Here is a 57,671-nt window from a genome sequence, read left to right as displayed (position 1 = left end):
CTACTTCCTATTTTTATTTTTGCCCAAAACGTTTAGGACAATATTGCATCGATTGTTATATTTGTGTTATATTTGCAGTGTTATATTAATAAAAATTATTATGGAACATCACCATCATCACCACCATCATGAAGTGACTTCGCTTAACAGGGCGTTCATCATAGGCATCGTCATCAATGCCCTATATGTAGTGTGCGAGGCCGTGTTCGGTTTCATATATAACTCGTTGGGACTGTTGTCGGATGCCGGGCATAATCTTGGCGACTGCACGTCGCTCGTGCTTGCCATGCTTGCGTTCAAGTTGTCGACCCGTCCCGCGACCGAGCGCTACACCTACGGCTACCGCAAGTCGACGGTGCTCGTTTCGCTGCTCAACGCGTTGATTCTGCTCGTGGCGGTGGGAGTCATAATAGGTGAGAGTGTTTCCAAGATATTGCATCCTGTGGCTGTCGACGGCGACGCTGTGGCCTGGGTGGCCGGCGTGGGTGTGCTGATAAACGGATTCACGGCATGGCTGTTTATCGATGTGAAGAATCGTGACCTGAATGTGAAGGGCGCGTATCTGCACATGGCGGCTGACGCGCTTGTGTCGATAGGCGTAGTGATTTCGGGTATCGTGATACATTATACGGGATTCTACCTGATCGACCCTATCGTGGGACTCGTGATTGCCGCAGTCATAGTCTACTCTACATTTGACCTGCTTCGCGACAGTCTGCGGCTGGCTCTTGACGGAGTGCCGCGTGACATCGACATGTCGAAGATTGAGAAAGCCATAGTCGATACACCCGGCGTGATTGAGTTTCATCATCTGCACGTGTGGGCGCTGAGTACGACTCAAAACGCCCTAACCGTGCACGTGAGGGTGCGCGATTACAGCGACATGGAGTCGGTTAAGTGCGAGATAAAGCATCGGCTCGACCACCTGGGCATATCGCACGCCACAATCGAGCTCGAAACAGCCTCCGAACCCGCCACCGACAGCTGCGGCTGCTGCGACACGCCCCACAACCATCACGATGTTGATTGATATTTGAGTTGGTCGGGCGTTATTTTATTGGGTCGATGCAGTATTGGCGGCGGCCGCAGCGGGTGCAGTGACTGCCTCGCCAAACGCTGTCAAACTGCTCCATGGCGGCATCGATCAGGGCGGGGTCGTCGGTGAGGATTCCGGCCTCGAAGTTGCGTCGGTTGCTGCTCTTCAGCCCTATTCCGGCTCCTGTGAGATTGGCCGACCCGATGTAGGCGGTGGTGAAGTCAAAAATCAGAATCTTGAAATGCACGCGCGGGCACAGCATCCGCTCAAGTCCCTTGCTGAGGATGGGGTATCGGTCGAAGTCCTCCCTGAAGGCCTGACCGGGTTCCTTGGCGTGTATAAGTCTAATCTCAACGCCTTGTTGCAGAAGTTTGGACAATAGTCCGAGGAAGGGTTCGGTGGAGTTGCCCGACTTTACATGAAGGTCCTTGATGTCGGCGGTGCCTATCCATAACGACCTCTTCACTGAAGCCGCCTTTGCAATTACTTTGTTGTAATGATCGATGTCGGAAATGAATTCTACAGCCATGATGCGAATTTAATAAAAATAGTTGATTATTAATGGCCGATGAGGTGTCGGCTCCGAAAAAAGCGTGACAGCTTTACCCGGTGACGAAGGTAAAGCTGTCGTTGTGCCGATTAGGATTCAGGTTGGTGGTATATTGTGTGTTGTCAATCAGCAATTTAGTCATAGGGGCTTAATGTTTTTACTGCTTGCAAAGGTATTGATAACATGTCGCATTTTTTGATACTGCTTTGAATTTTTTTGATATTTAATTTGGTGGATTGAGTGCATATATGGTGTTGTCGCCTTTGCGGGTTGCATAACGCAAGGTGTGTTATATATGAGTATGGATGATTGATGGGTTGCATCCTTCGCTCTTCACCATCAAATTCCCGCTTTAGCAGAGGGCTGCGTTAGCTGCCCAATAGAATGCTATCGTTAGCGGGTGGAGCGTTTTATTGGGCAACTACGTAGCCCTTTTCTTATATATTCATATACCCTATACCCGTGTTGCGGACGCCTAACGGCGGCCTTGCGCGGGCCTAACGTTATTAAGCTGCGCTGCAGCTTTTGCGCTAACGCGGGGATTTGCGGTTGGATGGGGTGCGCCCTGCGCTGCGCGGAAGCATGGCCTCCAATACTCATTTTACGTGTCTGTGATATGCAACCCTTGCGGGTTGAGGGATGGGGTGCGCTGCCTATCCACTGGTGGCACTTCGCTTACCCGCGGTTAAGAACATGTAATGCCTGGCGGCATATTTTTCTTCTTCAGGCTTTGCAAAATATACGCCTAAACACAGGTTTGTTACTATGCGCCCCATTAGTCCCCATGCGTCACTAAATATACAATTTTTAACATTTGGCGATGAGGCGAAAAAAAGAGCTAAATCATAATGATTTGGCTCTTTTTTTGTTGCCTTGGAAGGATTCAGAATTATATACGGCTGTAAACGAATTTGAATATGATTGTCAATGAAAATCAGACCATTACAACTATTTTGAATGTTAATAAATCCATAGGAATTTAATTCAACGCACTTTTGGTTGTGCAAAAACGTTATACTTGCACAACGATATTTTGAAATGCACAACCACCTATGGAAAGAATAACTCTCTACCTCCGCACGACCAAGACGAGCGGTAAAATAAGACTTCGCTTCCGGCTTACGGAGGGTCGAGAAGTCCAGCTCTTTCACAAGAGCAGTATTGAGGCAGACCTCGCGGACCTGAAGAAGTTTGATATGGATGGCACACTAAAACCTCGTGTCAGCCTCTATAACGAAGAATTGCGTCTCGCTATTACACGCGAGATTGATGCGATGCACGAAGCCTATAAGCAACTGAAAGAGGAATGTCCTGAATTCGACGCCACCGACTTTGAGGCAAGAATAGACATGCTTCTCAATCCGGAGAAATACAATATAGTCAAAACAGAGGAAATCGAAACACTGTTGGCACGTTTCGACCGCTACATTGACGGTCTGGAAACATACGGCACCGTCAGTGAGGGCAGAGCCAAGATTTACAAGATTGTATGGGATAAACTCTCACGTTACCTTATCATTTTCAAGAAATCTCATTATACGCCGGACCAATTCACTCCGGAAGATATACTGGCATTCCGAGAGTTCGTTATCAACGAATACAAATATGTCGATAAACATAAGGCGATATATGGAAGCCTGCAAAAGATCTCCATACCGACCAAGCAAGCGAGTATCAACACGGCATCGGCGAAACTCCGGGCTTTGCAGGCTTTCTTCAATGAGCTGGAGGAAAATGACGAGATTCTAAAATCTCCCTTTAGGCGTCTCACCAAGAAACGAAGGAACGAGGCTCTGAGAGAACAATATGATGATCCTTTCTTCCTCCGCTATGAGGAAGTTCAGCAGATAATGGTAGCGGATGTACCCGACAGCCTGAAGGAAACCAAAGATGCTTTTCTTCTTCAGTGCGCTCTCGGTTGTCGTATCGGAGATTTCATGAAGTTATCGATGTCGAACGTGGCTGTTACCGATGACGGCATTCCCTACGTTCAATATCTCCCCAAGAAAACAATGAAGACGCAGAATGACCGACGAGAGAAGAAAACTCCGTTGATGATGTTTGCGTTGGAAATCGTCAAACGCTCCGGTTTCAAATTTGGTGTTCTCAAATATGCCTCTGGCAAAAGCGGATACAACGCCAAGATTAAGAAGCTCCTTGAGTATTGTAAGATTGATCGATTGGTTAATCAGTATGATGAGGCGGCAGGCACAATGAACCGAGTGCCACTACACTCAGTCGGCAGTAGCAAACTGTGCCGTAAGACTCACATAGACATCGCCAACAAAGCGCAGGTAAATATGTATGCCACCGGACTCCATGAGGTAGGTAGTAGTGCCGTTGAACACTATTCAATGCTTGAACTTCATGACCTCTTCGTGCTCCTCTGTGCCGCCTTCAATCAACCTCAATACCGGGTTGACAAACAACTGAATGTATTGCCGGAAGAGGCGCCGGATATTTAGTGATATAGAAAAATCAACCTATAAGTTGCGGTTTTCAGAAAAACTCTGTAACTTTGCACTCGGATGAATGTTTATATAATATGAAGTTTGTACGGATAATCGACGGATTCGACCATCTCTGGGCTGTCAAAGCTCAGGATAAGGAAGCGGATGAACTCACCATCCTGTTCCGAAACTGGACCAATGGCGAGTATCTTCTTGACTTCTTTATGGAAAACATGGATGACCTAAAAAGCTACTTCCATATTGAACGACTCGATGAAGCCGTCAATGATACGTTTGAAGACGCCGAGGCGTTACAGGAACTTGTTCTTGAAGTTCCCTATACGGAACATCTTGACGAGCTATTCAAACCGCTTGACATCACAGACACCCGTGCCCGTGAGTTAAGTCGTGAGAAAGCCCGCAACTGGAACCGTGAACGTCATGCGAGCTGGCTTCGCATCTACGCCATAAGGCTTGAACCGAACGTTTATATCGTCACCGGTGGAGCTATCAAACTTACACGGACGATGCAGGAACGTGAACATACAACGCTTGAATTGCAAAAGCTCAACCGCTGCAAAGCGTTCCTTAAAGCCAACGGCGTTTTCGATCAGGACAGTTTTGTTGAACTTACTAACGAATAATATTATGGCAAGCAAGGCAATTAAATTTTTGGAGGAACATCAGAGTGATACCCCCTCGCGGTTTGCAGAAGAAGCCGCATGGCGAAAGGAAAATGCAGGTTGGCTCCGCTGGTCGCGTCAGCTTGCCGTAACTCTTATTGGCTATATGCAGGACAACGGTCTTAAAAGAGCTGACCTCGCCGCCCGTCTCGGCGTAAGCCCACAATATGTCAGCAAGTTGCTGTCAGGTACCGAAAACCTCAGTTTCAAGAGCGTTGCCAATATCGAGGATAAGCTCGGCATAACTTGTTTTGCAATGGTATGAACATCTATAATCGATTACTATAATGCAAAATATAAATAAGTTCATATCCTCAATAATTATGTTTATGTTATCGACAGTTGTTGCTTATTCGCAAATGCCGATAACATCGGATAGTCAATGTTCAAATGACATCTACACATGTTCTGAAGACAACAAACCGGTATCCGTAGAGAAATATGCACCGTATCGGCATATAGTCTCGACTCCGGTATTACCTGACAGCGCCGATGTGCGTATGCACGAACATAAGGCGTTCTGGAGGGCAGGCGCAGAGACCGTGGGCTTCAATATAGGCCTTTGGGCCTTCGACCGCTATGTGCTGAAAGGACATTATGCCTATATTTCATGGAATACCATCAAAGAGAATTTCAGGCATGGTTTTGAATGGGACGATGACCATTTGCACACCAATATGTTTGACCATCCCTACAACGGCTCTATATTTTTCAATGCCGGACGCTCCAATGGTTTCAATTTCTGGCAGTCGGAGCTGTTCGCCATCGGCGGAAGTGCCATGTGGGAGATGTTTATGGAATGTGAATACCCCTCTGGAAAACCCAGGCGCGGATGACCCCTGCGGCCAAAGTTGATCTGACCCCTGAAAACAATTTGTTTCTGACCCCTGAAGAGTTTGGCCGACGGGGTCAGTTTTATTTTGGCTTATCTGCCTTTGAAGGCTTTGAGCTTACGGACGCTTTCGCCGGTGAGCGTGATACGGTGTGCGGTGTGGACGATGCGGTCGAGGATGGCATCCGCCACTGTGGTGTCGCCGATGGCGTCGTACCAGTCCAGTTCGGGGAGTTGTGATGTGACGATGATAGACTTGCGTCCGTGCCGGTCTTCGATGATTTCCGTCAGGTGTGCGCGCTCCTTAGCGTCGAGGGGAACCAGAAAGAGGTCGTCGAGGATTAGGAGCTGCGTTTTTTCGAGTTTCTTCAGTTCCGACTCTATTGTCCCTTTGTTTTTGGCGATTTTCAGAGCACCCATCAGTTTGGAGGCGTTTGCGTACAGGACACGCATGCCGGCCTTGCAGGCCTCGTATCCCAGAGCTGTAGCCAGGTAGCTTTTGCCCGTGCCGGCACAGCCGGTAATGAACAGGTTGTCACCCTTGCGGACAAAATCCAGCGAGGCAAGACGTTCCATCTGGTTGCGGTCCAGACCACGCGGCAGCGTGTAGTCGATCTGTGCCACCGACGCATCGTTGTATCTGAAGTTCGCGCCTTTTACAAGGCGTTCGATGTTTCGGGCCACCCGGTAGTCCCATTCCCTGGAGAGCAGCCAGTTGAGGAAGCTGTCAGGTGTCATTGTCTCGGCGAAGGTTGCCTGAAGGCTTTCGGAGAACGCGGCGGCCATTCCGTGAAGGCGCATACGGTGCATGAGATCCAGAGAGACGGAGTTGCGGTCTTTCTCCGGAGTTACAGGGGAGGTTTTATGGTTGGTTTCCATTTTTTACGTTGTCGTTTTGAGTTGATTGTCTTATGCTGGCGGCAAAGTATTCTTTGCCTCGTATGTTACGGTGGGCCGGTCTATGAGGTTCCCGGTCATCAGTCTCGGCTCCCGGCAGATAATCCGCGTCCGCCCCGGACTCGAGGATGTCCACCATGTCGCTGATGCTGTAGCGGCGTGCGTCCATGGCCGCGGCGCACCCGGATACAAGGCGTTCCTGCCCGTACTTTTTCTCCAGGTTCATGATGCCACGGCACGCTCTGAATGCAAGTTCCGGATAACGCTTGTCCTCGATGACCGCACGCAGGTAGTGAACAACAATGTTGTCGATCACGGCCGCGCGGGAAAGGAGCTCCTGCAAGTCACTCTCGCAGCTCCCCTTGCGTCCCGGCAGATTGTGGGACGGCTTGGTCGTGTATTCATACGGGGTATCGTTGCGATGATGCGTGGTCACATGGGTAAAACCGTGGAAGATGTCGATCGTATCGGCGTCGTATACCATCTCCACGCGTTTGCCCACATACTGTACCGGCACGCTGTAGTGGTGCTTGTTCAGCGTGACGTAACTGTTGCGCTGGACCGTGGCAACCGTCCGCTGTCTCATCTGATAGCGGTCCGGGGGCAAAGGCCTCAGACTGTCTCTCTCGACAGAATCGAACAGCTGACGGCGGGATTCCCTGCGCCGGGTCAGGTTGCGCGCATTGAACTTTTCCAGAGATTTGAGGATTGCCACGTTGAGCGACTCTAGGTCATGGAACAACACTCCCTCGAGATCGACATACACAGACCGGTACATCAGTTTGACTGCGTTTTCCACCAGTGCCTTGTCCCTGGGGTGCCGCACCCGGGCCGGGACCACGGCGCATCCGTAATGCTCGGCAAAGGCTTCGAAGTCCGGATTGATTACAGGCTCGTTGCGGTCGCTGCGCGTGACCGCCGACTTCAGGTTGTCCGGCACAATGGCGCACGGGGCACCCCCGTAGAAACGGATGGCGTTCTCGCATGCCTTTATCAGATCCTCCTTTTTCTGCGACCACACTGCCTCGCAATATGTGTAGTGGCTGCACGGAAGTATGGCGACGAACACCTCGACCTTTCGCACTTCGGCAGTCGCCTCGTCGACTATCTCAAGTCTGTCTCCGGCGAAATCGACATACATCCGGTCTCCGGCACGGTGTTCGACATGGCCAATGGCGTTGGTCTGGAGCATGAACTGCCTGAGCTTCATTCCGAAGGATGCATGAAGGTATCCGTCGGGATGGCTCGCATGATACTCTTCGTACAGCTTCTTGACTGTCATGCCTTTCCGGGAGAGCCTTGCCGCATATTCCGGCAACAGGGCTTCGAGCCTGATCTGACGATCTGACGGTTTGCGTTCTCTCGCCCCGGGTATGGAGAACAGTTCCTGTAGCCGCGCATCGCTCAGCGACGGCAGCTTCTCAGCGGGGATACCGCTGTCCTGATACATTCTCACATAGCGCCGCACCGTGTTCCTCGAGATGTCAAAAGCACTGCTGATGCTTTTTATTCCCATTCCCGATGCGTGACACAGGAGAATGTTTTTTAACTTTGTATTCATGTTTCTTTGGTTTTATCCCCCGTCGGCCAAAACGGAAACCAAAGATACATATAAAATCCCCTGGTGGCTCTATGTCAACAGGGGTCATTTTTATTTTGGGCAAAGGGGGCAGCCCGATTTTGGCTTCAGGGGTCAAATCAACCTGGCCGCAGGGGTCATCCGCGCCTGGGTTTTCCATTGCTGCCTGTGAACCGGTTGGCGAGATTGCTGAGGGCATCCCTGCGGTTGGAATCGCGTTGCGCTTTCGCGTCCGCCGCTTCCTGTAAGGCAGTCTCTTTCTCTTTTCTCGCTGCATCTGTCTCCTTGGCATAGGCAGAACGTTCATCAATTAGTTTGGACTTGTCAGCCTCAATGTCGGCAATCTCGTCAGCGACTTTCTTTTTCTCAGCCTCCAACTGTCTTTTCTCATCGGATAAAGTCGTATTGGTGGCGGCGAGAGAAGAATTTTCTTTGACAAGTTCTGTCTTGCGCTTTTCAAGCTCGCTGTTCTGCCGAGACATCTCCGCGTTGGCGGCTTTAGTGTCGGCAAAAGTTTTTTCAATCCAGCGGTTGCCACGTTCAAGTTCAGCCTTACGTTTCTCCAAAGACCGGTTTTCGGTATCGAGCTGCTTTTTCTCGGCGGAGAGTCCGGCCACGTCCTGCTCCAAATCTTTCTTTTTGATTTGGCATTGGCGATAGTATTCGTGCTGGTCAACGTGGCGGGCCTCGGAGCCACGGATGCCGCGTTCCAGCCCGAAGCGTTCCATCGCTTCGGCGTAGGTGTCCTGAAACCTGATAAGGTTCTCGCGGGTCATGATGTCGTTGGCGCTAAGCCGGGGGCCGTCCTTGGATTTGGTGCGGTAGCGTTTCTTGGCTTTCGCCTCGCTCGCTTTCTTCTTTCTCTCGGCGGTGACTATCGGAACGACCGTGACATGGAGGTGCGGTGTCTGCTCGTCCATGTGAAGATGGGCGGCGACAACGTTGTCCTCGCCAAAAGTCTGTTTTGCCCAGCCGACACTCGCCTGTGCCCACTCGTCAAGACAACCTTCGTCAGCAAGGCGGCGCAACGCATCGCCGTCGGATGTCATCAGCACATTGAGGGCGAGAACCTGGTTCTTGCCGATCTTGCGCGTCAGTCCGGCATTGTCGAGGCGGTGCTGTATCGCCTCGCCCAGACCGTCAACGCCATCGGGATATTTGATGAAATCATCTCGGTTGAGATGGCGCAGTTCGGGGTGGGCGTTGTCGGGCTGCGTGGTTCGCTCGATGTGTCGGGCGATGGCATTGCACGAGCCGCTTGCCTTCATGATGTGGAGTACGGCGTAACTCATAGGCAAGGGGCTTTTGCTTGTGGAACAATCGGAGTGTACGGCTTCTCGTAAAGCCGTATAGGGGTTTGACCTACGGTCTTTCCCCGGCTGCACTTGGCATAGTCCGGGCAAGCCCGGCTCTGCCCTCGTTGGCGCGGGGATTCCAAAGGGGGTGACCCCATTGGCTCAGTAGGGACATTTTTAGCGTGGTGGCAGACCATGCGGCTCGACTTATTGAGCAAGCCGAGAGCAATGGAATTTATTCCAATTGCCGAGGCGCCGCCAATAATGGCGTAGCAAAAATTCCCTAATAAGCTAAGGAATTTCCGGATGGCGTAATTTCCGTGCCGCCACTGCACGGATGGTACTGCACTGCCATAGCAGTGGTGCACCGCTGTAACCACTGCACTGACTGCAATGGTTCCTTTGATGAAAAAAGACATCTCGTGCCAGCGAGAGCAAAGCCAAGATTTTAATCTTGAGTTATGCCGAGCGCAGCCGAGATTGGTCGAAAGACAATGTTTCACGGGACTTCTGTTTGGGAATTTACCCCTTGGCATTTTCGTCATTTTGGCACAGACTGGGTGCGTCGGCATCTCCGTAGGAAATGCCAAAGTGACAATAATGCCAAGGGGGAATGTTTATAATTTAGTGTAGTTTCCGTGGGCGGAATGGACGAACAGAACGCCTTTGCGGTCTTTGATGAACCGCTTGAAACTGCGCTCCGACATGCCACATTTCGCGGCGATTGCCACACCCTCGGCGGTAGTGAACGTGCCGGGCAGTTCCGATAGTACGGCAAGCTGCAACTCCGTCAAAGCGTCCTCGCTTACGATGCCCTGCACCTTTGCGGCGGTCACGCGGAAATACTCTGTCAGGCGTATGGCGCGCTCCACGATGTCGGCGTCTATCAATTTTTTCTCATCGCCACAAGCCCGGTCTGCGAGTGCCAGCAAAAGAGAAAACCTGACTGCGTATATTTCGAGCTTGCTCGCAATGGAGGTAAGGGTGTCGCTTCCCTCGGCGTTGCATCGGTCGGTCACTTCGTTCTGCCATGAGAAAAGGCGGTCGAGGGCTTCCGGCGAGAAAGGCACATCCTCCGGGATTATCTCTCCGCAGGAATCTACGGCAGGGACAATGCCGATAAGTCTCGACAGGATTTCACGCCATGCGGCTGCTATGTCGAATGACGGCGATTTCCTCTCGCGGTTCCATCTGACTTTCGACTGCACGGAGGGGAACACATAGAGTATGCGCTCCATGAAGCCGTTGGCGTTGCGGTTTCCGGCGGCAAGCTCGGTCAGCACCTTTGGCTGGATCGTGCCGATGACGCAGAGAAAAGGATTGCGGATGAACACGCCGCTCTGACTGCTCTTGCGGTCGGACATGGCCGCCTTGTGGTTGAACACCGACATCCAGAACTCGGACTCCGAGCCGTTGTTGTAGCGGTTGAAGTTCTTGAACCACCCGGCAAGCTCATCGGAAACGAGCACGAGGCCACGGCGGTTTTCCGAAAGGATGCGATGCACGGCCTCCGGGGTCACATCCTGCATGGTGAAGCGGACTCGCTTTGGCTCGATAGGATTTGTGTCATAGCCCTTGGCGGCTCTATCTTTTGGAGGGAGTTCCATCGCCGCCTCGTAACGTTTCATCGCCTCGTTGAATATCGCGGCCTGTTCAGCATCGAAGTCGATGAGCGGCTGCATGGCGAAACTCAGCGGATGGCTCTTGTTGGTGCCGGGGCTTCCGACAAGGGCCGTGAAAAGAATGGCATACTCTTTCCAGCCGGGCATTATCTCGGCGGTGTGGGTGTTGCCGATGACTGCGGCCATAGCCGTCAGCATCGCCCCTGCGAGATAGTCTTTCGGAAATCCGAGGCAGATATTAGCCTCGTTTATGATTTCCTGCAATCTCGGAGGCAGGACATCAACGGGCAACGCGTTGATATTCTGCGTTGAGGATTGCTGTGCAATCACGCAGTCAGACCCTGTCGGCACCTCCGGCTCCGCTTGCCCTACCGACTGATTGGTCAGTTGGTCAGGCTGGCGGTCAATAAATGACACGTCCTCTTTAGTAGATTTGTCAAGTGAACGAGGTTTGCTCATTGTTTCGTGGCTTTGGCATTAATGATTGCGTTGACATCACGCTGGCTGTAACGGGTACTGCCGTTCACCTTGAACGAGCGCAGTTTGCCGGCACGTGCCATATTGAAGACAGTGGTCTCGCACACGCCGAGCTGCTCGGCGACTTCCTTCCTTGTGAGGGGACGCTCTTTCTCGGCATCCATATACAACGGGAGGATTCGCTCGCGTGTGGCTTCGATTGTGTCCACCACAAGCTGATGGAGGTCGGAGAGGTGGACGGTGAGGAGAATATTGGGAGAGTCAGGGTCGGACATCGACGCCTGAAGAAGATCAAAAAGGTTCAGTTTCATCTGGGGGGAATGAATTTGAAGATTTTATCGCCTGACTGTCTGGCATCATCACACCTCCGGCGACGGATAAAGAGGCACGATGACGGTCCCGAAAAGGACATAGGAGTGGCCGTCGGCTTCTTTCTCGCTGGAGCCGACGGTCGTTTCTGCCGAACAGTCATGTCCGGCATGGGCGCAGTTGTCCCTGTCCGCTGACGCCTATGATATAGGCCGACAGCAGGGGCTATCCGCCCTGCAGGGGGATATGCGCCGTGTGTGCTGCCCGCTATGGGCATAGCGCACACTTTCTTCGTTGGTTTTCGGTAGTTTATACCCTTTTCCCTGTACTATCCTTTCTAATTTCTGCGTCAGATACTTTGAGTCCGGCTGTAATCAGACCTTGAACCAACGCCGCCACTTAATCGCTTTAGCGCTTTGCCAAAGCAAAGAAATCCAAAAAATCCGGCGTGTCTCGGTTGATAACAGTCTTCCTACTGTGCATGCGACGCGCACAGAGAACAGGTATGTCATGTGTCTCAGTTGCCGCTTACTGAGGAATTTAAGCCCGTTGAGCATCGCTTCCTTAGGTCGATAGTTGAGGGCTGGCGGTTCCGGCCGCCACCTACGGCTACATTTTCATAGTGTTCCCGGATGCCTTTCATCCGGCCTGAGATGTAAGTTGTTCATGCAACTCTTTCGGGCGCAGCATCGTCAAAGAGCATCGTTCCAAGCCCGGTAAATAATGTTGAACGTGCTTTGACTGAGGTGCGTTGCCTCCAATCGTTACATAAAGATACAAAAATTTCTTCGTATCTCCAAATTTGCATAATCCGCATGTGTGGATTTCCTATCTCGTCGCTTCATCGGTGTATGTATAACTGGTGTGTTATCGGGGTGCAACGAGAATGGTATGCCAATAACGGCGGTCGGAATTACGGCGTAATGTCGGGTCATATCCCGCACGCCCGATGCCTTCGCATCTTTTCCGGCTGCAAAGTTAGGTACACTTTTAGGGCTATGCAATAGTATTTCGACCCCGAATCCGAGGTCAAATGTTAAAAATGCCCTTTGTGAGCTTAATGTGGCTTACGCTGACACAACCGTCCCGGCAGAGCCTCCGCTCCGCTATGGTCGTGAGAAATGTTACCACAACATCTACAACTGACTTCCGCCTCTCTTTGTTCACTGTTTCGTAAATTATATGGCGTTAAAAATTATGAAATCAATTTTTGTCGTTGAATAGGGGTGAACGACGATGAATTTTGAGAGGAATTTTCAGATTCTGTTGTGCAAATGTTGTGCGAATTTGGCAAAAGAAAATTGCAGTCAACTGATAATCAGCTAACTGCAATTTTACTTTGTTGCCTTGGAAGGATTCGAACCCTCACAGGCGGAACCAGAATCCGACGTGCTACCATTACACCACAAGGCAAGGTTTGTTTCGCTTTTGCGATTGCAAAGTTACGCGGTTTTGCCGTATCTGCCAAATTTTTTAGGCACTATTTTTGATTTATTTTAACCTCGATTCGTAACCCGTTATTTTTCAGCCGTGAAGATTGCCCTTGCCATGTCTACTTCTTGGCGTTGCGGGCCTCATCAAACTTTGCTTTCATCGTGGGATTGCCGTAGGTCAGCTTCTTTATCGTCAATCCTTCGGCCTTGTCGTTGGCGAGTCGCAGGTTGTTTTCCGAGCCGATTAGTGCCTCTTTTATCTTATTGAGGTGGAGGATCGACTTGTCGATTTCGTCGATTGCCGCCTTAAACTTCTCGCTGGCGAGCCTGTAGTTGCGCCCAAATCCGGTGCGGAACGCTTCAAGCTGCTCCTCAAATCGGGTGACATCGACCGACTGCTGCCGTGCAATGTTGAGTTCGCGCTTATATTCGATACTCTTTTTCGACGCTTGGGTGAGCAATGATATCAACGGCATGAAAAATTGGGGACGCACCACAAACATTTTCCGGTAGCGATAGGACACATCCACAATTCCCTCGTTGTATAGCTCGCTGTCGGCTTCAAGCAGTGATACGAGTACGGCATACTCACACCCCTTTGTCGTGCGGTCTTTGTCGAGTTTTGCAAAGAAGTCCTCGTTTTTATGCTTTGTGGCGGTCGTGTCGCCCTCGTTTTTCATTTCAAACATTATCGACACATATTCCATGCCGTCGTCGGTGTAGTCGCGGAATATGAAGTCGCCCTTTGTGCCTTCGCTGGCGTCGTTGTCCTTGTCGAAATAGGCGTAGGGATACATCGATGCCCTCACGCGGTTGAACTCGTTGCTGCAATGCACCTCAAGCGATTCGCCTATCATCTTTGTCGACAGGCGGGCTTTCATCTCCTTGTAGTAGTCAATTAACTCTTGTTTCTGCTTGAGCTGTAGCGCATGCTGCTCCTTCAGTGAATTTTCGCGCATGGCGGCCTCGCTGCGTTCGGCCATCGACCGGTTTTTCAGATCGGCTATTTCCGATTCCTTGGCCTGGATTGCCGAGGCCGCTTTCTGTCGCTCCTCAAGCACGGCCACCTGCAGCATCGAGTCGCTGCGTGCTATTGTCGACTTCAGCTCCTCTATGGCCTTGTCCTTCTCGGCCAGACGCGACGACAATTCCATTTCCCCGATACGCGCCATGCTGCCTATTTGCTCCTTGAGGCGTGCTATCTCGGCATCGCGTTTCGCTACCGCCTCCGACATCTCCATCGCCTTGGCATTTGTCGCGGTGGTTATCTTCTCGTTGAGCAGTGCTATGGCCGCATCGCGTTGCTCAAGTTGCAGAATTTTGTCGTTCAGCTCTTTGCGATGATTCTGCTCGGCTTCTTTGGCCCGCAGATTCATCTCAAGCGACAATTGGGTCTTCAGTTCCGACATTCGGCGCTGAATCTCCTCGTCAAATGCTATGTTACGCACCTGGCCGGCTATTGAGGCAAACTGTTCTTCGTCGACCTTGAACACATGGTTGCAATTGGGGCATTTAAGCTCTTTCATAATTGTTGGGGAAGTAATGTCATTGTCACAAAGTTACAATATTAATCATATATGGCCAACCGTTTATGTGCAGGATTTTGTGTAATTTTGCAGCGTAAAAATAAATACGGCATTATCGCATGAACCCACTTTCGATTTTAAGTTCCAAGGGCCGACAGCCTTCGAGCTCGTTGAAGCGTCAGCTTGTGTCGTTGACTGTGCCTATATTCATCGAAACTCTACTCATCATGACGCTCGGCGCGGTCGACACCGTCATGTTGTCGCGTCACAGCGATGAATCGGTAGCGGCGGTGGGTGTAGTCAATCAGATTGTCATGCTTTGCTTCCTTGTGTTTGAGGTCATCAACCTCGGCACATCGGTTCTTGTGAGCCAGTATCTCGGCGCAAGGCTTAACGACAGGGTGAGCAAGGTCGTGGGAGTGTCGTTGCTCGTCAATCTTGCCATAGGACTTCTCATCAGCTCAATTCTTTACTTCAAGGCATCAGCCATATTGCGGTTGATGGGACTCGACGATGTCCTGCTTAGCGAAGGCGTGGGTTACATGCGCATTGTGGGTGCTTTTGCGTTCTTTCAGGCATTGTCGCTTACGGCATCGGCCGCTCTCAGGGCATCCAATCGTGCCATTTACCCGATGCTTGTCGTAGGGCTTGTCAACCTGTTGAACATCTTCGGCAATTATGTGCTGATATTCGGTCGTTTCGGAGCTCCTGCACTTGGTGTCGAGGGTGCTGCAATATCCACCGCAGCCAGCCGTGCCATTGCAATGGTAATTCTTAATGTAATCCTGTTTCACACGGTGTTGACGCGCTTCCCGTGGGAGATATTCCACCGTTTCCCCACGCGCGAATTGTCCAATCTGCTTAAAATAGGATTGCCCTCGGCCGGCGAACAGTTCAGCTACAGTTCCGCCCAGATAATAATGACCTTCTTCATCAACATGCTTGGCCTTGAGGTGCTTGCCGCACGCACCTATGTCGTCAACATTGTCATGTTCGGTTACCTGTTCTGCATTGCCATCTCCCAGGGCGGAGCCATAACCATAGGCCATCTTGTTGGAAAGGCTAAGCTGCGAGGTGCATTCATTGTGGGCAAATACGTTTTGCGCTGGGCATTGATAATCACCGTTTCGCTGTCGCTTGCCATTGCCGTTTCGGGACGCTGGATTCTGTCGTTGCTCACCGACAATCCCACTATAATATCCATCGGAGCCACGCTTCTTTGGCTCGATGTGCTTGTCGAGATAGGCCGTCCGGTCAACATTTTCGCCACCAACGCACTGCGCGCCACCGGCGATGTAAACTATCCCTTCTACGTGGGACTCGTGGCAATGTGGTCGCTGCAGGTGTTTGGAGGCTACATGCTGGGTATATACTTCGGACTCGGCATATATGCCCTCTGGCTCATGATTGCTTCCGACGAAATTACCCGAGGCATCATATTCATACGCCGTTGGTGGAGCATGAAGTGGGCCGACAAGAGCTTTGTCGGCAAAAGCATTCCCTCCTAATTTCACGCTCATGAATTGTAGTGAGTCAATCATCTGCGTTCAGCGTTATCCGTCGCCTTGCGGAGAACTTCTGCTCGGCTCGACAGGCGACAGCCTGTGCTTGTGTGACTGGACAGGGCCGGTTGCGCGTCATGAGCGTATAATGCGTCGCATCGCAATCTCGTGTCGCGGTAGAGTTGTCGACTCCTCCTCTCAGGTGATCGACCGGGCTGTAGGCCAGCTCGATGAATACTTCAGCGGCCGCAGGCAGCTATTTTCGCTTCCGTTACGCCTTATAGGTACCGATTTTCAACAACGAGTGTGGCTTAAGCTTCTTGAAATACCTTACGGCACGACTGTGCCCTATCTCCGGATCGCATCCATGCTTGGATGTCCCGGCGCAGTAAGGGCCGTTGCCAATGCCAACGGAGCCAATCCTATATCCATTATTGTGCCTTGCCACCGCGTAATCGGTTCCAATGGCAGGCTCACAGGCTACGGCGGAACCATCCCCGTCAAGCACCGCCTCCTCACCCTCGAATCATCTATTATTCATTAAAAAGCGACACCGCCGCTTCCCGGGTGGGAGCGGCGGTGTGAGTCGATAGTTCAGGTTGCGTCCTGTTTAGTCGATGAGGGCGTGGCCGGTCATGTCGGCGGGCTGGGGGAGTCCCATGATCTTTAGGATTGTGGGTGCCACATCGGCGAGGATTCCGTTCTCGACCTTGGCATCCTTGCGTGATGTCACGTAGATGCAGGGCACGGGATTCAGCGAGTGAGCCGTGTTGGGAGTTCCATCGGGGTTGATTGCGTGGTCGGCGTTGCCGTGGTCGGCGATTATGATTACTTCGTAATCGGCCTCCTTGGCGGCCTCTACGGTGTCCTTTACGCACTCGTCAACAGCCTTGACTGCCTTTTCGATTGCTTCGTAGATTCCGGTGTGACCCACCATGTCGCCGTTGGCGTAGTTAACCACGATGAAGTCATACTCCTGACTCTTTATTGCATCGACGAGCTTGTCCTTTACTTCGTAGGCGCTCATTTCGGGCTTGAGGTCGTAGGTTGCAACCTTGGGCGATGCCACGAGTATGCGCTCCTCGCCTTCATAGGGGGCTTCGCGGCCTCCGTTGAAGAAGAATGTCACGTGGGCATACTTCTCGGTTTCGGCTATGTGGAGCTGCTTCTTGTCGAGCGACGACAGATATTCGCCGAGCGTGTTGGTTACGTTCTCTTTGTCAAAGAGGATGTGTACGCCTGTGAACGATGCGTCGTAGGGGGTCATGCAGTAGTACTGAAGGTTGGGGATGGTGGTCATTCCGGCTTCAGGCATGTCGTGCTGAGTGAGCACTGTGGTTATTTCCTTTGCGCGGTCGTTGCGGTAGTTGAAGAATATCACTGCGTCGCCCTCCTTGATGGTGCCGTCGACATTGGCGTTGACGATGGGTTTGATGAATTCGTCGGTGATGTCCTCGTTGTAGGACTCCTGCATGGCTTCAACCATGTCGGTGGCCTTCTTGCCTTCGCCGTGCACGAGCAGGTCGTAGGCTATCTTGACGCGTTCCCAGCGCTTGTCGCGGTCCATTGCGTAGTAGCGGCCGATTATCGATGCTACCTTGCCGGCCGATTTTGCGCAGTGCTCTTCAAGTTCGGCTATGAAGCCCTTTCCGCTGCGGGGGTCGGTGTCGCGGCCGTCCATGAAGCAGTGGATGTAAACCTTCTCAAGTCCGTAGTGCTTGGCTATGTCACACAGCGCGAAGAGGTGGTCGAGCGATGAGTGTACGCCGCCGTTGGAGGTAAGGCCCATGAAGTGGATGGCCTTGCCGTTGTCGCGGGCATAGCTGAATGCGTTTACGATTTCGGGGTTCTTGAGGATTGAACCGTCCTTGCAGGCCTTGTTGATTTTTACAAGGTCCTGATATACCACGCGGCCGGCGCCGATGTTGAGGTGACCCACTTCCGAGTTACCCATCTGGCCGTCGGGTAGACCTACGTTCTCTCCGCTGGCCTGAAGCTGTGAGTGGGGATATGTGTTTACGAGATAGTCCCAGTAGGGAGTCGGAGTCGAATAGATGACATCGCCTTTGGTGTGATTGCCGATGCCCCATCCGTCGAGGATCATTAGTAATGCTTTCTTTGCCATGATTTATATGTTTTGTTTATAAATTGTTGTAGAAGTCGGTTATCGTCGTGCAAAATTACAAAAAGTAAATGATTTATCGGCATGAAAACTTTGTTAAACCATCGTAGTTCTGCAACTTCGACTCTATTCTTCGACTTCTGAAAAAGAAAGGTGGGGTTGGCCGGGTTTCAGCCAACACCACCTCTCACGTTTCAACTATTTATTTATGAGAACCTCATTGCCCGGTATCACTACCCGATAAAGAGGACGAGGGATGTGAAAAAGCGGGTAATATCACTGTTTCATTGACTATAACAATTGAAAACCGTTTGTGGAAGCCGTTTTTGAGAGATTTATGCCCTAAAAGTGTTTAAAAAACGTAAACGCTTTAGCAATTTTATGCTAATATAATCATTTTAACTTAATATATTAACAAATGAAACACTTTCAGCACTTTGGCTCCGTTTTGAGGACTCATTTTATTGTATCGTGCCAATCGTTGAATGTGTCGTCGATGCGGCTCCGCAAGCTGTGTCGGAGCCCGCTGCTCTTCTCCTTTATCATGGACAGGCGGCGCTCAAATTGAGGCATCATGTCGTTGCTCCATATTGTATCGAGAGCCTCGCGCAAGGTGTTTGCGGCGGCATTCTCCTGCGACTCCTTGACCCATCGCACGCGGCGGGCGTAGACCATGATGCTTTCGACAGTGGTGAGCATGAGGTCGGCTATGCGTGAGGGGTGGGGATGCAGTGTGGCAAACTCCTTGATGGCTTTGCGGCATCGCGATGTGCGCCCCTTCACCCTGCCGGAACCGGGGAGAAACTCCTTGGTTATGATTGCGCGATACTTCTCCTGCATTTTCTCCTCATCGGGATTCATGAAATAGTCAAGATAGTCCTTGGCCTCCTTGCGTGCGGCATAGAGTTCAAGGACCATCTCGGTTATTTGATCGTGATTAAGCGTGTTCAGAAATTTCTTGAGCTGTGTCTTTGACATTTTTCTGAATGGGAGTTATTTTGCTTTCCTGAATGTAAGCTCGTGCAGCTCACACATCGACTTGTCCTTTGTGGGCGAGGTAAACAGCAGGTATATGGCGTGCTTTCCTTTCATGCCCTTTAGGCCCGACAGCTTCACGGCCATGTCGGTGCGCTCCTGCTTGGCGTTGGGGCTTAGAGTGAGGCTTCCTATCTTGCGTCCTCCACGCTCGCTCCACGGGCTGTCGACCATGATGTCGATTCGGCCTTCGGTTCCGAGAGGCTTGATGTTGAGCACCAGCTCATTATCCTTTGTAGTGTCGAGCAGGTCGAAGTTGTAGTATTTGTAGCCTACGGTCGAGCCGTCGGTGTTGTTGACCACCGGATTGCTGTTGACGCGCAGGTCGTAGGGCGTTTCAAATTTCTTCTCATCGCCGTAGGTGGGCTGCACGTATGAGCCCGAGAAGGTGAAGTTGGGCCATGCCTGGGAGGCCTTGCGCGGGCCTGTGTAGTAGCAGGCTATTCCGGCCGAATAACGGCGGTAGGGGTCGAGTCCCGAGGTTTCAAAGCCCTGTGAGGTGTATTCGGCCTCGCTTATCTCCACTTTGCCGCCGGGACCTTCGGTGACCTTCACCTCGATAGGCTCAACCATTGCCTGGCGGGCATATTCGGTGGTGCCGTTCTGGCGGTGGTAGAACACATACCATTGTCCGTTTATCTCGGCGATGCTGCCGTGGGTGTTGCCGCCGGGCGTAGCCGTGGCTATGGGATTGCCCTGAAGGTCGGTGTCGCGTCCTCGGCCGTCGATTATCGTGCCTCCGTAGGTGAACGGGCCGAGCGGATTGTCGCTGTAGGCATAGGCAAGCGTGTAGTTGGTGCCGGGAAGGCCCCACTCGCCGTCATCTGACCAGCGGCTGTAGATGAATACGTATTTGTCCTTGATCTTGCGTATCGACGATGCCTCGAAGAATCGGAACACGCCATCCTGCTTGTAGTGTGAAATCATGTCCTTGACCGGCTTGGTGCCCTTCTTGACCGTAGCCATGGTTACGGGGTCAAATTCGGCGCCGAGCGACTCCTCGAAGCCCCAGTAGCCGTAGACCTTGCCGTCGTCGTCGACAAGCACAGCCGGGTCAAACCGCAGATCGCCGTCGGTCAGCTTGGGCGACTCCTTGCTCCAGTTGCACACTATAAACGGGCCGTCGGGGCGCGATGCCTTGGCTATCATGCCCTTGCGACCTTCGCTCTGGTTGTTGGGATAGAAATAGTAGGTCTTGTTGCCCTCCTTGTCGACTACTTCGGCTATGTCGGGGGCGTAAAGGATGTCGCCTATTCCCTCGGCATTGAGCGGGGTCCCGTTGGCATCGGTTTTCGACTCGAATATGATGCCGTCATATCGCCATTCGTTGAGATTGTCAATCGGTGCCGACCACACTACCTGCTCGCGGCCGCAGTACTCCTTTATCAGTGAGTCATGGGAGCCGTACACGTAGACGCGGTATTTTCCGGGATTGTCGGGATCCTCAAATACGTAAGGTTCCCCGTCGGGGATGTACTCCCACAGCGGCAGATAAGGGTTGGCTCCATTAGCAGTGTTGAGCTGTGTCGCCAATGCAATTCCCGACAGTGTGCATGCTATTCGGTTGATGTAATGAATGATTTTCTTCATTGTCGTGATGAATTAAAGGTTATGAAATACAAATATACGAAATATTCGGCTAAACATAATAGCAAATGTCGCACGTGATGGCGATTCACTCCGACCAAGCTGATTATGTGGGAATTTTGTTATATATTTGTATCGTAACAGTGAAGAATGTAATAAATTATGTCACGCGCAATTAAGAAAACGCTCTTTTCGCAAGTTGACAGTGGATGTCGCATGCTGATGCTCTATGTCGTCGGCATCATCGGCATTATGCTTGTCAGCTCATGCTCATCAAAAAAGCATGATGACCCCGATGATGAAAAATGCAATATGCTCTATTATGCCACCCCTGAAAATGTGGCCGAGGTTGAGGATATTGATTACGGCGCTGCACTTCCCGGGAAATGGCATTTTGCCGAGATTTCCGATGGGACAAATGTGATAAACCCCGATACGATATATTTCATCAGATTCTCGCAATACGGTTATAAAGTTGAAACCGGATGCAATGAAATCATTGGCGATTACACGGTTGATGGTGATTCAATTAGTTGGAACAACGGACTGAAGACAAGCATGTGGTGCGACGATATGGTTGTTGAGGCTGCAGTTTATAAGGTTCTCTTCAACGTGCGGCGATTGAGTTTTGACAACGATTCTACTCTTCGCTTATGTACCTCCACTCCAAGTCAATACATACTGCTGACAAAATAAATCCTTGACCGAAATGGTAAGCTATATCTTTGTGGGCTGCCTCCATAACGGCCTTTCTTCACGATTATGCCGACTGCATTTGTGCGCTCTATCCATTCCGATGCGCTCAACATAAACGACGGCAAACCTGCGCTCATTCTAAAGTGGTCAAATTCGACCACTTTGAAATCCGGGTTATGAATAATCTCCCAGGTTCCGAGAAATTCAATAGTGTAGCGATTTCGTAACCAGTTCTTGATTATATCAGCAGAGCGGTTATCCCCCTCTTTGGCTGTCGCCATATCTGTGAGGGAGATATAATCCTGTTTCGGTGATCAAAGCGGAACACCGACAGCACTTTGATAAAATACAACATCGCCATACACTCCGGGAGGTTGGCGATGTTGCAGAGGGTCTGTATGATTGGAAAATTTATAACTTCATCTATTTAAATAATCTATTGCAAATTCAAGCTGGGTGTCTTTATCGTTGAAATAATCAGAAACAGTTTGGGTTATATTGTAATCCGGTACAATACCAATCCCCTCCAATGGAAATCCTTTGGGAGAAACTGACGGGGCTGCAGTAGGGATACGGAAACTTATGCCGTTTGAAGTTCTGAAGGTCTGAGGATGGTTTCCTGTATCTCCGGCTGTCGGTTCTCCAACCAATATGACATCACCACTTTCTTTCATGTCGATGACAAAACTTTCGGCAGCAGAAAAAGTCATAGGACTTGTAAGCAGAATTACCTTTCCTTGATAAGCATTATCCATTGGCGACATTATCTTATTGTCAATACAGTGGGGTTGGTCATGATGTATGAAATAACGGCATAATTCGCGTCCGTTACCGCTATTGCCTCCTTCGTTATTACGTACATCTATTATAAGATTGGGGAGGTTGCGCACTTTATTAAAGTCTGAAATAAAACTTTCAAGAACGCCGTCCATCATTGTATTAATTGCAATATACCCAATGCTATCATTTAAACGCTTGCTACTGGTTTCAACTATGGCATTGGACGGCAGCTTGTCATTTGGCAGCAATGGTAATTCAACTTTTATGGTGTCAATTCCACGACAGACAGTAATATTACGCACAGTGTCCGATAGACTGTTGAAAATATCCACAGAAGTGAATAACCGTCGATTATGAGATGTGGATGCTGACACATATTTTTCATTCCTGTTCATCCACTCTGCAACAGGTTCGCCCTCTACGGCAATAACCCGATCCTTATCCATTAATCCTGCTTCCGTCATTAATTTGTTGGGTTTATTAATGAAAACAGAATCATTTATAAGCACTGGAATCATTCCTGCGCTATACTTTTTCAAGTACACAAAAGAGTGTCCAACTTTCAACGATGCGAAAAACTCTTGCAAAAGCTCACCGTATTCTTTTGATGTAGAAATATGCCCTATGCGTGCGGAGTATGAATCGCATAATGAATCAATGTTTAGATGCTTGGATTTGCAAAGGGAGTAATTGTCTTTTACAATCTCCGTAATTTCATGAAAATCGTCTGAAAAACTGTCACTTTTCAATGGCAAATTTTCGACATAATAACTTTCTGCCGTCGTTTCTGATGAATAAAAGAATTTGAAATAAACTATTAAACCGGCAAATGTGAATAACACAAGTGCCACTAAAACAAGCAAAATCCGTAGTAAGGTCTTTACTATAGGCTTAGATTTCATATCTTCAGACAATTTAGATTATAAAAAATTTTTCCTTATATTAAATAGAGTTTATCCAATCCAAATGCAAATTTAGTGAAAAATCCAATACATCAGTATTCATCGCATCACCCACCGCTCATTCAGAGAGTCGCTAACAAAATGATTTCATAGGAAATTTATATCAGGCATTTTTCTGAATGCCCCTTTTTGCTTAAAATAATTGCGCTGTCTATTAACCATTGAGCACACTTTATTTCTTGCTTGTTCTGCGGTTAACTCATCATCACAAAATTCTGAATAACTATGCTCTGCCCACTCTTTGAAAGGGCTTTCCAATTTTAGGCTATTAAGTTTCTCTATCAATCTTCTTCCGCTATTCAGTTCTCCTAATAAAAACTTAATCATTGCTGCATTATAATAATCGAATATCGGGCCATTCCATTTTCCGAGCATTTCTTTCAGCCTTTTTTGGAAAATCAATTTTGACATACAGCGATTAGCATATTTAGGCGACTTAAATCCCATTAGAACTTTCGCATATTTAAGGGCGTATTGAGCTAATTGAAATATTTGTTTTTCAAATATTTCATCATCATTGTTATATTCTACAAACTGGGTATTGTTTATCGTTATTCGCTTACATCCATAATCAAACCCAAGAGTTTCATTTAAGCCTCCAAAATATTCAAATAGGAAAGCTATTCCGACATTACAGAATGAGCCACGAGAATATGCAGATGGCTGAAATTCAACTTGAACAAAGCAATAGCCACAATCATACAACCAAGTCCTCGATTTTCCTTTCTGGAAAAATCCCATAGGCGAAAATACATTATTCGCCACTTGTATAATAATCTTATTGTGGTTATCCATACACAATTATTTCAATAGTTTTCTATCGTTGTCGCTGCTTTCCAACACGCTCATCTGATGAATGGCTATTTGGTTCAGTTTTACAAGTCGCTCGCTCTGCGTCATGCCCTGCTCGATGAAAACCGCATTGAGGTTCTCCATATTTGACAGGCAGATAAGTTCGTTGATTGTGGCGTAATCGCGTATGTTGCCTTTGAGGTCGGGATTGGCTTCTCGCCATTGCTTTGCCGTTACACCAAACATCGCCACATTCAGCACATCGGCTTCATTGGCGTAGATGATACTTGCCTGTGCCGGAGTAACCTCCGCAGGGACAAGGTTCTGCTTTATGGCATCAGTGTGTATGCGGTAGTTGATTTTCGACAGCTCACGTTTCGCCGACCAACCCAACAACCGCTGTTCCTCCGTCTTCAACCGCTGAAATTCCTTGACGATGTAGAGTTCAAACTCAACAGAAATCCAGCTTGCGAACTTCAATGCAATATCTTTATGTGCATACGTTCCTCCATAACGCCCTGATTTAGCGATTATACCAATGGCATTTGTCGCATCCGTCCATTTCTTTGGTGAGAGCGTAAATGCGTTCAGCCCGGCCTGTCGTCTAAACCCCTCGAATTCGGTGGGTTTAAAATTCGGATTGTAAAGCTGTTCCCAAATTCCTAAATACTCTATTGTGTTGCGGTTTCGCAACCAGTTTGCAATCACGGCATTAGGTTCATCGCTTTTATGCCGTGCCAAATCGGTCAACGAAATATAATCATCCCCATTGACGGCGATAATTGTTATTTCGGTATTTTGAACTGTAATCTTTGCCATTGTTTCTGATATGGCGTATATGCCAATACGCAAAGCTACACATTTTCGCTGACATACAGCGTATTCCCTCGAAATTTCGTGCTTGTTTGCACTCTATCTTAAATCATAAAAACATCTATCAGCTATTAATATTTAGTCAAATATTCCATTACATCTGCAAGCACATTGCTGCCATTTGATGTTAATATACCGGGGAGTTTTACAGAAGCCACTGTAAGCCTGTATTCCTTATAATCGGTTATCTTCCCTACCTTCTTCATCATTTTATTTTTTCCAGTTTTATAACTTCATCTGATAGTTTGCCGTCCACACAACGCTGTACCTGCATAGATTCACCTTCGATTACGCCATAATATTCTATTGTGGACGAATTAGGAGATTCAGTCAAAGTTACGGAGTGTGTCAAGGGGGAGTAATTTACATATTTGGTAACCCGGTTAGCTGACACAAGTGTTTCGATTCCCGTTTCGACAGTACAACTTGTTCCATCTTCGGAAAATATAAATCCTAAAATTGCGGTATGTACTTTTTTCACACCCTCATTGGTAGTCGTAGAAACAACATGGCTACCATACCATTCAGTTTCGGCAATACTTGTCAAATTATCACCGTCATCACTGCATGCCGTTAAACCTGCCACGGCAAGGAATGCAATGAGCAGCATTCCGAGAAAGCTTTTATTATTCATTCTTTTTAAGTTTTAATTGTTCACTACTTAATAAATACCGAAAATGCAAAAAACATTGCATCGCGGACACAACTTTTTTATTTCGGGGCTCTATATCTTAGACAAAAGCTCATCAGACATTCCACGTGCTTTGCCGTTACACCAAACATCGCTACATTCAGCACATCGGCTTCATTGGCGTAGATTATACTTGCCTGTGCCTGAGTAACCTCCGCAGGGATAAGGTTCTGCTTTAGTTCTTTGATAAAATAAAACATCGCCATACACTCAAGGAGGTTGGCGATGTCGCAGAAGGTCGGTATTATTAGAGAATTGATAGAAGGCAAAGTGGAATCAGCCTACGATTTACTCAATGCTGGAGTAGTCGAGGGGCGGGTCGAAGTAGCGGCTGAGCGACGGGAGGTTCTCCTTCATTGAAGGCACTGCAAAGTGCGTGCCCTCGAAGTAGCGGTTCATGGCTTGTTGGCGTGCCGCTTTGGCCGGGTCGGGTGCTATGGCGATTTTGGATGTCGTCTTTCCGTCGCGGTCGGTTACGCTTGCTGTCAGTTCGCTATCTGTCACTTTCACACGCACTGTTGAGCCATCGGTCACGGCGAGGTCGAAGGTGGCAAAATCTTCGATGTCAAATTTCAGACGCGACGCTATGCCCGACAATCGGTATTCATAGATGCGGCAGTCGGCGGTGCGCTCGAAGGCTCCGAGGAGCGATCCGTTACCAATCAGCTCGCTGTAGCGCAATGTGTTCAGAGCCGAAGGTATGCGCGGTGCAAGCGTGATGCAGCCGTCGAGAAGGGCGGGGCGTATGCCCAGAAAACCCTGGTACCATACTCTGATTTGCTCGGCATTGCTCCATGCCTGGAGGAAAGTGCCGGAACGCCGTGCCCACTGCGCTCCCTTGCGGGGCCATGCGTCGGCGTTCTCCGACAGGCTTCCCACAGCGCCTTCATAGAGAGCCTGACGGTTCATGTTTTCAAAGAGTTGCCATGCAATGTCCTGCTGTCCGGCCTCTATCATGCGCTGCATGGCCATGCCGTTGTTCCACAGCCACACCGTGCCGTTATGGTAGGCATCGTCCTTGTGATAGTGATGCCAGTTCTCATGGTAGGGATGGAACTGAGGATCGTTTTGGTCGAGCGATGCCACACCCCACGGATATACGAGCCTCCGCCATGCATCGCGTGTCGCCTTCATAACAACTGCCGTGTCGGCCACCATGTCAAGGGCATAGAGCATATTGGGGCGGTACTGAAGGTCGGGTGTTCCGTCGGCATTGAGATGGTCGTAGACCAATGTGTCGGCCGTGTTGACAAACATGCGGTTGAACGTTGCTAAGAGCGAATCGGCGGCAAGGTCCCAACGGCGGCTCTCATCGTCATGTCCCATGATGCGAGCCATCTTGGCTCCGCTGCGCAACTGCTCATACCACAACGCCTGAATGTCGACGGCACGGTTGCCACGTGGCGAGCAAGGATACTTTCCCTGTCGTTTGGCATCCATCCATGTGTCGGCATCGGCATGAACGAGAAATCCGTCAGCATCGGTTCCATGTTCAATCACGCTGTTGATACTCAGTTCGATAGCCGGATAGATTGAGGCGAGGTATGTAGTGTCGCCGGTATATTGCATATATTCGTACACATCCGTTACAAAACGCGGCGTACCGTCGGCCGTATTGTAGATTATGCCTTCGAGGTTGGCACGGTTGGGAATGCGACCGAGAGTTTCCGATTCGGGATTTCGGTCCTGAAACTTTGCAAAATCGCTGAATATGCTTCGCGCCGTTTCCCACTGTCCGGTGCAAAAGACAGCCCCCGGCATTGAGATGAACATGTCGCGGCCCCAGTACTCGTTGAACCATGGCAAGCCGGCATAGATGCCGTTGCCCTGCTGGCAGGTGACAAGCTCGTCGGTGGTGAGGACAATCCAGGCCATGGCTTTGTCGAGCGTATCATTGTCCGAAGAGAGAGGGTTGGACTTCTCCACCAAGGCGTTCATACGGTCGATGCGCTCACGGAGCATTTTCTCGTGGTCGCGGCGGAAGAGTTCGGCAACCTGCGCGGCACTGCCGTCTTCCGTATATGAAATGATGAAGCCGCCGGCATCAGCAGGAGCCATCAGCCTGGTTCCGTTCCATCGACAGATTACATCTTTGAACGGCTGTAGGGTGATAACACCTCCGGCCGATTCTTTGGGCACGAATTCAACCCCTTCCGCTCCCTGTTTGCCGGCCGAAATAAGCCTTGGTGACAGCTCTATCCACACCGAATCGCCCTTCACATCCGATAGTTCAACATAGAGCAGCTCCACACGGTCAAACATATAGAAATTCTCGCGGGCCTTCGTATATACACGGTCAATTTTATAGGGATAGACCGTTACCTCGGCCTCGCGCCTTGACAGCGTGTCGCCGTCAACGCCCACGGTATAGTCGCTCAGCAGTCGTCGTTTAGCTATATTCCAGCCCGCGTGCCAGTCGTCCCAGTTGTCGGTGTGCGTCATGCCATACCAGAACGAGGCCTTTTTATCCGTAAAAGAATATTCGCGCTGGCTGTCGGCTGCCACCGCTATGCCCATGTCTTCAACATCAAGCCGGCTCAGGGTCCCATCTTGTCCGGGCAGCAGCGACGAGTTTGAACAAGCCCCCAAAAGAGCCGTGCATCCCGCAACTGCAAATAATTGTCCAAATTTCATCAAAGTAAGTATGTTGTTTTTGTAAAAATTTTTAGCATCTATAAAGATAATACAAATCCCGCAAAGAGTCCTCGTTGACAGGCATAAATCAGCATTTCAAAGCTCATTTTCCCATTTTTGTACCTTTATTGGTTTCAAGATTTGGCCAAAAAAACTTTACCATATTCGCAGGGATTGATACTGAGCATCTTCCTGATTCAATTTCACTGTTCACTTGTGGTGCGTTCATAAGTTGACCGTTTACGAAATTATTTCTAATTTTGCAACGGAATCCCCCGAGTGTCCCTGTCTTATGACAAACCTCGGGGTTTAGTTTTTAGTCGCTCCTAATCCGTGCGACTTTTCTTGTGTTTTTTTCATAGTGACGATGTTATAAAATATGCTGGCATGAAGGACAGCGTAATCGTTTTGCCGGAAGCATCGCCCTACTATTGGAGCATCGGGTTGGATACAATAGATACTAACATTATTGAACCCGATTTATATATAGGCAATTAGCTTCCCTCCACGAAGTTTCATTTACCCCTTATTTATCAACCGGCTCTGTCCTTAAACCATTCAGTGCTTTAAGTGGACAATAATTGATCTGTTTTGATCCAATTGTTCTGTTTTTCTGATAAAATGTTCAGTTTAGGACGATTAAATGGATTTAAATGTCTAACTTTGTCGGCTGTATTCGCATTGGATGCGAAATTTTATCTATTGACGATTAAAGTAAAAACAAAAAAGTTCAAGTTTATGAAGAAATTGATTTTGGCCTCGATGGCTCTGGCTGTTTCGCTTACAGTTATGGCCGAAGGCTATCAGGTCAACACCTTGAGTGCCCGTCAGGGCGGAATGGCCCACACCGGTGTTGCGCTCAAGCTTGGAGCCGAAAGTATGTATTTCAACCCTGCCGGAATGGCGTTCATGGATAAGTCGCTCGACTTGACTGCAAGTGTCAACGGTGTCGCTGCAACCGCCACAGCTACAATTGACGGTAAGGAATATGAAACCAACAATAAGGTGAGCACCCCCATGAATGTGGGCGCCGCGTTCAGCATCTACGATAATCTTAAGGCCGGAGTGAGCATGTACACTCCCTATGGAAGCAGCATCGACTGGAGTACCAACTGGCCCGGTGCAGTGCTGAATCAGTCGGTAAACCTCGCCACCTACACCATCCAGCCCACTGTGGCCTGGGAAATCGTGCCGGGACTATCGGTCGGTGCCGGACTCATGGTGTCGTGGGGAACGGTCGACCTTAACAAGGGACTTGTGTCGCCTTCCACTCTCGACCTTGTGCTCGGAGCATTGGGCAATGACTATCGCTTCGGCTCCACCACTCCCGCGTCGGTCAATCTCAAGGGAACGGCCAATATTGCTCTCGGATTCAATGTCGGTGCCATGTATGACATCAACGAGCAGTGGACGGTAGGCGTCAACTATCGCTCACGCATGACTATGAGAGTGAAGTCGGGCGATGCGGCGGTAACCTATGCCAACGATGTTGCCAGCGCTGTGCTGTCGTCGACTCTGAACGTGCTCAACGAAGCCAACTTCTCGGCCGAAATGCCTATGCCCTCGGTACTTACATTCGGTGTAAGCTACAAGCCCATTGAGGCGCTCACTCTCGCTTTCGATGCACAGTTCACAGGCTGGAGCACCTACAAGAGCCTTGAGATAGACTTCCTCAGCGATCAGCTCACCCCCTACAATCAGCATCTCACCAAGGATTACCGCAACTCGTGGGCTTTCCGCCTCGGCGCACAGTATGCCCTGACCAATCGCTTTGACATCCGTGCCGGATTCATTGTCGACACAACTCCTGTGAATATATCCTACTACAACCCCGAAACTCCGGGCATGACCAAGCTTGAGCCTACCTTGGGACTGTCGTTCCGTCCTATCAAGAACGTGTCGATCGACCTGTCGATGCTCTATGTGGCCGGCCTTGGCAAGGATAACGCTTCATGCCCGTACACCGACCTGCTTGCTGCGAGCATGCCCAATCTCGGATTACCAGTAAACAAGACCTTTACCGCCGATTACAAGGTTCACGCATTTGTGCCTTCGATCGGTGTTGCCTATAACTTCTAACTTTATCATCGGATTAGTTGTTGATATAAAAAAATTAAATTCAGGTAATATCTATGTCACAATCTCGTCATTACGATGGCTTGACCGATGCTCAGGTTCTGGAAAGCAGGCGTGAGCATGGTGTAAATGTACTTACTCCGCCCAAAAAGAGATCGATGTTCATGCGATTTCTCGAGAAATTCAAGGACCCGTTGATAATAATCCTTCTTGTTGCCGGTGCGCTCTCGATAGGCATTGCGTGCTATGAGTATTACGCATTGCCCGATACCGGCGCTACGGTGTTCTTTGAGCCGCTTGGCATTTTCATCGCCATATTCCTTGCCACGGGGCTTGCCTTCTACTTTGAGGCAAGGGCCGACAAGGAGTTTGCCATCCTCAACCAGGTGAATGACGATGAGCCTGTCCAGGTGATTCGCAACGGCAACACTACTCAGGTTCCCAAGAAGGACATCGTCGTTGGCGACACAGTTATCATTACCACCGGTGAGGAGATTCCCGCCGACGGACAGTTGATCGAGGCTGCTTCGCTCCAGGTCGACGAGTCGTCGCTGACGGGTGAGCCCGTGTGCGCCAAGTCGACCGACCCGGCTCTCTTTGACAAGGATGCCACTTTCCCCACCGATTGGGTGATGCGTGGCACTAAGGTCATGGAAGGTCATGGAATTTATGAGGTCAAGGCCGTGGGCGACCACACCGAGAACGGAAAAGTGTTTGAGGCTGCGCAAATCGACGACAGCGTAAAGACCCCGCTCAATGAGCAGCTTGACAGGCTCGGCACTCTCATAACGCGAGTAAGCCTCGGCATCGCCGCCTTGATTATCATTGGACGGTTGTCGCTCTTCTTCATCAACATGGTGGAGTTTGACTGGCTCAGATTTGTCACATTCTTCCTGCAGACGATAATGATTGCCGTAACATTGCTCGTGGTGTCGATTCCCGAAGGATTGCCCATGGCTGTGACGCTGAGCCTTGCCTACAGCATGAGGCGAATGTTGAAGACCAACAACCTCGTGCGCAAGATGCACGCCTGCGAAACGATGGGCGCAACCACCGTGGTATGTACCGACAAGACCGGCACGCTGACCGAAAACCAGATGCGCATATACCGCACCGACTTTTTCGGACTGCCTGAACAGCGGCTCGACGACAGCGTGATGAGCCGCCTCGTGGAGGAGGGAATAGCCGTTAACTCGACGGCGCTGCTCGACCTCTCCAATCCCGATAAGCCGTCGGTGCTTGGCAATCCCACCGAGGGTGCGCTGATTCTGTGGCTCCGCAACAACGGAGTCGACTACAGGACGCTGCGCGAGGGCGTGGAGCGCGTCGATGAGATACCCTTTACCACCGAGCGCAAATACATGGCCTCGGAGGTGAAGTCGGGTGTGCTTCCGGGAAAGACGATCCTATATGTCAAGGGTGCTCCCGAAATTGTCTACTCGCTCTGTCGCAACACCGAGGGGGGTGTCGACAAGGCGGCGATCGACAATCTGCTGCTTGGTTATCAGAATCAGGCCATGCGTACTCTCGGATTCGCTTACCAGATTGTCGAGCCCGGTCAGGAAGCCATCGCCGACGGAAATCTTGTGGCCGACAATCTCACCTTTATGGGTGTTGTTGCCATATCCGACCCCGTGCGCGCCGATGTGCCCGATGCCGTTCAGGAGTGCCTTGACGCAGGTATCGCCATCAAGATAGTGACCGGCGACACCCCCAATACGGCCAAGGAAATCGCCCGCCAGATAGGATTGTGGAAAGAGGGCGACGGCGACCGCAACATAATCACCGGACCCGAATTTGCCGCGCTCGACGATAAGACGCTATATGATCGCGTAAAGGATCTTAAGGTTATATCGCGCGCCCGCCCGCTCGACAAGAAGCGACTTGTCGAAACGTTGCAGAAGCGCAACGAGGTGGTGGCTGTGACCGGCGACGGAACCAACGACGCTCCGGCCCTAAAGGCCGCGCAGGTGGGACTGTCGATGGGCGACGGCACCTCGGTGGCCAAGGAGGCCAGCGACATAACAATTGTCGACAACTCCTTTGCAAGCATCGGAAGGGCCGTGATGTGGGGTCGCTCGCTTTACCACAACATACAGCGTTTCATCCTGTTCCAGATGACGGTAAATGTCGTGGCCTGCCTCATTGTGCTGTGTGGAGCGTTCATGGGCACCGAGTCGCCGCTTACCGTGACTCAGATGCTTTGGGTCAACCTGATTATGGACACCTTTGCCGCCATGGCTCTTGCATCGTTGCCGCCGTCGGAGCGTGTCATGAAGGACAAGCCCCGCGACCGCAATGCCTTCATCATAAACCGGCCGATGCGCTACGACATAATCGGTATGGGCGGATTGTTCTTCGTCCTGCTGCTTGGGCTTCTCTACATATTCCATCATGCCGATATCACTTGCCTCACCGACCTCCTGTCGCTGCATCTCGACCCCTCTTCATCGGAGATGACTCCCTACGAGCTGAGCCTCTTCTTCACCATCTTCGTGTTCCTTCAGTTCTGGAACATGTTCAACGCGAGGGCTTTCGAGAGCCACGGTTCGGCATTCAACCTCAAGGGCTGTTCCGAGTTTGATTTCATAGCGTTGGTTATTCTCGTCGGACAGATTCTTATCGTCACTTTCGGCGGCGAGATGTTCAATGTGACTCCGCTCAAGATTGTCGACTGGGTGATAATAATCGCCGTTACATCACTTGTACTCTGGGTGGGCGAGCTGTTCAGGCTGTTCAAGAAATAACCCCGTAATGCACATAAATTGTTATTTAACTATGAAACGAATACTGACCCTTTTCTCCGCCTTGACGGCTGTTATGGGGCTATCTCTTAACGCATCCTCCATGACTACTATAAAACTGCTTCAGACAAGCGACATACACGGAAACTTCTTCCCCTATAACTTCATAACCCGACAACCTTCGGCAGGAAGTCTTGCGCGTGTCTACGGAGCCGTAAAAGAGGCGCGGCAGCGCTATGGCGACAATGTGATTCTGCTCGACAACGGCGACATTCTCCAGGGGCAGCCCACTGTGTACTACTACAACTTTGTCGACACGGTGACTCCCCACGTGGCTTCGCGAATGATGAACTTCATGCGCTACGATGCAGGCAATGTAGGCAACCACGATGTGGAAACCGGACGCAAAGTGCTTGAGCGCTGGAGCCGACAGTGCGACATGCCCGTATTGGGTGCCAATATCATCGACACTGCCACGGGCGAGCCGGCATTCACTCCCTATAAGGTTGTGGAGCACGACGGGGTGAAGGTGGCTATTCTCGGACTGCTTACTCCGGCCATACCCGCATGGCTGCCCGAAGTGCTGTGGAAGGGGCTGCGGTTTGACGACATGGAGGCCACTGCCCGCAAGTGGATTCCGATAATCAAGGAGCGCGAGAATCCCGATGTGATAGTGGGTGTGTTCCATGCCGGACAGCGCGGCAACACTTTGGTGAGATATCGCGAAAATCCTTCGCTTGAGATAGCCGAGCGCGTGCCGGGATTTGATGTAGTGCTTATGGGGCATGACCATCGTCGCGAAAACAAGAAGGTGGTGAATGTCGAGGGCGATACGGTGCTGGTGATGAATCCGGCCAACAACGGTGTCGTGCTTACCGACATAACGATGACCTTCAAGCGTGATGACGACGGACGAATAATCGACAAGCACATCGACGGAGAACTTCGTCACATGTCGGACTATGAGCCCGATGCCGATTTCATGGCAGAGTTTGCTCCCGACATGGCTGTCATCAAGGAGTATGTCGACACACCTATCGGCGAGTTCACAAGCAGCATCACCACGCGCGACGCCTACTTCGGCCCGTCGGAGTTTGTCGATCTCATTCATGAGCTTCAGCTTGGAATAACGGGAGCCGACATCTCGTTTGCCGCTCCGCTCTCCTACGATGCCACCATCGATGCCGGCCCTATAACTGTGAGCGACATGTTCAATCTCTACAAGTATGAAAATATGCTCTATGTCATGGAGCTTACCGGACAAGAGGTCAAGGATTACCTTGAAGAGGCCTACTCGCTGTGGTGCAACACTATGACTTCGGCATCCGACCATCTGCTTCTTTTTAAGGAGGAGCCTACCGAGGGCGATGAGAGCCGCTCTACGCTTAAGAACCCGAGCTATAACTTTGACTCGGCGGCGGGTATCATCTATGAGGTGGATGTGAGAAAGCCCAAGGGCGAGAAGGTTACGATAAAGAGCATGGCCGACGGCAAGGAGTTTGACCCCGCCCGCACCTATCGCGTGGCACTGAACTCCTATCGCGGAAACGGCGGCGGTGAATTGCTTACAAAGGGTGCCGGCATCCCTCACGACAAGTTGACCGAGCGCATCGTGTTTGCTACCGACCTTGACCTGCGCCACTACCTCACCGACTACATAAAGAAGCAGGGCAAAGTGAATCCGCGCAAGCTCAACCAGTGGCGTTTCATTCCCGAAGAGTGGACCCGCGAGGCGGCCAAGCGCGATTATAAGATTCTCTTTCCGCGATGACTTCATAGTTAAGATCATTTGTTCCCAAGATATTTTGAAGGCGATGATATGCGCTGTTTACGGGAGCCGGGGCTGTAGCGCCTCGGCTCTCCTGCTTTGAGGGGCTGGGTTGCGGCGGCCTGGCGGGAGCTTCGGGTGGCTTAACTGTTGTCTCGGGCTGTGTCTTTTCCTCGGGCTTTTTAGGCTGAGCGGGCTGTTGTGATTCGACCGGTGCTGCAAGTCGGGCGGCCTTCTTGATTTCGCGTGACTTGCGCTGACGGTTGCGGGCTATGCGGCGACGCTTGATTGTGGGGTAGATGAGCATGAACAGCGAGCGCACAAGGTCATCCTTTATAGTGCCTATCAAATCGCTGTGGTTGTGATTCTGATAGTAGTCAAGCCAATAATAAATCTCACTGTGATAGCACACAGGAATCTGATTGATGGCATCGATCCAAAGCTGGTCAAATTTCAGCTTATAGACCCTCTCCTTTTTCTTGGTTTCATTGTTTTCCATAATACTTACCTTTTTGTGCAAAAGTAATACACCCGACATCCCGATTTCACCCCATAATGTCGCGAAGCGTAATTTTTTCTTGAAATAGGATGTTGCAATGGGCGGTAATGTGAACATTATAGGGGTGTCGGTTGTCATTATTTCAGATGATGTGAATGCGGTCGGAGTGACATTAGGTTGTCCATCTTTGACTGTTTTGAGTAATATTAATGGCAAATAATAATATTTTACGACTTCATAGGAAGCTTTTCTTCCCGCTTGTGGGGTTGTTATGGCTTATCATAGGCATAACAATCACATACTTTGTCATACATGAGAAGCAGCGCTTGAAGTACAATCTTGAGAATCGCCTGGTGAATGTGAACAACACGGTGATCGAGGCTTACGAGAAAGGTGCCGATATGCAGAAGACGGTCGATTTCATTCAGCTCTTTACCGGAAACACCACGCTCGACCCGCTGCGCATCACGGTTTACGACAATAAGGGCGTGATGATTGCCGACAGCCACGAGGCCCCGATTTCGGTATATGATGCTGCCGGAAATATGCTGCCTGAATTTAAGCGGCTTGGCGGTGGCGGCGCTAATGCGTCGGTAAGCGATTTGTCGATCGATGGCAACAAGCTAATGGTCAGCACAAAAAGGAGTGCTGACGGGCTGGTGAGTTCGTTTGCGGCATTGCCTTATAAGGGGGAGGTTATCGACTTCCTCAGCATCGACCCTATGGTGTGGATAGTGGTGATAATACTTGGTATATTGTCGTCGGCGTTGGCCTACTGGGGAGTCAGAGTTGTGTGCAAGAATGTCTATGCGCTTCGCAACCTTGCGCAGGCCATCTCCACCGACCAACTTCCCGATGACGCTGACACATGGGAGTTCTCCGATGACGAACTCGGCGATGTTTCCCGCAAGCTCTTGACCTTATACCGCGATAAGATTCATGCCGAACGTGAAAAGATGCACCATGAGCGACAGATAGGGATGAATGTCAGCCATGAGTTGAACACTCCCGTGGGAATCATCAAGGGGTACCTTGACACGGTGTTGGCCGATGACAATATGCCTGATGCATTGAAGCGTAAGTTTCTTGTGCGAGCCCAACAGAATACCGACCGTCTGGCCAATCTGGTGAGTGATGTGAGTATGGTCATGCGCCTGCAGGAGGGCGGTGCAATAGATTACGGCATTATCAATTTCCGTGACATGACGGCTCAGATTGCCGAGGATATAGCTCAAGGCCATATAGCCGACAATATGACCTTCATCTGCGACATTCCCGAGGATTGCCTTATAAAAGGTCATGAATCGTTGCTTACCAACGCATTGTTTAACCTGATTTACAATGCCGCGCAATATTCGGGCGGAACGCGTATATCGCTGTTATGGAAGGGCGAGAACGACGGAATGCATCGGTTTGAGTTTGCCGACAATGGATGCGGAGTCGACGATGAGCATCTTGACCGTCTGTTTGACCTGTTTTATCGTGTCGACACGGGACGCGCCCGCAAAAATGGAGGAGCGGGGCTCGGATTGCCCCTCGTCCACCGAATCATCACCGCAATGGGCGGCGACATCACAGTAGAGAACGCTCCCGGCGGAGGCCTCGGATTCACCTTCACGCTCCCTGCCGCATAATTGTCCTTGCGCAGATTAGATTCAATAGAAAAGGCGTCGCGATTGCGACGCCTTTCCGTTATTTATTGATTGTGAACTCGGGTTTACATTGCCTTTACAATTGTGCGAGATCCTCCCATGTTGCGGGTGAATTGTGATTTCATTTCATTTGTCGGCTTGAGTACGTATATGCCTGTTGATGCACGTGAGCCGGTTGATTCAAACGATGGCTTGTTGCCGGTAGCAGCCCATGTCAGAGCGATTCCCGAGAGTTGATCTTCCATTGTTCCGAAATCGCCCGGGTAGATGTTTGTGTCATCATATTCAAAGTCGGGCTTGAATCCTTCGGCGTAGTCACGGAAACCTTTGGCATTCTCACAATAGAATGTAATTGGATAAAGCGTAAACGTATAGTTGCCTGCGCGTTTCTGCCATCCTTCCATTCCGCAGTTCTTTCCTTGGGTGGTAGTGCCGACGAGTCGTACATCGATGTCAAGACCGCGCAAACCGTTTATGAGCAGTTCGCTGGCTGATGCAGTAATCCGGGTTCCGATCACATATACGCGTTTGAGATCGAGCGAGCTGTCGATTGCCTGAGATATCTTATCGTAGCCGTTTGCTGTTTCGGGGTTTGCGGCTTCTCCAATGTTGTAGACACCCACTTCGCCGGCTGCTGTTCGGGCCGAATTGTAGGTTGTGCGCAGATAGGCCTGTCCCTGGTGGGATTGACCTGCTACAAGAGTACCAAGTACGGTGCTTGACAATACGTGGCCGCCGTTGTTGTAGCGAAGGTCGATTACAAGCTCTTCAACGCCTTCGGCTTTGAACTGGTTGAATACTTGAAGCAACTGAGAGTCGTAGTCCATGTGGAAGTTCATGTAGAGCAGATAGCCTATTTTTTTGCCGTTGGCAGCGGTTACGACTGTCGATTTGTAGATGGCCGGATCAATATAGGATGATTTGGCGATCATAACCGAGGGGACGCGGTTGGTGATTGTGGCTACGCCGTTGTTGAACTTAACGGAGTTGAGATCGACGGTCACGTTGCCGTTGAGCAGCGAGTTGCCGAGCTGACTATAGTTGTTCTGAGTCACCGGGATGTTGTTGACCTTGGTGATGAAGTCGCCACGATGCACGCCGGCTTCTTCGGCAGCGGTTCCCGGAGTGACGAACATCACGGTGAAACCGCAGGGGTCATCATCGTTGGGCCCGAGTATGGTGGCCTGAATAGCAAGACCGGCATCGTTGTAAGATTCACCTGTGGCACGCGAAAGTGGCGCGTTGCTCTGGATATTGGAGTAGTAGCTTACACGCTCGCCGTTGTCCCATAGACCGTCATCGTGGTTTGCATCATCGTTCTCAGCAACACCGTCAAGGATTTGAGCGAGGAACAGGTCGTAGTCTAAGCTGTGGTCGAGGATTATGTCGGGAATGTTCTCGTTCCAGAGATAATAGTCCGACATAATGTCGAGTGTCCACTGATTGATGTCGCGGAAGCGGCCTTCGCCCTTTTCAACCACGCCTTCACCCTGGCGTATAATCAGCACACAAGGTTCGGCATATCCGTCGATCTGAACGCTGACTTCGGCTGAGCGTCCGAGCTTGCCGTCATTTGGCTCGACTTTCATGCGAAGCGAGCTTTTTCCCTGATATCCGGAAGGTGTGAGCACCTCACACCATTCTTCATTGCTTAATGCCGTCCATGATGCGGGCGCTTCGAATTCGTAGATCAGAGTCTGACCTTTGAGATCGGCATCGTTTACGGCCGACCATTGTGCAGTTTCTATGCCGGTGCCGGGTAGTATGGGGTCGTCGTCATCACAGGCAGTGAAGCAGAATCCCATAGTGACGATTGCTGCCGACAGGAGTATTGTTTTGAAATATTTATGGTTAGTCATATTTTTTTATTCAAATTGGGTGTTATTTTTTCATGAGGTCAGCGGCTCTTTGGCGGCTTTCTTTCACCGAGCGGTCAAACGAATTGATTACTACCGTTTTGGGAGCTTTGACAGCGCCGCGGTGCAGATAGGCCGAAGTGGATGTGTCGCGTGTCAGCACAAGTTCTGAATAGCAGCGGAACTGTATGTCGTTGAACCACCATGACGATGCTGCCGTACACATTGTGGGATAGTAATAGGCCGGAATGTTTGCGTTGTAATATCCCTTGACTGTCACGGTGTTGCCATCGGCCGATACTTCAATAGGGAAGTCGTACAGGTTGTCGATGTCGCGTCCGTCCGACGGGCGGATACCTACAGCCCAGAAGTAAGAGTTGTCATCGGTTCCGAAGTTACCCATGGTCCAGCTGAGATTGTCGGGCTTGGGAACTACGATGCCGTCTTCGCGGAATTCGATAAACCATTTCGGGCCGTAGAGATCAGCGGCTTCTTCGGCAGTATTGCCGGCTGCTATCATGTCGGACAGTGATGTGTAGGGGAACTGGCTTTCAGGGCCGAATCCGAGTGCTACAAGACGGTTGGCAAGAGCGTATTCAGCCGTGGTGGCATCATCTACACCGGTTGTTATAGTTACGGGGAATGTCACTGTGTTGCCGTTGACATCGGTTGTCGATGCGGTGTAGCGTCCTGGCATGTTGTTTCGAGTTTCACCTCCGATCTGGGGCAGCATGTCGGTTGTGAATGTGACATATTCAGCGGTGCTTACGTATTCATCGTTGATAGCATATACGCCGAAAATGTATTGAGTATTGGCGCTGAGGTCGGATGTTTCAAAGGTTATGCCTTCCGATGTCAGCATTTCGGCAAGCTGTTCTTCCGATGCCGTTATTCCGTTGTTTTGTATTACGGCCGATATTTCGGCTCCGTTTGCGAGCACTTCGTCAATCTGGCTCTTGAGGAAGTATCCGTAGACTGCTGAAACGGCATTCTGTATCTTGACATTATATGCCGCCGATTTCCAGGGGGCGGTGACCTCTTCAGGCTTTGCCTCGATGGCAATCTGAGGCTTCGGCCCGATGGGTTCACCTGTGCGGAAGTCGATGTATTTCACACATTCATGACGTTCGCTGTCAAAACCTACAATGCCTACGACATAGTCGGTGTTGGGCACCAGACCTGTCGGATTGAGAACTACATTGCCGGTTTGTGCACGGGGTACTGGATTGGTTGAGTCGTCCCAGTGGCCTATGACAACTGAACGCACCTGTGCTTCACCCTCGCGGCGCCAGTAATCGAATTCGCTTTTTTTGTCAACGAACACTCGATAGTCGGTGATTTCAGGATCGGGGGTCAGGCTTATCGTGGCTGTTGTGGATGTGGATTCGATTGACACTTTAATGTCGTAGGGGCACAGTCCGGCAGGACGTGTGCTGAATTCAATGACCTGGAACTGTTCCGGATCGATGTTTCCGTCTTCCAACGGAACGCCTACCATGAGAATGAACTCGGTGCCGGAGTGGATGTGGATATCCTCACTGAAGCCGTATTCGGCAAATTTGTCATGTTCGATATCGGTGGATTCGCTTAGAGGATGTCCGAATACTTTCAGATATGTTTCATAAGTCACGGTGCCAAACATGGCAAGAATGCTCTTTATCGCTTCGTAGTCGGTTTTTTTGATTACAACATGTTTCATCGATGTGACTCCTTCCGGAAATTCGACATGATATTTGAAGTCGGTTTTTCCGATACGTTCGAGTGTCACAAGGTCAGTATAAGGAAGGTCGGTGTTGAGGTCGATTTTCTTCACTTCGCTATATACATAGGGGTTGATGCGACGCACAGCTACGTAGATGTCAAATTTCTTTCCGCCTTCAACATCGAGAGTGGTGACTTCAGCCACTCCTTTTTCAAACTGGCCTATGGTGCCGTCGGTGAAGAGCTCTTCGGCAGTGGGCATGTACGATTCATTCGGCTCGGCTACGATATAGGCGTAATCGGCAGCTTAAGCTGATGAAATTGAGAAGTCGGCTTGTGTGCGCTGAACTTCGCTGACAGTGATGTTGAACGTGGGAGGTTCCATGTTCGGAGCAATCACTTTGTCGTCGTCATCGCTACATGACGCTACAGCAGCCGACAGGCCTGCAGCAGTCACAAGCAACGCGAAACGGGATAAAAATTTCTGCATGACTTGAATAAATGATTGGTTGGTAATGGGTTTGTATATTCGGATTGCGAAGTTATATATTTTTTGATAAAAAAGCAACAATCTGCGGTGCGTTTTGATGAAAGGCTTTCAATTTGCACAGACTCTCTAAAATGATGCGGCAAAAGGATACACGGGACTGACGCGTATCAGCGTCATTGCGCGGGCCTAACGTTATTAGCTGCTCTGCAGCTTTGGCGCTAACGCGGGGATTTGTGGGTGCATGGAGTGCAACCCGCAAGGGGTTGTGGGGCGTTGTGGCGGGTCTATCCGCGGGTGACGCTTCGCTCACCCGCGGTTAAATACATGATATGCCTGGCGGCATATACGGGGGATGTTAGTTGAAGTTGATGGTTTTGGTGCGGCCGTCGGCGAGCTTTACGGTGACCTGCTTGCGGTCTTTGGATATTTTTACCGATTTTACAGGACGCAGCTCTTTGTCGGTGAACGCGCTGTCGCTCTTCTTCCACAGGTGCAGGGTGACGAATATGTCGCTGTCGCTGACATCGGCTTCAGTCACGGGCACCGCGCAGATTGAGCTGACGGGGTGCAGACCCTTGGGACGCTGAACCTTAACGCCGTTCTTCCACCCTTCAAGGGCAACGGTTGCGAGCTGATAGTCGCCGTTGTCGATGATGCTGGCCGTGTAGCCCTTGTCGAGCGTGCGAGTCATCGCCTTTATGTCGCCGTCGAGCTGAGGCAGCGAGTAGTTGCCGAGGCGCACTTGGGTGGGACTGCCTGTCGACACCTTGTCGATGCGCAGGATGCCGTCGGGGAGCGATATGTCGGCAAGCTGATAGCGCACTGTCGTGTCGGTTTCAAGCACCGCGTCACGGCGGTACACATCGTCGTCGAAGCTGTGGAACGTGTAGAGCCTCAGCACTTCCCAGCGGTTGTCGCGGTTTTTGGTGGCATAGTTCATCGACACCTCGCCGTTGTCGCCGTCGGCCATCCATGGAAATTCGGTGTTATAGGCAAGCTTGTTGTAGTTCTCGGAGCTGCGGAACTTCTGCCAGTCGGCTGCTACCGTTTCATGGCACCATGAGCGCATTTCCGATGCTCCCGAGTTGGGATAGTCGGTTATGAGCAGATTGGTAGCCGGCTGGAACTTGTGGTAGACCTTTCCGGGAAGCAGGTCGCTTTCCCACGGGCCGTTGTTTTCCACTGCCGACCAGTACTCCGAATCCTCGGGGAGCAGCAGGCCGAGGAATGCCTTGCCACACCAGTAGACGCTGCCTCGGCATGAGTATATCTGCACCGCCGGGGCAAAGGGGCCGTAGAAGCCCATCGTAGGCACTCCGTTTTCAAGGAACTCGGGGTGTTGCATGAACTGCAGCAGTGTCGACGATGCTATGCGTCGCAGCCATCCGTAGTTGACACCTTCGTGCTTGCCGTATTCGATCAGCGGCAGCGGGGTCACGGCGGCAAAACGGTAGCAGATGCTGCGTCCCCACATGTTCATGTGTCCGTCGCGGTTGAACATATAGGGATAGTTGTCGATCATGTCGCCTTGGTTGGCGAGGAATTGACGGGCCAGTTCGGGGTATTGCTTGTCGCCCCACATCACAGCCCACAGCGGGCCGTAGCTCTGATAGGCCCACATGCTGTAGTAGTCGTAGGCTGGAGCGTCGTTGTACCATCCCTCGCCACGGTATCGGGCAAGGAGCTTTTCAAGAAAATCCTTTAGCTGGGTTTCGTTCACCTCATATCCGTGCTCCTTCATGAAACTCATGATGAACACGTTGAAAAACATCCAGTTGGAGCCAATCGACGGGCCGTTGCCGTAGCTCAGCATCGTGGCTGCCAGGTCGTCCTTCTGCTTTTGGGTCAGGGCATCCCACAGCACCTCCTCGGCGGCTTTCATGGATATGGCGAGCGAGCCGAGCTCAAGCAGTGTCTGGCTCGGGCCGCCGGTGCGGTGAGGGATGTAGTGCTTGCTCGTGGAGTCGGAGAGGCTCACGAGCTGATGGCGGTAGTAGTCGGCCACGCGTATGCCGTTGAGAGTGAGGTCGGGATTCTCCTTGAGCAGCGGAGCGGCCACAAAGAGTGTTCGCGCCAGTCCTTCAAGCTTGGCTGTGCGGGTGTCGTTGTCGTTGTTGGGATAGGTCTTCTGGAGCTGCTTGGGGAAGTACATAGGGTCGTCGGGGGTGTGGATGTAGCCGAATGCTCCGTTGAGCAGATATTCGGCTGCTTTCAGCCAGTGCGCCCTCGTCATTCCGCTATAGGGGCTTTTCTGATAGTCGGGATTTTGCAATACAAAGGTGTTTTCGGTGTCGGGTCGTGTTTGCCCGGCCTTGTCGGCTGCCGATGTCGCAATGGGAAACAATGAGAGGCAGGCCAACACAAAAGTCAGTCCTAATTTCATGATAGATGCACTTTTTCCATTTATGTGATACTTGGGGAGCCTGAAAAATCAGGTTTCGTCACAAATTTAATACTATTCCGCGTAACTCACAACTCCTCAGCCGAGTTTCTTGGCACGCTCCTTTATGATTCCGTGGCGATAGGCATAGAGGAGCTCGGTCAGCTCGTGTATCTGTCCCAGCAGCTCCTTTCCCTTGTCGGTATCGCGCACTCTCATGCGCTGTGAGCTAAGCTCGACAATCTGGGTTGAGCTTACGATGTCGGTTCCGTTCTTGATGGCCTCCTCGGCCGATGTGAAGGGCTCGTGCTGCACAAGCTGGAACCCGCGGCTGTGATAGACGAGCGTGTAGCCCGCGATTCCGGTGGTGTTGTGGTAGGCTTTGGCAAATCCGCCGTCGATCACCATCAGTTTGCCGTTGGCGCGTATCGGGGTTTCTCCTTTGTTGGTGCGCACGGGCACATGTCCGTTTATTATGTGGCGGTGCTGTCCCGTCACTCCGAATGCATCGAGAATCCTGTCGCACACCTCCTCGTTGTCGCGCAGTGTGTAGTAATAGCCCTTCTCCTCCTTGTGGGTCGACTTGTCGGTGAGGAAGTAGCGTTCAAATGTAGCCATTTTCGACTTGTCGAACAGCGGCGATTCCTGACCGCACCACAGATACCAGTAGTAGTCGATGGCGAAGTCCTTCTCGTCGGCCGGGGTGTCGTCGTTGTAGGCCGAGCGCATCATCATGCCTATGCGGTGAAAGAGTTCGCGGCCCTTGTAACGCTGTCCGCGCAGGTCGACTTCCTTGAGCGAGCCGTCGGCGTTGAGCGGCATCGATGCGTGGAAGAGCAGGTTGGAGTTGTAGATGCCATACATGCACCCGTTGGTAAAGAGGCACTGCACATGCTTCTTGAGCTTGTCGCTCACCTTGAAGGAGTGGTGCAGCTTCGCTACAAGTTCCTCTTCCTCGGGAGTGAGGCGGTAGGGGTCGGCCGGGTCGACAGTGGGGAAGTTGATGTCGCGCATCTCATAGTCCTTGCCGTCGAGGGTAAACACTTTGCGGTCGAAGTCGATGTGCTCGAGCAGCTTGCGGTCGGCCATGTTCCACTCGGGACGCTTGTCGATGAGCGCGGCTTCGAGCTTGAACTGTATTATGCTGATTGCCTTGTGCATCTGGGCGATGAGGCGTCGGGTCTTTTCGTTGTGGGTGGTGTCGTCGGTGTCGAGATGCGGGCCGAAGAAGTCGCAGGGGTCGTCGCCGTAGGTTTCCATGGCGAATGTGGCAAGCGGCACGAGGTTGATGCCGTAGCCGTCCTCGAGCGTGGCGAGATTGCCGTAACGCAGCGAGAGTCGCAGCACATTGGCTATGCAGCAGTCGTTGCCGGCAGCCGCGCCCATCCACAGTGCGTCGTGGTTGCCCCACTGGATGTCAAACTGCCCGTAGTCGCACAGCGTGTCCATGATTATGTGTGCGCCGGGGCCTCGGTCAAATATGTCGCCGAGTATGTGCAGCTGGTCGATGCTTAACCGCTGGATTACGTTGCACAGCGCCGCAATGAATGCGTCGGCCTGTCCGGTGGTGATGATGGTTTCGATGATGCGGTTGAAGTAGGGCTGCTTGTTGTCGTCGGACGATGACTCGTGAAGCAGCTCCTCGATGATGTAGGCAAATTCTCGCGGCAGTGCCTTGCGCACCTTTGAGCGGGTGTACTTCGATGAAACGCTTTGACACACCTTGATGAGCTGGTGCAGAGTTATGTTGTAGAAGTCGTCGAGGTCGTTTTCCGATGCTTTTATGTATTCAAGTTTGCGCTCGGGATAGTATATGAGCGTGCAAAGTTCCCTGATTTCCTGCTCGCGCATGGTTGTGCCGAATATCTCGGTGACCTTGCGCTTGATGTTGCCCGAGGCGTTTTTGAGGATGTGACGGAATGCCTCATGCTCGCCGTGGAGGTCGGCCACGAAGTGTTCGGTACCTTTGGGGAGGTTGAGAATAGCTTCAAGATTGATTATCTCGGTGCTTGCCGAGCTGACATCGTTGAAAGTTTGTGACAGGAGTTCGAGTACTCGACGGTCATTCTCGATTGTAACGGGCGTTATGGGGGTGTTTGGAGCTGACATGGTGTAAATGGTTCATGAAGTAAGACAAATTTACTGAATAAAAAGTTTATCGGCAAGCACCGGAGTTGATTTTTTGCTGGTGGAGTTCACCCTGCGCTGCGCGGGGCGAAAGCGTGGGGATTTGCGGACGGTGGGGTGCAACCGGGGGGATGGGAAAATGGGGGGATTTTTTCGTGGGATATTAACTTATTCGTATTTTTGTATCCGATATGAGTAAGAAGAGTATAATATTGTTATCGGTAGTCGCGGCGGTGGCGGCGATTGCGATTGTGGGCGTGACTGTTTTTGTCGGATATACACGCGGTTACGACGGCGAGTCGGAGCAGTGGGTGTATGTTGGCAGCAATGCGTCGCCCGGCGATGTGTCACGTGAACTTAAACAGCGTCTTGGCGACACGGGTGCCAAGGCCGACAAGATAATGCGGCTTTCGGGCAAGGATGCTGTAAACGGTGCTTATCTTATCGAACCGGGTATGTCGGCCATCGACATAGCACGGAAGATTTCGCGCGGCGCACAAACTCCGATTAAACTTACATTCAACAATATACGCACTCTCGACCAACTCGCGTCGAGGGTGGGCGAGAGGCTTGAACTCGACTCGCTGCAGTTTATGAAGGCGTGTGACGAGGTGCTCCCCGGTGCGGGATTCACCAAGCCTACCTATATAGCTGCGTTTCTGCCCGATACATACGAATTTTACTGGACGGCAAGTCCTGAAAGCGTGGTGAAGCGACTGCTTGACTACCGCAATCGATTCTGGAACGACGAGCGGAGGGCTAAGGCGAAGTCGCTCGGACTGACACCGGTGCAGGCGGCGACAGTGGCTTCAATCGCCGAGGAGGAAACCAATAACGCCGAGGAGCGGGGCGTGGTGGCTCGGCTCTATATGAACCGATTGAACCGTGGGATGCTGCTTCAGGCCGACCCGACGGTGAAATATGCGGTGGGCGATTTCGGGCTGCGTCGCATCACGGGCGCTCACCTCGCGGTGGCATCGCCCTATAATACCTATAAGAATTCGGGACTTCCTCCGGGACCCATCAGGATGCCGTCGGCGCGTACTCTCGACGCATTGCTCAAGTCGAAGCCTCACAACTACATATACATGTGTGCCAAGGAGGATTTCTCGGGACTGCACAATTTTGCAAGCGACTTTGCAACGCATCAGAAGAATGCGGCGAGATACCGAAAGGAACTGGATAGACGAAAAATCCGTTAAGCCATAACGCTTAACGGATTTTTTTTATAAGGTGTTAAGTGGCAGGTTTTTTGTCGGGCTTGTCGTGCTTTTCGTCCCGGTGGGATACTACCGTCAGGTATTCATCGTAGTAGGCGAGCAGCAGGGTTGTGAGCGGCAGTGCTATGATGAGTCCGAGGAATCCGAGCAGCGAGCCCCACACCGATAGCGAGAGCAGGATTATCGCGGGGTTCAGTCCCATTGCCTTACCCATGATCTTGGGTGTAAGGAACAAGTCCTGAATGCACTGCACGATGCAGTAGACGGCCATGCACTCCCAGAATATGACCCAGAAGTCGATGCCGGAATCGACCGAACATACGAGGCACAGCAGGGTAGTGGGGACGAGTGATATCAACTGCAAGTAGGGAACCATGTTGAGCAGTCCTATGAACATTCCGAGTATTACGGCGAGCGGCATTCCGATGATGAGGAAGCCCACGCAGAAGAGCACACCCACGCAGAATGATATGAGTGCCTGACCTCGGAAGTAGTGGTTCATCGAGCGCTGGATGTCGTTGCCGATGCGGAACACCGTCTTGCGGTAGGCCGGGGGTACCATTCGGTGAAAGCTTTTGGAAAGACGCTCGTAGTCGAGCATGATGAAGATGACATAGAGGAAGACTATAAACCAGCTCAGCACGCCTATGATGAGGCTGATGCCGCTTGTGACAATCGACCAGGTGGAGCTGATGACGCTTTCAAACATTTTCATGCGGTCCTCACGGCCAAGCAGTTGCGACAGATAGTCGAAGTCGATGTACTTCTTTATTATCTCATGTACGCTTTCGGGTAGAAACGGAGTGTCGATGCGTGTTTCGGAGTATTGACGCAACAGGTGGGCCATGTGCTCCATCTCCGACACAATCATGGGCACAAGCAGATAACACAACGCGACGAAAAGGAATGTGGCCTCAAACAGGGTTACGAATATGGCTACGACCCTTCCTTTCAGATGAAGCAGCTGACGGTTGAACTGAACGAAAGGCTCGAATATGTAGGCGACGAGGCAGGCAACGAAAAATGGCAGCAATACGCCACGCAGCGTATATATGAGCCACAGCACGGCAAATATCACCAGGCATGAGATAATCATGCGCACTACACGGTCAAAGGTAAACGGTTGGCGTGAATACATCGTAAATGGTAATTATTGTTACGAAATTAATGAATATTTCTGTCATTATCGTGATTTTGCTTAATTTTGTAGAAAATAATCACATTAATGCAAAACTTTAAATGACAACGAACGTAAAACAATACCTTAACGACAAGTGGTATGTAAGATGGGGTGCGTTGATACTTGTGGCATCGATGATGTTCTTTGCCTACATGTTTGTGGATGTAATGTCGCCCCTGCAGTCTTTGATTGAAACTCAGCGCGGATGGTCGCCCGATGCATTCGGATACTATGCCGGCGCCGAGTATATTCTCAATGTGTTCGGCTTTCTGATATTGGCCGGTATCATTCTCGACAAGATGGGTGTGAGGTTCACCGGAACGCTGTCGGCCTCGATAATGGTAGTTGGAGCCTGCATAAAGCTCTATGCGATAAGCGACTGGTTTCAGGGCACCGCACTCGACCACTGGTTGAGCTCTTGGTGGGTCAGCATGCCCGGCAGCGCGAAGCTTGCCGCATTCGGCTTCCTGATATTCGGTTGCGGCTGTGAAATGGCCGGAATCACCGTGTCGAAGGCCATTGCCAAGTGGTTTAACGGCAAGGAGATGGCATTTGCCATGGGTGCCGAGATGGCCATAGCGCGTATCGGCGTGTTTGCCATCTTCTCTATTTCGCCCCGTCTTGCCGACTGGATGGGCAAGGACGATCCCACAGTCGTAGTGCCTGTGGCATTCTGTACGGCCCTGTTGTGCATCGGACTCATCTGCTTCATCATCTTCACGTTTATCGACCGTGCATTTGACAAGCAGCTCGACGCCGCCAAGTTGCCCGACGCACCCGCCGAGGAGGAGTTCAAGCTCAGTGATGTAAAGAACATCTTCAGCAGCAAGCTCTTCTGGATTGTCGCCATGCTCTGTGTGCTCTACTATTCGGCTATATTCCCGTTCCAGCGTTACGCCGCCAACATGCTTCAGTGCAACCTCGGCATCGATGCCACCACGGCTTCCGACATATTCCGCTGGTTCCCCATCGGAGCGGCTGCCTTGACTCCGCTTCTTGGTATATATCTTGATGTAAAGGGCAAGGGTGCAACGATGCTTATCGTGGGTGCCGTGCTGATGATTATGTGTCACTGCACATTCGCATTGCTGCTTCCCGCATTCCCGAGCAAGGCATTGGCATTCAGCGCCATCATCGTGCTTGGCATATCGTTCTCGCTTGTTCCTGCCGCATTGTGGCCTTCGGTGCCCAAGATTATGGACGAGCGATTCCTGGGCAGTGCCTACTCACTGATATTCTGGGTTCAGAACATAGGCCTGTGCCTGTTCCCCATCCTCATCGGCAAGGTGCTCACCGCATCCAATCCCGGTGTCGACAACCCGATGGAGTACAACTACACCAATCCGATGCTCCTCTTTGCTTCGCTTGGAGTGCTTGCGTTGTTCTTCGGTATATGGCTCAAGGTGCTTGACAGCAAAAAGCACTACGGCCTCGAGAAGCCCAACATCGTATCCAACACCGAGGAGAAGGTATTTGAATCGGAGGGAGAAACATTTGAATAACGAGATACAAATCTTATAAAAACTTGCATGACAAAGGCTTCGGGATTGAAAATGTCCCGATGCTTTTGTCATGATTTTAAGAGGGAAACCTTAAATTGTGATTGGCTATGAATCGGTTTGCGTGCATATTCATTGTACTTGCGGCCTTGCTGTCGATGTTGTCGGGGTGTTATCGCAATGTAAGCGAAAAGCTTGCCACCATTGACCGGATGTGTGAAGAGGACATCGACTCGGCGGTGGCCATGCTCCATGCCCTCGGCAATCCTGATGATTTATGAAGGAAATTCAGGGCTAAAGAATGCCTATAACCAGTCGTACGGCTTGTCATGGAACTACGAAAAAATGTTTGGCGGAAGCAAGCAATTCTACAACACACTGTCGTTCTACTATAAGCCTGTAGCCAATGCGCTGACAAGAGGCTACCGATATGACAGTGCGACGGGAGTGCGCACCTATAAGACCTATAACGTGAGCGGCAACCGCAGCATTGAGGCAAACCACAACTTTTTCCTATACTTCGGAAACAAGGGACAATTCGTGTTGTCAAACATACTGAACGGGACATGGAGCAATGTCGGCGACTATATAGGCGAGGATTCGGCGCCGGTGCGTCAGTCGGTCAAGAATTTCTTCCTGAGCGACAGGCTGGGGCTGCAATGTCAGCTGGGACGACAGTCCATCACGGCTTCGGTTGACCTGACCCGCAGAAACACAAGCTCGTCACGAGCCGGATTCACATCGATACACGCCACCAACATCAACTATTCGCTCAGCGGAGTGTTCAAGCTGCCCTGTAACTTCGGATTGTCGACCGACTTGAACCTCTACACCCGCCGAGGCTATATGGACGAGATGATGAACACCACCGACTTTGTGTGGAACGCAGGCGTGACATACACGGCGGCCAAGGGTGCGCTCGTGTTCATGCTCGACGGATTTGACCTTCTGCACCAGCTGAACAATGTGACATACGCCGTAAACGCGCAGGGCCGCACCGAAACTTATCGCAACATCCTGCCGCGCTACGTATTGCTGCATATTCAGTACCGATTCAACTTCATGCCCAAGAAAGCTAAGAGCCGGTTCGACAATAAATGATAATTTGACCCGATGTGAAAAGCACCAAAAAAGCGGATGCAACCTGACGGGTCGCATCCGCTTCTTTCATGATAGAGTAGATTTATATTAGTTTAATTGTCGTGAGTCACTTTGAGGACCTTGCCTGCGGCGTCGAAGCGGTAGTCGTCGATTGTGTGGTGACGCACTTCGACTTTGTAGCCCTTGGACGAGTTGTACTCAATCTCCTCAACCGCATTGATGAGGTTGTTGTCGGTAAGGGCCTTTACGGCAGCCTTAGGCAGAAGGTCGTTGATAATCGACTGCGAAAGGACAGCATTGTCGGGAGCGTCGATGCCTGTGCATTTGCCCTTCGAGTCGAAATCGATGTCGGTTCCGTCGGCCAACTCTATTTCGTAGGAATTGGACCAGAATTTCTTTTCAAATTTGGCTATAGTCGTATTGCCGAAGTGTTGCTTTATGAAGGATTTAGCTTCAACAGGGAGATTCGCATTTTCAACCGAAATGGCCTGTTGGGCATTTATTCCGATGAATCCTGCAGCTATTACAGCTGCCATAGCCAAAATTGTTCTTTGAATAAAACGATACATAATAAAAAATGTCTTATAGTTGATATTGACTATAAGACATTTAATATAAGTTTAAGTTCAGGCTGTTAGCTGAAATTACACAATTTTATTGTTTGTTAGCGCGTTTGCGTTCAAGCTCGTCGAGAATAATCTTGCGTAGTCGCAGGTGGTGGGGTGTTACTTCGACATATTCGTCCTCCTTGATGTATTCGAGAGCTTCTTCCAAGCTGAATACTACGGGCGGGATTATGCGAGCCTTGTCGTCGGCTCCCGAAGCACGCATGTTGGTGAGTTTCTTGGACTTGGTGACATTTACCACGATGTCGTTGTCCTTGGCGTTCTCGCCCACAACCTGTCCGGCATATACCTCTTCCTGAGGGAAGATGAAGAATCGTCCGCGATCCTGAAGCTTGTCAATGGCGTAGGCATAGGCGGTTCCGGCCTCCATTGCGATGAGAGAGCCGTTGGTGCGTCGCTCGATGTCGCCTTTCCAGGGCTGATATTCAAGGAATCGGTGAGCCATGATAGCTTCACCGGCCGAGGCGGTGAGCACGTTGTTGCGCAGTCCGATAATGCCTCGCGAGGGAATCTGGAACTCGATGTGGAGCCGGTCGTTTTGTGTTGTCATCGACACCATTTCGCCACGGCGACGAGTAACCATGTCGATGATCTTGCTCGAGTACTCCTCGGGAACGTTGATTGTGAGAAGCTCGACAGGCTCGCACTTCTGTCCGTCGATCTCCTTTATGATAACCTGGGGCTGTCCCACCTGAAGTTCATAGCCTTCGCGGCGCATTGTTTCGATGAGCACCGACAAATGCAGCACACCACGGCCGTAGACTGTCCAAACATCCTCGTGGGGAGCCTTGCTCACACGCAGCGCGAGGTTGCGGTCGAGCTCGCGTGTCAATCGGTCGGCAATGTGTCGTGAGGTTACGAATTTTCCGTCCTTTCCGAAGAATGGAGAGTCGTTGATCGTGAATGTCATCGACATTGTGGGCTCGTCGATGGCGATGCGGGGCAGGGGTTCGGGATTGTTTATGTCGGAAACGGTGTCGCCGATTTCAAATCCTTCGATTCCCACAAGTGCGCAGATGTCGCCCGAGCTTACTTCGCTGACTTTCTTTCGACCCATTCCCTCAAATGTGTGCAGCTCCTTTATGCGCTGCTTCACAACCGAGCCGTCGCGCTTGCAAAGGGCAATGTCCATGCCTTCGCGAAGGGTGCCGCGATGTACGCGTCCTACGGCTATTCGTCCCACGTAGTTGGAGAAGTCGAGTGATGTTATGAGCATCTGAGGGTCGCCTTCCAGGGTCTGTGGAGCGGGGATGTACTCAATTATGGCATCGAGCACGGGGAGAATGTTGTCGGTGGGCTTGCGCCAGTCGGTCGACATCCAGCCCTGCTTGGCCGAACCGTAGACGGTGGGGAAGTCGAGCTGCTCCTCGGTAGCGTCGAGGTTGAACATCAGATCAAACACCATCTCCTGTACTTCGTCGGGGCGGCAGTTTGGCTTGTCGACTTTGTTGATCACCACAACGGGCTTCAGTCCCATCTGTATGGCTTTCTGCAGCACAAATCGAGTCTGGGGCATGGGACCCTCAAAAGCGTCGACAAGCAGCAGGCATCCGTCGGCCATGTTCAGCACTCGCTCCACTTCACCGCCGAAGTCGGCGTGTCCCGGGGTGTCAATAATATTGATTTTATATCCTTTGTAGTTGATGGATACATTCTTTGACAGGATTGTTATGCCACGTTCACGCTCAAGGTCGTTGTTGTCAAGTATAAGCTCGCCGGCATTCTGATTTTCGCGGAACAGGTTTCCTGCAAGCAGCATTTTGTCCACCAATGTGGTCTTGCCATGGTCAACGTGTGCGATAATGGCAATGTTTCTGATGTTCTGCATATAGATTTTCAATTTCGACTGCAAAATTACTATGTTATTAAACATAAAACAAGAACATCCCGAAAAAAGTGACTGTTAAACCGCCAACTTTCTTGCCCGACGGCCCCATTTGGGTATATATGACAAGAGCCCGACAATTGCCGGGCTCCTGGATGCGATTGCTAAACGGAAGATTATTAGCCGATGAGGGCGTTGATTTTATCCTCGAGTGTCGACTTGGGCTGTGAGCCGGCAAGACGGTCTACAAGCTTTCCTTCCTTGAAGAAAAGGATTGTGGGAATCGACATGATGCGGTGCTCGGCTGTGAGGTCGCTCTGCTCGTCGATATTGTACTTGCCGATGACGGCTTTGTCGCCAAACTGCTCGGCGAGCTCGTCGATAATGGGACTCATGCGAACACAGGGTCCGCACCAAGTGGCCCAACAGTCAATCACTACAGGCTTTCCGCTTGCGATAAGTTCTTTTACGTTCTGGTCGGTAAATTGAGTTGCCATGATTTACGATGATGTGTATAGTTTGAAATTAAATGTATATTCTTTTCTGTCGACAAAATTATGAAAGAAATATGAACTTGCCAAGTATTATCCTCTCATTACTTCATAATCCATTTCCATTTCGTCGAGAGTGTCGAGCAGATTCTTTGTGATGGGAATCTTTACGCCTGAGGCGAGCTTGACCGAGCGGTTGAGCTCGGTGTCGCGCACCCTGAGGAAAAGGTCGCCACGATTGGTGGTCGACGACTTTATCATGTCGTTGATTATTCCGTGGAAATTTTCGGTGACCTTGTCGGCGTTGATGTTGATGGTTATTCCGTTGACAAGCTGACCCTTGGCCTCCTCGAGCAGTTTGATGCCGGTTATCTGGAAGCGCACATCACTGTTGCGGAACCGTCGACCGTAACGGCCGTGGATGAGCAGGGGCGTTCCTATCACACCGTATTTTCCGTAGTCGATGAAGTCCTGTCCGAAGAGCCTCATTTCGGTCGAGCCTGAGTAGTCCTCGATTTTCAGAATTCCGAAGTTGCCGGAGTTGCCTTGACGCACGGTGTACTCGGTGACCATGCCTCCGAGGGTCAGTTCACGACCTTCGACTGGACCTTCCTCGATGTAGTCCTTTATGCTCATGCAGCCATACTTCAGCTCGATGTAGTAGGGGTCGAGCGGATGTGCCGAGAGGTACATGCCCACGAGTTCACGCTCGCGCTCGAGTTTTATGTTGTCGACCCAAGGCACGGCAGGCTTCACCGGCGGACGACCGGCGGTGTTGATTGAGTCGTCGAAGTCGCCGAAGAGTGAATTTTCCTGATTGTTCTTGGCGTTCTGGTAGCTTTGGGCGTATTTTACGAGCTGCTCGGTGAATGTTTCGTCCTTGGCGTTGGTTTCAAAGAAGTCCTCTCGCTTGAGTTCGGTGAAGCAGTCAAATGCTCCGGCAAGGGCGAGGTTCTCGATTATTCGCCTGTTGATGGAACCACGGTTGACGCGCTCGACAAAGTCGTAGATTGAGGTGAAGGGGCCGCCTTCGTTACGCGCTGCGATAATGTCGTTGACAACGTTGAGCCCCACACCTTTTATGGCCGCCATTCCGAAGCGTATATCGCCGTCCTTGTTAACACCGAATGCCGAGAATGATTCGTTGACATCGGGGCCTTTCACGTTTATGCGCATGGCCTTGCACTCGTCCATGAATCCGGTGAGCTTGTTTATGTCCGAGAGGTTTCGGCTCAATACCGCCGCCATGTATTCGGCCGGATAGTTGGCCTTGAGGTAGGCTGTCTGGAATGCCACCCATGAGTAGCATGTGGCGTGACTCTTGTTGAATGCGTAGGATGCGAATTTTTCCCAGTCGGCCCATATCTTTTCAAGAATCTCGGGCTTGTGACCGTTGGCCTGTCCGCCTTCAAGGAACTTGGCCTTCAAGGCGTTCATCTTGTCGATGAGCTTTTTACCCATGGCCTTGCGCAGTGTGTCGCTCTCGCCACGCGTGAAGTTGGCGAGCAGTCGCGACAGCAACATCACCTGCTCCTGGTAGACTGTGACTCCGTAGGTGTCCTTGAGGTATTGCTCCATCACGGGTATGTCGTAGACGATGGGCGACTTACCGTGCTTGCGGGCGATGAAGTCGGGGATGTAGTCCATGGGGCCCGGTCGATAGAGGGCGTTCATGGCTATGAGGTCCTCGAATACCGACGGCTGCAGCTCGCGCAGGTACTTCTGCATTCCCGCCGACTCAAACTGGAATGTTCCCGTGGTGCGTCCTTCGCAATAGAGCTGATAGGTCTTCGGGTCGTCGATGGGTATTGTGTCGATGTCGACATCGATGCCTCGCGTGAGCTTGATGTTGGCGATGGCCTCCTTGATTATCGACAGGGTCTTGAGTCCGAGGAAGTCCATCTTTATGAGTCCGGTGTCCTCGATCACGCTGCCTTCATATTGGGTTACGAGCAGTTTGGTGCCGTCCTTGTCGGTCGCGGTGCTCACGGGCACCCAATCGGTAATGTCGTCACGGCCGATAATCACGCCGCACGCGTGTACGCCGGTGTTTCTTACATTGCCTTCAAGCTCCTTTGCGTAACGCAGTGTTTCCACCACGAGCGGATTGTTGCTGCCCAGCTCGGCCTTGAAGTCGTTGACATATTCGTAGCAGTTCTTGAGTGTGGGCTTCAGCTCCTTTCCGTTGACTTCGGGCATGTGCTTGGGGATGAGCTTGGTCAAGCGGTTGCTCTCGGCAAGCGGTAGCTGCTCGATACGGGCGACATCCTTTATGGCCGACTTGGCCGCCATGGTGCCGTAGGTGATGATTCGGGCCACTTTCTCGGCTCCGTATTTCTCGGTAACGTATTTCAACACATCGGCTCGTCCGTCGTCATCGAAGTCGATGTCGATATCGGGCAGCGAGATACGGTCGGGGTTGAGGAATCGCTCAAAAAGGAGGTCGTATTTTATGGGGTCGATCTGCGTTATGTCAAGACAGTAGGCAACAGCCGAGCCGGCTGCCGAGCCACGGCCCGGACCGATGGAAACTCCGCGTTCGCGTCCGGCGCGAATGAAGTCCTGCACAATCAGGAAGTAGCCCGGGAATCCCATGTTCTTTATGGTGTCGAGCTCGAAGTCGAGTCGTTCGCGCTGCTCTTCGTTGGGCTCGCCCCAGCGTCGTTTGGCGCCTTCATAGGTGAGATAACGCAGATACTCGTCGTTGTCGTTGAAGCCTTCGGGCAGGGGGAAGTTTGGCAGAATCGGTTTGTGGTCGATTGTGTAGGTCGTTACCTTGTCAAGGATTTCAAGAGTGTTGGTCAACGCTTCGGGCAGGTCGGCCCACACTTCGTTCATCTCGGCCTGGGTCTTCATCCATTCCTGCTTGGTGTAGCGCATGCGCTTCTCGTCGGTCAGAAATTTGTTGGTGCTCACGCATATTAGTCGGTCATGAGCCTCGGCATCCTCTTCATTGACAAAGTGGACATCGTTGGTGGCGATGATTTTTATGTCATATTTTCGGGCGATGCGTATAAGCTCGGGATTGACTCGTTCTTGTACTTCGTAGGTGTCGGTGTTGCCTCCCGGTTTGTTGGTCTTGTGACGCTGCAGCTCGATGTAGTAGTCGTCGCCGAATGTGTCCTTGAACCATTTGACCTGTCGCTCGGCCTCTTCGATTTCTCCGGCCTGTATCAGTCGAGGTATTTCGCCGCCAAGACAGGCCGAGCACACAATGAGTCCCTCGCGGTGGTTGTAGAGGGCTTCCTTGTCGGTTCGCGGATGCGAGTAGAAGCCTTCGGTCCATGCCTGCGACACTATCTTGATGAGGTTGTGATAGCCTGTTTCGTTTTTCGCGAGCACGATGAGGTGACGGCCCGTGTCCTTCTTGTCGACATGCTCATGCAGTGACTTCAGGGCCACATACATTTCGCATCCGAATATGGGCTTGAATATTTTTTCGTTCAACTTGGCGATCAGGGCCTCGTTTTGTGCCACTGTTTCGTCGTCGTTCTCCTCGCGGGCTTTGGCTATGGCCTTTTCAGCCTCCTTTATTTCGTCTTTAATTTTTCCATTTTTCTTTTTTACGTAGTTGAAGAACTCTTTTATGCCAAACATGTTTCCGTGGTCGGTAATGGCGAGTCCTTTCATTCCGTCGGCAATGGCCTTGTCGACGAGCGCAGGTACTGATGCCTGGCCGTCGAGAACCGAGAATTGAGTGTGTACGTGTAGATGTATGAAGGGTTGCATCTGTGATAAGTTTTTTCAAAGGTACGCCAAATTTTCCGATTTTCATCTATCTGTTGATTAATTTTGGCGTGAGTGGTGATTTGGCCGATTCTATATAATAATGAGTGCTGTTTTATGCGCTTTTTAGAGCGTTGTGTTAATAGATGTTAAAGATTAAAATTGCAGATTGCTATAATATGTTGAATAACATAGTTTTTGAAGCGATTGTTCATCGGGGCATGAAAAAAGTGCAGGAAAAATATTTGCATAGTTCAAAATTATCCTCTAACTTTGCACTCGCTTTTGAGAACGAAAGCAACGAGAACATTGAAAGAGTTAAATAGACAAGAAGTAGTACAAGAGCA

At 50.9% G+C, this 57,671-nt stretch carries 45 protein-coding genes, 1 tRNA gene and 2 pseudogenes; 17 read left to right on the top strand and 31 right to left on the bottom strand.

What is annotated here, in order from left to right:
• The first annotated feature begins 100 nt into the window (after positions 1-100).
• Positions 101-1,030 (top strand): cation diffusion facilitator family transporter, encoded by a 930-nt coding sequence (locus E5354_RS12560; protein ID WP_135947682.1) that lies wholly within the window; start codon positions 101-103, stop codon positions 1,028-1,030.
• Positions 1,031-1,049: 19 nt separating this feature from the next.
• Here the strand turns inward: E5354_RS12560 and E5354_RS12555 are convergent, their stop codons facing one another.
• The gene (locus tag E5354_RS12555; protein ID WP_135947681.1) at positions 1,050-1,565 is read right to left on the bottom strand and encodes a phospholipase D-like domain-containing protein; all 516 of its coding nucleotides are present in this window, start codon (positions 1,563-1,565) and stop codon (positions 1,050-1,052) included.
• Positions 1,566-2,239: 674 nt separating this feature from the next.
• Entirely contained in the window at positions 2,240-2,737 is a 498-nt protein-coding gene (locus E5354_RS14260; protein ID WP_168353903.1) for a hypothetical protein, read from the bottom strand.
• Positions 2,738-2,782: 45 nt separating this feature from the next.
• Here E5354_RS14260 and E5354_RS12550 point away from each other — a divergent pair, with 45 nt between their 5' ends.
• From E5354_RS12550 to E5354_RS12535, 4 genes are all read left to right on the top strand, one after another.
• Positions 2,783-4,051, top strand: a complete 1,269-nt coding sequence (locus tag E5354_RS12550; protein WP_246863815.1) for a hypothetical protein — start codon at positions 2,783-2,785, stop codon at positions 4,049-4,051.
• An 80-nt stretch (positions 4,052-4,131) separates the two neighbouring features.
• On the top strand, positions 4,132-4,680 hold the full coding sequence (locus E5354_RS12545; RefSeq protein WP_123477937.1) for a hypothetical protein: 549 nt from the start codon (positions 4,132-4,134) through the stop codon (positions 4,678-4,680).
• 4 nt (positions 4,681-4,684) lie between these two features.
• Positions 4,685-4,984 carry a helix-turn-helix domain-containing protein gene (locus E5354_RS12540; protein ID WP_123477935.1) on the top strand — a complete coding sequence of 100 codons (300 nt, stop codon included), beginning with the start codon at positions 4,685-4,687 and terminating at the stop codon, positions 4,982-4,984.
• Positions 4,985-5,219: 235 nt separating this feature from the next.
• Complete coding sequence (locus E5354_RS12535; RefSeq protein WP_135947680.1) at positions 5,220-5,555, top strand: DUF3943 domain-containing protein; 336 nt, start codon at positions 5,220-5,222, stop codon at positions 5,553-5,555.
• An 89-nt stretch (positions 5,556-5,644) separates the two neighbouring features.
• On the opposite strand, the gene istB is transcribed toward E5354_RS12535, so the two are convergent.
• The 5 genes from istB to E5354_RS12510 form a co-directional block, all read right to left on the bottom strand.
• Positions 5,645-6,430 (bottom strand): IS21-like element helper ATPase IstB, encoded by a 786-nt coding sequence (gene istB / locus E5354_RS12530; RefSeq protein ID WP_135947679.1) that lies wholly within the window; start codon positions 6,428-6,430, stop codon positions 5,645-5,647.
• Positions 6,414-8,009 carry an IS21 family transposase gene (gene istA / locus E5354_RS12525; RefSeq protein ID WP_135947678.1) on the bottom strand — a complete coding sequence of 532 codons (1,596 nt, stop codon included), beginning with the start codon at positions 8,007-8,009 and terminating at the stop codon, positions 6,414-6,416. The genes istB and istA overlap by 17 nt, the downstream gene beginning before the upstream one ends.
• Before the next feature lie 155 nt (positions 8,010-8,164).
• The gene (mobV, locus tag E5354_RS12520) at positions 8,165-9,319 is read right to left on the bottom strand and encodes a MobV family relaxase (RefSeq protein ID WP_135947677.1); all 1,155 of its coding nucleotides are present in this window, start codon (positions 9,317-9,319) and stop codon (positions 8,165-8,167) included.
• Positions 9,320-9,939: 620 nt separating this feature from the next.
• Positions 9,940-11,403, bottom strand: a complete 1,464-nt coding sequence (locus E5354_RS12515) for a YfjI family protein (RefSeq protein ID WP_135947676.1) — start codon at positions 11,401-11,403, stop codon at positions 9,940-9,942.
• Positions 11,400-11,732, bottom strand: coding sequence for a helix-turn-helix domain-containing protein (locus tag E5354_RS12510; protein ID WP_123477925.1), 333 nt, complete (start codon positions 11,730-11,732; stop codon positions 11,400-11,402). The genes E5354_RS12515 and E5354_RS12510 overlap by 4 nt, the downstream gene beginning before the upstream one ends.
• Before the next feature lie 9 nt (positions 11,733-11,741).
• On the opposite strand from E5354_RS12510, the gene E5354_RS12505 reads away from it, so the two are divergent.
• Entirely contained in the window at positions 11,742-11,927 is a 186-nt protein-coding gene (locus E5354_RS12505; RefSeq protein ID WP_124029885.1) for a hypothetical protein, read from the top strand.
• A 1,145-nt stretch (positions 11,928-13,072) separates the two neighbouring features.
• Here the strand turns inward: E5354_RS12505 and E5354_RS12500 are convergent.
• Positions 13,073-13,143: transfer RNA gene (locus E5354_RS12500), tRNA-Gln, on the bottom strand.
• A gap of 139 nt (positions 13,144-13,282) precedes the next feature.
• Positions 13,283-14,689 carry a DUF2130 domain-containing protein gene (locus tag E5354_RS12495; RefSeq protein WP_135947675.1) on the bottom strand — a complete coding sequence of 469 codons (1,407 nt, stop codon included), beginning with the start codon at positions 14,687-14,689 and terminating at the stop codon, positions 13,283-13,285.
• 119 nt (positions 14,690-14,808) lie between these two features.
• On the opposite strand from E5354_RS12495, the gene E5354_RS12490 reads away from it, so the two are divergent.
• A complete protein-coding gene (locus E5354_RS12490) occupies positions 14,809-16,197 on the top strand; it encodes an MATE family efflux transporter (protein WP_135947674.1) in 1,389 nt (462 codons plus the stop codon).
• A 10-nt stretch (positions 16,198-16,207) separates the two neighbouring features.
• Positions 16,208-16,735, top strand: a complete 528-nt coding sequence (locus E5354_RS12485; RefSeq protein ID WP_135947673.1) for a methylated-DNA--[protein]-cysteine S-methyltransferase — start codon at positions 16,208-16,210, stop codon at positions 16,733-16,735.
• A 66-nt stretch (positions 16,736-16,801) separates the two neighbouring features.
• Here the strand turns inward: E5354_RS12485 and gpmI are convergent, their stop codons facing one another.
• The 3 genes from gpmI to E5354_RS12470 form a co-directional block, all read right to left on the bottom strand.
• Positions 16,802-18,316 carry a 2,3-bisphosphoglycerate-independent phosphoglycerate mutase gene (gene gpmI / locus E5354_RS12480; RefSeq protein ID WP_135947672.1) on the bottom strand — a complete coding sequence of 505 codons (1,515 nt, stop codon included), beginning with the start codon at positions 18,314-18,316 and terminating at the stop codon, positions 16,802-16,804.
• Positions 18,317-18,769: 453 nt separating this feature from the next.
• Positions 18,770-19,291, bottom strand: coding sequence for a DUF6155 family protein (locus E5354_RS12475; protein ID WP_135947671.1), 522 nt, complete (start codon positions 19,289-19,291; stop codon positions 18,770-18,772).
• Positions 19,292-19,306: 15 nt separating this feature from the next.
• A complete protein-coding gene (locus E5354_RS12470) occupies positions 19,307-20,938 on the bottom strand; it encodes a family 43 glycosylhydrolase (RefSeq protein ID WP_135947670.1) in 1,632 nt (543 codons plus the stop codon).
• Positions 20,939-21,097: 159 nt separating this feature from the next.
• On the opposite strand from E5354_RS12470, the gene E5354_RS12465 reads away from it, so the two are divergent.
• Entirely contained in the window at positions 21,098-21,631 is a 534-nt protein-coding gene (locus E5354_RS12465; RefSeq protein ID WP_135947669.1) for an META domain-containing protein, read from the top strand.
• A gap of 7 nt (positions 21,632-21,638) precedes the next feature.
• Here the strand turns inward: E5354_RS12465 and E5354_RS12460 are convergent.
• The 8 genes and pseudogenes from E5354_RS12460 to E5354_RS12430 form a co-directional block, all read right to left on the bottom strand.
• Positions 21,639-21,933 (bottom strand): annotated as a pseudogene (locus E5354_RS12460) (KilA-N domain-containing protein); the annotation flags it as partial.
• Between the two features lie 117 nt (positions 21,934-22,050).
• Positions 22,051-23,313 (bottom strand): S41 family peptidase, encoded by a 1,263-nt coding sequence (locus tag E5354_RS12455; protein ID WP_135947668.1) that lies wholly within the window; start codon positions 23,311-23,313, stop codon positions 22,051-22,053.
• A 147-nt stretch (positions 23,314-23,460) separates the two neighbouring features.
• On the bottom strand, positions 23,461-24,168 hold the full coding sequence (locus E5354_RS12450) for a hypothetical protein (protein WP_135947667.1): 708 nt from the start codon (positions 24,166-24,168) through the stop codon (positions 23,461-23,463).
• A 6-nt stretch (positions 24,169-24,174) separates the two neighbouring features.
• Entirely contained in the window at positions 24,175-24,984 is an 810-nt protein-coding gene (locus E5354_RS12445) for a KilA-N domain-containing protein (RefSeq protein WP_135947666.1), read from the bottom strand.
• Between the two features lie 125 nt (positions 24,985-25,109).
• Positions 25,110-25,247, bottom strand: a complete 138-nt coding sequence (locus E5354_RS14255; protein WP_168353902.1) for a hypothetical protein — start codon at positions 25,245-25,247, stop codon at positions 25,110-25,112.
• A complete protein-coding gene (locus E5354_RS12440; protein ID WP_135947665.1) occupies positions 25,244-25,672 on the bottom strand; it encodes a hypothetical protein in 429 nt (142 codons plus the stop codon). Before E5354_RS12440 ends, E5354_RS14255 begins: the two co-directional genes overlap by 4 nt.
• A 128-nt stretch (positions 25,673-25,800) precedes the next feature.
• Positions 25,801-25,908, bottom strand: a pseudogene (locus tag E5354_RS12435) (KilA-N domain-containing protein); the annotation flags it as partial.
• Between the two features lie 109 nt (positions 25,909-26,017).
• Positions 26,018-28,363 carry an amylo-alpha-1,6-glucosidase gene (locus tag E5354_RS12430; RefSeq protein WP_135947664.1) on the bottom strand — a complete coding sequence of 782 codons (2,346 nt, stop codon included), beginning with the start codon at positions 28,361-28,363 and terminating at the stop codon, positions 26,018-26,020.
• Positions 28,364-29,101: 738 nt separating this feature from the next.
• Between E5354_RS12430 and E5354_RS12425 the strand changes: the two genes are divergently transcribed.
• From E5354_RS12425 to E5354_RS12415, 3 genes are read left to right on the top strand one after another with little or no spacing between them, the layout of a single operon-like run.
• Positions 29,102-30,442: an OmpP1/FadL family transporter gene (locus tag E5354_RS12425; RefSeq protein ID WP_168353907.1), complete on the top strand. Its 1,341-nt coding sequence runs from the start codon at positions 29,102-29,104 to the stop codon at positions 30,440-30,442.
• A 53-nt stretch (positions 30,443-30,495) separates the two neighbouring features.
• A complete protein-coding gene (locus E5354_RS12420; RefSeq protein ID WP_135947662.1) occupies positions 30,496-33,186 on the top strand; it encodes a calcium-translocating P-type ATPase, PMCA-type in 2,691 nt (896 codons plus the stop codon).
• A gap of 31 nt (positions 33,187-33,217) precedes the next feature.
• Positions 33,218-34,954, top strand: a complete 1,737-nt coding sequence (locus tag E5354_RS12415; RefSeq protein WP_135947661.1) for a bifunctional metallophosphatase/5'-nucleotidase — start codon at positions 33,218-33,220, stop codon at positions 34,952-34,954.
• On the opposite strand, the gene E5354_RS12410 is transcribed toward E5354_RS12415, so the two are convergent.
• Complete coding sequence (locus tag E5354_RS12410; protein ID WP_135947660.1) at positions 34,890-35,450, bottom strand: hypothetical protein; 561 nt, start codon at positions 35,448-35,450, stop codon at positions 34,890-34,892. The two genes, E5354_RS12415 and E5354_RS12410, sit on opposite strands and share 65 nt — an antisense overlap.
• A 209-nt stretch (positions 35,451-35,659) precedes the next feature.
• Between E5354_RS12410 and E5354_RS12405 the strand changes: the two genes are divergently transcribed.
• Positions 35,660-37,084 carry an ATP-binding protein gene (locus E5354_RS12405; protein ID WP_135947659.1) on the top strand — a complete coding sequence of 475 codons (1,425 nt, stop codon included), beginning with the start codon at positions 35,660-35,662 and terminating at the stop codon, positions 37,082-37,084.
• Between the two features lie 83 nt (positions 37,085-37,167).
• Here E5354_RS12405 and E5354_RS12400 read toward each other — a convergent pair whose 3' ends face one another.
• The 5 genes from E5354_RS12400 to E5354_RS12380 form a co-directional block, all read right to left on the bottom strand.
• Positions 37,168-38,961 carry a S41 family peptidase gene (locus tag E5354_RS12400; protein WP_135947658.1) on the bottom strand — a complete coding sequence of 598 codons (1,794 nt, stop codon included), beginning with the start codon at positions 38,959-38,961 and terminating at the stop codon, positions 37,168-37,170.
• A gap of 22 nt (positions 38,962-38,983) precedes the next feature.
• Entirely contained in the window at positions 38,984-40,921 is a 1,938-nt protein-coding gene (locus E5354_RS12395) for a hypothetical protein (protein WP_135947657.1), read from the bottom strand.
• Positions 40,922-40,966: 45 nt separating this feature from the next.
• Positions 40,967-41,149, bottom strand: coding sequence for a hypothetical protein (locus E5354_RS12390; protein WP_135947656.1), 183 nt, complete (start codon positions 41,147-41,149; stop codon positions 40,967-40,969).
• 355 nt (positions 41,150-41,504) lie between these two features.
• Positions 41,505-43,532, bottom strand: coding sequence for a DUF2264 domain-containing protein (locus E5354_RS12385; RefSeq protein ID WP_135947655.1), 2,028 nt, complete (start codon positions 43,530-43,532; stop codon positions 41,505-41,507).
• Between the two features lie 96 nt (positions 43,533-43,628).
• Positions 43,629-45,638, bottom strand: a complete 2,010-nt coding sequence (locus tag E5354_RS12380) for a fructose-1,6-bisphosphatase (protein ID WP_135947654.1) — start codon at positions 45,636-45,638, stop codon at positions 43,629-43,631.
• A 209-nt stretch (positions 45,639-45,847) separates the two neighbouring features.
• Between E5354_RS12380 and mltG the strand changes: the two genes are divergently transcribed.
• Complete coding sequence (gene mltG, locus E5354_RS12375; RefSeq protein WP_135947653.1) at positions 45,848-46,858, top strand: endolytic transglycosylase MltG; 1,011 nt, start codon at positions 45,848-45,850, stop codon at positions 46,856-46,858.
• A gap of 34 nt (positions 46,859-46,892) precedes the next feature.
• On the opposite strand, the gene E5354_RS12370 is transcribed toward mltG, so the two are convergent.
• On the bottom strand, positions 46,893-48,014 hold the full coding sequence (locus E5354_RS12370; protein WP_123396503.1) for an AI-2E family transporter: 1,122 nt from the start codon (positions 48,012-48,014) through the stop codon (positions 46,893-46,895).
• 101 nt (positions 48,015-48,115) lie between these two features.
• Between E5354_RS12370 and E5354_RS12365 the strand changes: the two genes are divergently transcribed.
• From E5354_RS12365 to E5354_RS12360, 3 genes are all read left to right on the top strand, one after another.
• Positions 48,116-49,558, top strand: coding sequence for an MFS transporter (locus tag E5354_RS12365; protein WP_168353906.1), 1,443 nt, complete (start codon positions 48,116-48,118; stop codon positions 49,556-49,558).
• 107 nt (positions 49,559-49,665) lie between these two features.
• Complete coding sequence (locus E5354_RS14250; RefSeq protein ID WP_168353905.1) at positions 49,666-49,836, top strand: hypothetical protein; 171 nt, start codon at positions 49,666-49,668, stop codon at positions 49,834-49,836.
• On the top strand, positions 49,826-50,656 hold the full coding sequence (locus E5354_RS12360; protein WP_135947652.1) for a hypothetical protein: 831 nt from the start codon (positions 49,826-49,828) through the stop codon (positions 50,654-50,656). Before E5354_RS14250 ends, E5354_RS12360 begins: the two co-directional genes overlap by 11 nt.
• Before the next feature lie 92 nt (positions 50,657-50,748).
• Here the strand turns inward: E5354_RS12360 and E5354_RS12355 are convergent, their stop codons facing one another.
• The 4 genes from E5354_RS12355 to dnaE all read right to left on the bottom strand — a co-directional run bounded on the left by E5354_RS12355 (position 50,749) and on the right by dnaE (position 57,327).
• The gene (locus tag E5354_RS12355) at positions 50,749-51,192 is read right to left on the bottom strand and encodes a PepSY-like domain-containing protein (protein WP_168353904.1); all 444 of its coding nucleotides are present in this window, start codon (positions 51,190-51,192) and stop codon (positions 50,749-50,751) included.
• Between the two features lie 118 nt (positions 51,193-51,310).
• Complete coding sequence (gene typA / locus E5354_RS12350; RefSeq protein WP_123396506.1) at positions 51,311-53,110, bottom strand: translational GTPase TypA; 1,800 nt, start codon at positions 53,108-53,110, stop codon at positions 51,311-51,313.
• A gap of 176 nt (positions 53,111-53,286) precedes the next feature.
• Entirely contained in the window at positions 53,287-53,604 is a 318-nt protein-coding gene (gene trxA, locus E5354_RS12345) for a thioredoxin (protein ID WP_123396507.1), read from the bottom strand.
• A gap of 87 nt (positions 53,605-53,691) precedes the next feature.
• Positions 53,692-57,327: a DNA polymerase III subunit alpha gene (gene dnaE, locus E5354_RS12340; protein WP_123396508.1), complete on the bottom strand. Its 3,636-nt coding sequence runs from the start codon at positions 57,325-57,327 to the stop codon at positions 53,692-53,694.
• Positions 57,328-57,671 lie beyond the last annotated feature (344 nt).

The sequence above is a fragment of the Muribaculum sp. NM65_B17 genome (genome assembly GCF_004793735.1).
Lineage (GTDB): Bacteria > Bacteroidota > Bacteroidia > Bacteroidales > Muribaculaceae > Muribaculum > Muribaculum gordoncarteri.
The sequence above is the reverse complement of the archived record's forward strand: the minus strand, read 5'-3'. Positions and strand labels throughout refer to the sequence as shown.

What these genes read in the sequence shown, in the direction of transcription:
- E5354_RS12560 (WP_135947682.1), top strand. Translation starts at nt 101, where the DNA reads ATGGAACATCACCATCATCACCACCATCATGAAGTGACTTCGCTTAAC.
- E5354_RS12555 (WP_135947681.1), bottom strand. Translation starts at nt 1,565, where the DNA reads ATGGCTGTAGAATTCATTTCCGACATCGATCATTACAACAAAGTAATT.
- E5354_RS12550 (WP_246863815.1), top strand. Translation starts at nt 2,783, where the DNA reads ATGGATGGCACACTAAAACCTCGTGTCAGCCTCTATAACGAAGAATTG.
- E5354_RS12545 (WP_123477937.1), top strand. Translation starts at nt 4,132, where the DNA reads ATGAAGTTTGTACGGATAATCGACGGATTCGACCATCTCTGGGCTGTC.
- E5354_RS12540 (WP_123477935.1), top strand. Translation starts at nt 4,685, where the DNA reads ATGGCAAGCAAGGCAATTAAATTTTTGGAGGAACATCAGAGTGATACC.
- E5354_RS12535 (WP_135947680.1), top strand. Translation starts at nt 5,220, where the DNA reads ATGCACGAACATAAGGCGTTCTGGAGGGCAGGCGCAGAGACCGTGGGC.
- istB (WP_135947679.1), bottom strand. Translation starts at nt 6,430, where the DNA reads ATGGAAACCAACCATAAAACCTCCCCTGTAACTCCGGAGAAAGACCGC.
- istA (WP_135947678.1), bottom strand. Translation starts at nt 8,009, where the DNA reads ATGAATACAAAGTTAAAAAACATTCTCCTGTGTCACGCATCGGGAATG.
- mobV (WP_135947677.1), bottom strand. Translation starts at nt 9,319, where the DNA reads ATGAGTTACGCCGTACTCCACATCATGAAGGCAAGCGGCTCGTGCAAT.
- E5354_RS12515 (WP_135947676.1), bottom strand. Translation starts at nt 11,403, where the DNA reads ATGAGCAAACCTCGTTCACTTGACAAATCTACTAAAGAGGACGTGTCA.
- E5354_RS12510 (WP_123477925.1), bottom strand. Translation starts at nt 11,732, where the DNA reads ATGAAACTGAACCTTTTTGATCTTCTTCAGGCGTCGATGTCCGACCCT.
- E5354_RS12505 (WP_124029885.1), top strand. Translation starts at nt 11,742, where the DNA reads ATGAATTTGAAGATTTTATCGCCTGACTGTCTGGCATCATCACACCTC.
- E5354_RS12495 (WP_135947675.1), bottom strand. Translation starts at nt 14,689, where the DNA reads ATGAAAGAGCTTAAATGCCCCAATTGCAACCATGTGTTCAAGGTCGAC.
- E5354_RS12490 (WP_135947674.1), top strand. Translation starts at nt 14,809, where the DNA reads ATGAACCCACTTTCGATTTTAAGTTCCAAGGGCCGACAGCCTTCGAGC.
- E5354_RS12485 (WP_135947673.1), top strand. Translation starts at nt 16,208, where the DNA reads ATGAATTGTAGTGAGTCAATCATCTGCGTTCAGCGTTATCCGTCGCCT.
- gpmI (WP_135947672.1), bottom strand. Translation starts at nt 18,316, where the DNA reads ATGGCAAAGAAAGCATTACTAATGATCCTCGACGGATGGGGCATCGGC.
- E5354_RS12475 (WP_135947671.1), bottom strand. Translation starts at nt 19,291, where the DNA reads ATGTCAAAGACACAGCTCAAGAAATTTCTGAACACGCTTAATCACGAT.
- E5354_RS12470 (WP_135947670.1), bottom strand. Translation starts at nt 20,938, where the DNA reads ATGAAGAAAATCATTCATTACATCAACCGAATAGCATGCACACTGTCG.
- E5354_RS12465 (WP_135947669.1), top strand. Translation starts at nt 21,098, where the DNA reads ATGTCACGCGCAATTAAGAAAACGCTCTTTTCGCAAGTTGACAGTGGA.
- E5354_RS12455 (WP_135947668.1), bottom strand. Translation starts at nt 23,313, where the DNA reads ATGAAATCTAAGCCTATAGTAAAGACCTTACTACGGATTTTGCTTGTT.
- E5354_RS12450 (WP_135947667.1), bottom strand. Translation starts at nt 24,168, where the DNA reads ATGGATAACCACAATAAGATTATTATACAAGTGGCGAATAATGTATTT.
- E5354_RS12445 (WP_135947666.1), bottom strand. Translation starts at nt 24,984, where the DNA reads ATGGCAAAGATTACAGTTCAAAATACCGAAATAACAATTATCGCCGTC.
- E5354_RS14255 (WP_168353902.1), bottom strand. Translation starts at nt 25,247, where the DNA reads ATGATGAAGAAGGTAGGGAAGATAACCGATTATAAGGAATACAGGCTT.
- E5354_RS12440 (WP_135947665.1), bottom strand. Translation starts at nt 25,672, where the DNA reads ATGAATAATAAAAGCTTTCTCGGAATGCTGCTCATTGCATTCCTTGCC.
- E5354_RS12430 (WP_135947664.1), bottom strand. Translation starts at nt 28,363, where the DNA reads ATGAAATTTGGACAATTATTTGCAGTTGCGGGATGCACGGCTCTTTTG.
- E5354_RS12425 (WP_168353907.1), top strand. Translation starts at nt 29,102, where the DNA reads ATGAAGAAATTGATTTTGGCCTCGATGGCTCTGGCTGTTTCGCTTACA.
- E5354_RS12420 (WP_135947662.1), top strand. Translation starts at nt 30,496, where the DNA reads ATGTCACAATCTCGTCATTACGATGGCTTGACCGATGCTCAGGTTCTG.
- E5354_RS12415 (WP_135947661.1), top strand. Translation starts at nt 33,218, where the DNA reads ATGAAACGAATACTGACCCTTTTCTCCGCCTTGACGGCTGTTATGGGG.
- E5354_RS12410 (WP_135947660.1), bottom strand. Translation starts at nt 35,450, where the DNA reads ATGGAAAACAATGAAACCAAGAAAAAGGAGAGGGTCTATAAGCTGAAA.
- E5354_RS12405 (WP_135947659.1), top strand. Translation starts at nt 35,660, where the DNA reads ATGGCAAATAATAATATTTTACGACTTCATAGGAAGCTTTTCTTCCCG.
- E5354_RS12400 (WP_135947658.1), bottom strand. Translation starts at nt 38,961, where the DNA reads ATGACTAACCATAAATATTTCAAAACAATACTCCTGTCGGCAGCAATC.
- E5354_RS12395 (WP_135947657.1), bottom strand. Translation starts at nt 40,921, where the DNA reads ATGCCCACTGCCGAAGAGCTCTTCACCGACGGCACCATAGGCCAGTTT.
- E5354_RS12390 (WP_135947656.1), bottom strand. Translation starts at nt 41,149, where the DNA reads ATGCAGAAATTTTTATCCCGTTTCGCGTTGCTTGTGACTGCTGCAGGC.
- E5354_RS12385 (WP_135947655.1), bottom strand. Translation starts at nt 43,532, where the DNA reads ATGAAATTAGGACTGACTTTTGTGTTGGCCTGCCTCTCATTGTTTCCC.
- E5354_RS12380 (WP_135947654.1), bottom strand. Translation starts at nt 45,638, where the DNA reads ATGTCAGCTCCAAACACCCCCATAACGCCCGTTACAATCGAGAATGAC.
- mltG (WP_135947653.1), top strand. Translation starts at nt 45,848, where the DNA reads ATGAGTAAGAAGAGTATAATATTGTTATCGGTAGTCGCGGCGGTGGCG.
- E5354_RS12370 (WP_123396503.1), bottom strand. Translation starts at nt 48,014, where the DNA reads ATGTATTCACGCCAACCGTTTACCTTTGACCGTGTAGTGCGCATGATT.
- E5354_RS12365 (WP_168353906.1), top strand. Translation starts at nt 48,116, where the DNA reads ATGACAACGAACGTAAAACAATACCTTAACGACAAGTGGTATGTAAGA.
- E5354_RS14250 (WP_168353905.1), top strand. Translation starts at nt 49,666, where the DNA reads ATGAATCGGTTTGCGTGCATATTCATTGTACTTGCGGCCTTGCTGTCG.
- E5354_RS12360 (WP_135947652.1), top strand. Translation starts at nt 49,826, where the DNA reads ATGATTTATGAAGGAAATTCAGGGCTAAAGAATGCCTATAACCAGTCG.
- E5354_RS12355 (WP_168353904.1), bottom strand. Translation starts at nt 51,192, where the DNA reads ATGGCAGCTGTAATAGCTGCAGGATTCATCGGAATAAATGCCCAACAG.
- typA (WP_123396506.1), bottom strand. Translation starts at nt 53,110, where the DNA reads ATGCAGAACATCAGAAACATTGCCATTATCGCACACGTTGACCATGGC.
- trxA (WP_123396507.1), bottom strand. Translation starts at nt 53,604, where the DNA reads ATGGCAACTCAATTTACCGACCAGAACGTAAAAGAACTTATCGCAAGC.
- dnaE (WP_123396508.1), bottom strand. Translation starts at nt 57,327, where the DNA reads ATGCAACCCTTCATACATCTACACGTACACACTCAATTCTCGGTTCTC.